This is a genomic window from Streptomyces sp. WAC05374 (assembly GCF_004353505.1).
Classification (GTDB): domain Bacteria; phylum Actinomycetota; class Actinomycetes; order Streptomycetales; family Streptomycetaceae; genus Streptomyces.
The window spans coordinates 454925-512595 of the sequence record NZ_SMNQ01000002.1 but is presented as its reverse complement, the minus strand read 5'-3'; the positions used below and the strand labels follow the sequence as shown (position 1 = coordinate 512595).

Sequence of the window (57671 nt, the reverse complement as noted above, 5' to 3'; positions counted from 1 at the left end):
GTCCGGCTGTCCGCCACGCGGGCCGGGCCGGGATCGATGGGTGATTCCACCGGTGGTGCCGGGGCCTCGCGGCCTTCCAGTGTCCTCACAGTCGTGTCACCCATGGGCCAAGAGTCTGCCAGATATGTCTGCTCGGTCGATCATCCGTCAGTCGGGTCCTCATCGCCATTGTTACGCCTTTCGGAGGACCGCTGACCCTGAGGGCCGGAGGCGGTTGAACCTCGAACGACCAGCTCGGGCATGAAGACGAACTCGCTGTGGGGGGCGGGGGTGCCCCCGACCTCCTCCAGCAGGGCCCGCACCGCCGCCTGGCCCATCGCCTGCACGGGCTGGCGGATGGTGGTCAGCGGGGGGTCCGTGAACGCTATGAGCGGGGAGTCGTCGAACCCGACGACGGAGATGTCCCGGGGGACGTGCAGCCCCTTCTGGCGCGCGGCACGGATGGCACCCAGTGCCATCATGTCGCTGGCGCAGACGACCGCGGTGCAGTCCCGGTCGATCAGCGCGGTCGCCGCCGCCTGGCCGCCCTCCAGCGTGTACAGCGAGTGCTGGATGAGCTCCTCGCACTGCTCCGGCGCCAGCCCCAGCCGCGCCTGCATGCCCAGGCGGAAGCCCTCGATCTTGCGCAGGACGGGCACGAACCGCTTCGGGCCGACCGCCAGCCCGATCCGGGTGTGGCCGAGCGAGGCGAGGTGGGTGACGGCGAGCTGCATCGCGGCCCGGTCGTCGGGGGAGACGAACGGTGCCTGCACCTTGGGGGAGAAGCCGTTGATGAGGACGTACGGCACGCCCTGGCCGCGCAACTGGTCGTAGCGCGTCATGTCGGCGGTGGTGTCGGCGTGCAGTCCGGAGACGAAGATGATGCCGGAGACGCCCCGCTCGACGAGCATTTCGGTGAGTTCGTCCTCGGTGGAGCCACCGGGGGTCTGGGTGGCGAGGACGGGCGTGTAGCCCTGGCGGGTCAGTGCCTGGCCGATGACCTGGGCCAGGGCCGGGAAGATCGGGTTGTCCAGCTCGGGGGTTATCAGCCCGACCAGACCGGCGCTGCGCTGGCGCAGCCGTACGGGACGCTCGTAGCCGAGCACGTCGAGGGCGGCCAGCACGGACTGGCGGGTGGCCGCGGCCACACCGGGCTTGCCGTTGAGCACGCGGCTGACTGTGGCTTCGCTGACCCCCGCCTGGGCTGCGATGTCGGCTAGCCGCGCGGTCATGGAATGCGACTGTACCGGCCGCACGTCAGCTTGCCCACCAAACGCAGGACTCGGCGGCGAGCAGGACGGTCCGCCCCTCGTCGCCGTGCACCGCTCCGGCCGCCGACTCCCGTGCGGGGGGCGGGACTTTGCCCTCGAGGGACGTGACGTCACGGGCCTGCCCGCCGGGCTCCGGCGCGGGGGCCGGCGTGCTGGCCAGGAGCACCCGGCCGCCCGGGGCGCGCAGCGCGACCGGCCGGTCGCCGAGGTTGAGCGTGCAGACCAGGTCGCCCTGCCAGGGGCCGCTGCCCGCGCCCTTCGCGCGGCGGCGGAAGGCCAGCACCCCGTCCGGCGCGGGCAGCCACTCCACCGTGTCGCCCGCGCCCAGGGCCGGGTGCTCGCGGCGCAGGGCGAGCGCGCCGCGGTACAGCTCCAGCGTCGAGTCCGGGTCGCCGGTCTGGGCCTGGACCGACAGCTCGCGCCACGACGGCGGCTGCGGCAGCCAGCTCCCCGCGGGGCCGAAGCCGTAACTGGGGCCGTCCACCGTCCACGGGATGGGCACCCGGCAGCCGTCCCGCAGCCCGTCCTGGCCCTCGCCCCGCAGGAAGGCGGGGTCCTGGCGGGCCTCGTCGGGCAGCTCCGTGACCTCCGGCAGCCCCAGCTCCTCGCCCTGGTAGACGTACGCCGAGCCGGGCAGCGCCAGCATCAGCAGCGCCGCGGCCCGGGCCCGGCGCAGCCCGGTGGCACCCTCCCCGTACCGCGTGGTGTGGCGCACCACGTCGTGGTTGGACAGCACCCACGTGGTCGGGGCGCCCACGGACGTGGTGGCCCGCAACGAGTCGTCGATGACCCGCCGCATCGCGGCCGCGTCCCAGGGGCAGTTCAGGAACTGGAAGTTGAACGCCTGGTGCAGCTCGTCGGGGCGTACGTACAGCGCGAGGCGCTCCGCCGACGGCGCCCACGCCTCGGCGACGCCGATCCGCTCGCCCCCGTAGGTGTCGAGCAGCCGCCGCCACGCGCGGTGGATCTCGTGGACGCCGTCCTGGTCGAAGAACGGCAGCTTCTGGGTGCCGATGAGCCGGGCCTGCTCGCCGTGCCCGATGTCGGGCATGCCCGGGGCCTTGACCATGCCGTGCGCCACGTCGACGCGGAACCCGTCGACCCCGAGGTCCAGCCAGAACCGCATCACCGACTCGAACTCGGCCCGCACCTCCTCGTTCTCCCAGTTCAGGTCCGGCTGCTCGGGGGCGAAAAGGTGCAGGTACCACGCCCCGTCCGCCACCCGCGTCCAGGCCGGGCCGCCGAAGACGGACTCCCAGTCGTTGGGCGGCAGGGAGCCGTCCGGTCCCTTGCCGGGGCGGAAGTGGTAGCGGTCGCGCCGGGAGCCGGCGAGCGCCTCGCGGAACCAGGGGTGCCGGTCGGACGTGTGGTTCGGGACGATGTCGACGATCACCCGCAGCCCCAGCTCGTGGGCCGTGCGCACCAGGTCGTCCGCGTCGGCGAGGTCACCGAAGAGGGGGTCCACGGCGCGGTAGTCGGCCACGTCGTACCCGCCGTCGGCCTGGGGCGAGGCGTAGAAGGGGGTCAGCCACACCGCGTCCGCGCCCAGCCGGGCCAGGTGGGGGAGCCGCTCCCGGGCCCCGCGCAGGTCGCCGACGCCGTCGCCGTCACTGTCGGCGAAGGAGCGCACGTACACCTGGTAGATCACCGCCTCCCGCCACCATCCCGGGCGGTCGCCGGTCGCGCGTGCACGGTGCAGGTCCTCCGGCGCCCGGACGGGCGAGGTCAGCTCGTGGGCCATGGGCGGTGTCCCTCTCGGTGGGCCGGGATGGGGGCGTCGTACACCTAACGAGGTGAGCGTGGTCGTGCAACGGTCCTGCAAGGTTTACGAAAAGGCTTGCAGGTGCGTCCCGGCCCGCGCAAGCCCGCCCCGCCGCTGCTGTCAAGCGATCCATCGGCAACTGTAGGGACACGCGGATGTAACGATCGGACCGCCTTGCAGAAAATTGCCGCAAGCTCTTTCGGCTCGTTTTCATCCCTGTTACGTTCCTGGCAACCCGGCGCGCCGCGAGGGAGCGGTCTGCAGGAGGCACGAGATCCAGACATGTGATCCGCCTTCGTCTTCCCGGGATCAGTTGAAGGAGTTCACATGCGGCGTGGCATAGCGGCCACCGCGCTGGTCGCGGCCCTCGGTCTGACGACTGCGGCGTGCGGAGGCGACGGCGGCGACCAGGGCGGGTCCAGCAGCTCCGGCGAGCTGTCCGGCACCGTCACCTTCTGGGACACCTCGAACGAGGCCGAGAAGGCGACGTACCAGTCGCTGGCGGAGGGCTTCACCAAGCTGCACCCCAAGGTGAAGGTCAAGTACGTCAACGTGCCCTTCGGCGAGGCCAACGCCAAGTTCAAGAACGCGGCGGGCGGCAACTCCGGCGCCCCCGACGTGATGCGCACCGAGGTCGCCTGGGTCGCCGACTTCGCCAGCCTCGGCTACCTCGCCCCGCTCGACGGCACCCGCGCCATCGAGAACCAGGGCGACTGGCTGCCGCAGGCCGCGGCGAGCACCAAGTTCGACGACAAGACCTACGCGGTCCCGCAGGTCATCGACACCATGGCGCTCTTCTACAACAAGAAGATGCTCAAGGAGGCCGGCGCCGAGGTCCCCACGACCCTCGAGGCGCTGAAGGACGCGTCGGCGAAGGTCAGCAAGAAGTGGCCCGGCAAGACCGGCCTGTACCTCCGCGGTGACGACCCGTACTGGTTCCTGTCCTTCCTCTACGGCGAGGGCGGCGACCTGGTCGACGCCAAGGCCAAGAAGGTCACCATCGACGACGCGTCCGGCGTCAGGGCGTACAAGACCATCAAGGACCTGGTCGACTCGAAGGCGGCGATCACCGACGCCTCCGACGGCTGGAACAACATGCAGAACTCGTTCAAGTCCGGCAAGGTCGCGATGATGCTCAACGGCCCGTGGGCCATCGCCGACTCCCGCGCCGGAGCCGAGTTCAAGGACCCGAAGAACCTGGGCATCGCGCCCGTCCCGGCCGGCAGCGCCGGTCAGGGCTCCCCGCAGGGCGGCTGGAACCTCTCCGTCTACGCCGGTTCCAAGAACCTCGACGCGTCCTACGAGTTCGCCAAGTACATGAGCTCGGCCAAGGTGCAGCAGCAGACCACCGAGAAGCTCAGCCTGCTGCCCACCCGCCTCTCGGTCTACGCGCAGCCGACCGTCTCCAGCAACGAGATGGTCCAGTTCTTCAAGCCCGCCGTCGACAAGGCCGTCGAGCGGCCGTGGATCCCGCAGGGCAACGCGCTCTTCGAGCCGATCCGCCTCCAGATGGCGAACGTCCTGGGCGGCAAGACCACCCCGGAGAAGGCCGCCCAGGAGACGGGCGACGCCTACCGCAAGATGCTCAAGGACTACAAGTAAGCAGTGGGAAGGGCTGACCGACCAATGGCTGTCGAGACCAGCCAGTCGGTGGCGAAGGCCGCGGGCGCGCACAGCGCCCGCGGCCGCGGCCGCCGCACTGACAACACCCCGGGGTCCCCGGGCCCGGGCAGGCTGCGCCGGGCGCTGAGCACCCACTGGTACGCCTGGAGCATGGTCGCTCCGGTGGTGACCGTGATCGGCGTGATCATCGGCTACCCGCTGGCGCGCGGCATCTACCTGTCGCTCACCGACGCCAACGAGGCCAACGTCGAGCGCACGATCGGCGTCAACCACATCCCCGCGACGTACGAGTTCGTCGGTCTCGACAACTACAAGGCCGTCCTCACCGACGAGGTCTTCTGGGACCGCCTCGGCTGGACCGTGGTCTGGACCGTAAGCTGTGTCGCCCTCTCCTTCACCCTCGGCCTCGTCCTGGCCAACATGCTCAACCGCAGGATCAGGGGCCGCGCCTTCTACCGCATGGCCCTGATCCTGCCCTGGGCCGTCCCCGCCTTCGTCTCCGTCTTCACCTGGCGGCTGCTGTTCAACGAGCGCAGCGGCCTGTTCAACAAGCTGCTCGCCGGCGGCGGCATCGACGCGATCTCCTGGCTGAACGACCCCACCTGGGCCAAGATCTCCGTCATCGCCGTCAACGTCTGGCTCGGCGTGCCCTTCATGCTCGTGGCCATGCTGGGCGGCCTGCAGTCCATCCCCGGCGAGCTGTACGAGGCCGCCGAGATGGACGGCGCGACCGCATGGCAGCGGTTCCGCCACATCACGCTGCCCGGGCTGCGGCCGGTCTCCGGCACGGTGATCCTGCTCAGCTCCATCTGGACCTTCAACATGTTCCCGGTGATCTTCCTGCTCACCAGGGGCGGGCCGGGTGACGCCACCGAGATCCTCGTGACGTACGCCTACCGGCTCTCCTTCGTCGTCAGCCCGCGCGACTTCGCGGGATCGGCCGCCTGGGGCGTCCTGATCCTGATCCTCCTGTCGCTCTTCGCGGTGGTCTACCGCCGCGCGCTCCGCAAGCAGGGAGACATGTGGTGAGCACCCACACCCCCACCCGCAAGGTCCGCGCCCGGGGCGAGCGTTCCCCGCTGGCCTCCGTGGGCCTGCACCTGACACTGCTGGTGGCCACCCTCGTCGCGGTCTTCCCGCCGCTGTGGCTGGTGATCACCTCGTTCAAGCCGAAGACCGACGCGTTCGACACCTCGGTCGTCAAGAACTTCACCCTCGGCAACTACACCCACGTCATCGCCGACACCCAGTTCCTGGCCTGGCTCGGCAACTCGCTGGTCGTCGTCGGCATCACCACCGTCATCGGCGTCTTCATCTCCGCCACCACCGGCTACGCCGTCAGCCGCTTCCGCTTCCCGGGCCTCCGGCCCCTGATGTGGCTGCTGCTGATCACCCAGATGTTCCCGGTCGCGGTGCTCATCGTGCCGCTGTACAACCTGCTGGCCTCGCTCGGCATGCTGAACCAGCCGGTCGGCCTGGTCATCACGTACCTCACCGTCGCCGTGCCGTTCTGCGCCTGGATGATGAAGGGCTACTTCGACGGCATCCCGGCCGAGATCGACGAGGCGGGCCGGGTGGACGGCCTCACGCCGTTCGGCACGTTCTGGCGGCTGATCATGCCGCTCGCCAAGCCGGGCCTGGCCGTCACCGCGTTCTACACCTTCATCACCGGCTGGGGCGAGGTCGCGTACGCCTCAGCGTTCATGACCGGCGAGGAGAACCTCACCCTCGCGGGCGGCCTCCAGACCTTCGTCAACCAGTACACGGCCGACTGGGGCTCGCTGACCGCCGCCGCCGTGCTGATCGCGGCACCCGCCGCGGTCATCTTCGGCCTCGTCCAGCGCCACCTGGTCTCCGGCCTGACGGCCGGCGCCACCAAGTCGTAGGAGGCCCGCGGCGGCCGGCCCCCACGCCGGCCGCCCACCTCCGTATCCGGTCCGCGGCGCGCCGGCCCGGCCCGACGCCCACGTCGGGGGGCAGGCCGCCGCCTCCACTCCTCCACTCCAGGGAAGACATGACCCAGCACCTCGCTGCCCCCGCCCCCTCCGCAACCGGCACCACCGGCACGCACACGGGCTGGTGGAGAGACGCGGTGATCTACCAGGTCTATCCGCGCAGCTTCGCCGACGGCAACGGCGACGGCATGGGCGACCTGGAAGGCGTCCGCAGCCGGCTGCCGTACCTGAAGGACCTCGGCGTCGACGCCGTCTGGCTCAGCCCCTTCTACGCCTCGCCGCAGGCCGACGCCGGGTACGACGTCGCCGACTACCGCGCCATCGACCCCATGTTCGGCAGCCTGCTGGACGCCGACGCGCTGATCCGCGAGGCCCACGAACTGGGCCTGCGCGTCATCGTCGACCTGGTGCCCAACCACTCGTCCGACCAGCACGAGTGGTTCCAGCGCGCGCTGCGCGAGGGCCCCGGCTCACCGCTGCGCGAGCGCTACCACTTCCGCCCCGGCAAGGGCGCGGACGGCTCCGAGCCCCCCAACGACTGGGAGTCCATCTTCGGCGGCCCGGCGTGGACGCGCGTCGAGGACGGCGAGTGGTACCTGCACCTGTTCGCCCCCGAGCAGCCCGACTTCAACTGGGAGCACCCCGCCGTCCGCGACGAGTTCCGCTCCATCCTGCGCTTCTGGCTCGACATGGGCGTCGACGGCTTCCGCGTCGACGTCGCCCACGGCCTCGTCAAGGCGGCCGGCCTGCCCGACATCGGCGCCCACGACCAGCTCAAGCTGCTCGGAAACGATGTCATGCCCTTCTTCGACCAGGACGGCGTCCACGAGATCTACCGGAGCTGGCGCAAGGTCCTGGAGGAGTACGACGGGGAGCGCGTCCTGGTCGCCGAGGCGTGGACCCCCACCGTCGAGCGCACCGCGAACTACGTCCGCCCCGACGAGATGCACCAGGCGTTCAACTTCCAGTACCTGGGCACCTACTGGGACGCCGCCGAGCTGCGCCGGGTCATCGACGCCTCGCTCGCCGCGATGCGCCCCGTCGGCGCCCCGACCACCTGGGTGCTGTCCAACCACGACGTCACCCGGCACGCCACCCGGTTCGCCAACCCGGCCGGGCTCGGCACCCAGCTCCGCACGCCCGGCGACCGGGAGCTCGGGCTGCGCCGGGCCCGGGCGGCCACGCTGCTGATGCTGGCGCTGCCCGGCTCCGCCTACGTCTACCAGGGCGAGGAGCTCGGCCTGCCGGACGTCACGGACCTGCCCGACGAGGTGCGCCAGGACCCGTCGTTCTTCCGGGCGACCGGCCAGGACGGCTTCCGGGACGGCTGCCGGGTGCCGATCCCGTGGACGGTCGAGGGCTCCTCGTACGGCTTCGGCACCGGCGGGAGCTGGCTGCCGCAGCCGGCGGCCTGGGGCGCCCTGAGCGTCGAGGCCCAGACCGGTGACCCCGGCTCCACCCTGGAGCTGTACCGCAGCGCGCTGGCCGTGCGGCGCGAGCAGCCGGAGCTGGGCGCGGGCGAGGCGGTCGAGTGGCTGGACGCGCCCGAGGGCGTGCTGGCCTTCCGGCGGGGCTCCTTCGTGTGCCACGCCAACACCACGGGCCGGCCGGTGCGGATACCGGTGCCCGGGCGGATGCTGCTCGCCAGCGAGCGGGTGCGCACCAGCGTGGACGGCACGGCGGAGTTGCCCGCCGACACCACCGTCTGGTGGGCGGTGTGACGATCCTGACGCCGCGCGGCGACGCGCGGACCGAGCCGCGGGGCGACGGAGGAGGGAGCGCCCCGCGGCTCGCGGACATCGCGGCGCAGGCCGGTGTCAGCGAGGCCACGGTCAGCCGGGTCCTCAACGGCAAGGCGGGCGTCGCCGGGCCCACCAGGACCCGGGTGCTGGCCGCCCTCGACGTGCTCGGCTACGAACGCCCCGTACGGCTCAAGCGGCGCAGCGCGGGCCTGGTGGGCCTGGTCATCCCCGAGCTCACCAACCCCATCTTCCCGGCGTTCGCCCAGGTCATCGAGCAGGTGCTGGCGGGGCACGGCTACACGCCCGTGCTGTGCACCCAGATGCCGGGCGGCGCCACCGAGGACGAACTGGTCGAGCAGCTCGAGGAGCGCGGTGTCACCGGCATCGTGTTCCTGTCCGGGCTGCACGCCGACACCAGCGCCGACCCGTCCCGGTACGTCCGGCTGGCGGCCCGGGGCGTGCCGTTCGTCCTCATCAACGGCTTCAACGAACACATCGACGCCCACTTCGTCTCGCCCGACGACCGCTCGGCCGCCCGCATGGCCGTGCGGCACCTGGTCGAGCTGGGCCACGAGCGGATCGGGCTGGCCATCGGCCCCACCCGGTACGTCCCGTCGCGGCGGAAGGCCGAGGGGTTCACGGCCGCGCTGCGCGACCTGCTCGGCGTCGGAGCCGAGGAGGCGGAGTCGTGCGTCCAGCAGACCCTGTTCGGGGTCGAGGGCGGGCACGCGGCGGCGGGGACGCTGCTGGATCAGGGCTGCACGGGAATCGTGTGCGCCAGTGACCTGATGGCGCTCGGCGCCATACGGGCGGTGCGGGCGCGGGGCCTGGAGGTGCCGCGGGACGTGTCGGTGGTCGGCTTCGACGACTCGCCGCTGATCGCGTTCACGGACCCGCCGCTGACGACGGTGCGCCAGCCGGTGCAGGCGATGGCGACGGCGGCGGTGGACGCGCTGCTGGAGGAGATCGACGGCAACCCGGTGCTGGGGGCGCCTCCCAGCGGTAGCTGGGGGAGGACGGAGTTCGTCTTCCAGCCGGAGCTGGTGGTGCGGGGGTCGACCGCCCAGCGCAGGTAGCGGGCGCGGGGCCGGGTGGGGTTCCGCTCGCGGTGCGGTGGCGGCTGGTTCCACCGTCGGACGCGGGTGGGGCTCCACCGCCTTTGTGCGGGTGGTCTTCCGCCTCGCGGTCTCGTGGGTGCGACCGCCCTGTGCGGGTGGCGGGTGAGGGGGCCCGGGGCCTGCCCGTGATCGGGCGCGGCGGGGTCTTCGTCGGCCCCGGGCCTCCCGGCTCGTGACGGCGCCGGCCGCCGTCGGGTGACCGGCCCGGCCGGCCGGGCGCGTGGAGCCCCGGGGTACGGGGACCCTCGGCCGACCGGACCGGAGTCGTCGTTGAACGTAGCACCACTGCAAGGTCTTGCGAAAGGACTTGCAGCCCGTGAACAGGTCCCGTTTCCGTCACGTGAACCGCGTGTGTCCAAAGGGTTGACCCCGCCCCTGGGGGCTCGTACGGTCACGACCGAAAACTGTTGCTGCTGTCTTGCAGCAAGAAGCTTCATCAGGGCCTTGCGGGCATGGCGCGTTGCCGTACGAGGCTGCACCGTCGCAATCCGCACCTCCCATTCCCCAGGAGGAACCATGGCCAGAAAGACCGTGGCCGCCGCGCTCGCCCTCGTGGCGGGAGCCGCTGTGGCCGTCACGGCGCCCCCCACCCCGGCCGCTGCCGCCCCGCCCGGCGACAAGGACGTCACGGCCGTGATGTTCGAGTGGACCTTCGCCTCGGTGGCCAGGGCGTGCACCGACACCCTCGGCCCGGCCGGGTACGGCTACGTCCAGGTCTCGCCGCCCCAGGAGCACATCCAGGGCGCCCAGTGGTGGACCTCGTACCAGCCCGTCAGCTACCGGATAGCCGGCCGGCTCGGTGACCGGGCGGCCTTCAAGAGCATGGTCGACACCTGCCACGGCGCCGGCGTCAAGGTCGTGGCCGACACCGTCATCAACCACATGGCGGCGGGCAACGGCACCGGCACCGGCGGCTCGGCGTACACCAAGTACGGCTATCCCGGCCTGTACTCCGCGCCCGACATGGACGACTGCACGGCCCAGATCACCAACTACCAGGACCGGGGCAACGTCCAGAACTGCGAACTCGTCGGGCTCGCCGACCTCGACACCGGCGAGGAGTACGTCCGCACCAAGATCGCCGGCTATATGAACGACCTGCTGTCGCTCGGCGTCGACGGCTTCCGCATCGACGCCGCCAAGCACATGCCGGCCGGCGACCTGGCCGCCATCAAGGCCAAGCTCACCAACCCGGGCGTCTACTGGAAGCAGGAGGCGATCCACGGCGCCGGCGAGGCGGTCTCGCCCAGCGAGTACCTCGGCAACGGCGACGTCCAGGAGTTCCGCTACGCCCGCGACCTCAAGCGCGTCTTCCTCGGCGAGAACCTCGCGTACCTGAAGAACTTCGGCGAGGCCTGGGGCCACATGGAGTCCGGCAAGTCCGGCGTCTTCGTCGACAACCACGACACCGAGCGCGGCGGCGACACGCTGAACTACAAGAACGGCTCCGCCTACACCCTCGCCAACGTCTTCATGCTGGCCTGGCCGTACGGCGCCCCGGACGTCCACTCCGGCTACGAGTGGACCGACAAGGACGCCGGCCCGCCCAGCGGCGGGAACGTGAGCGCCTGCTACAGCGACGGCTGGAAGTGCCAGCACGCCTGGCGCGAGATCGCCTCCATGGTCGCCCTCCGGAACGTGGCCCGCGGTCAGGGCGTCACGAACTGGTGGGACAACGGCGGCGACCAGATCGCCTTCGGCCGCGGCACCAAGGCGTACGTGGCCATCAACCACGAGACGTCCGCCCTCACCCGGACGTTCCAGACGTCCCTGCCCGCCGGTGACTACTGCGACGTCCAGAACAACCGGCCGGTCACCGTCAACGGCAGCGGCCAGTTCACGGCCACGCTCGGGGCGGGCACCGCCGTCGCGCTGCACGCCGGGGCGCGCACGTGCGGCGCGGGGTCCACCACCCCGCCGCCCGCCACCACCACCGGCGCGTCGTTCGCCGTCAACGCCACCACCGTCCCCGGCCAGAACATCTACGTCACCGGGAACCAGCCCGCCCTCGGCAACTGGAACCCCGCCGGCGCACTGAAGCTGGACCCGGCCGCGTACCCCGTCTGGAAGCTCGACGTGAACCTCCCGGCCGGTACGTCCTTCCAGTACAAGTACCTGCGCAAGGACGCCGCGGGGAACGTCACGTGGGAGTCCGGCGCCGACCGCACGGCCACCGTCCCGGCCTCCGGGAAGGTCACCCTGAACGACACCTGGCGCCCCTGACGGGCGCTCGACCCACCGCCCCGTGCCCCTCCCGGGCGCGGGGCGGCACGCACCCCGTCGTACGCACCCTCTTCGAGGAGATCCGGCCTTGATACGCCCCCGATCCCTGCCGCACACGCGCGTGCCGCGCAGAACCGCGGCCGCCCTCGCGGCGGCGACCGTCGCGGCACTGGTCCCGGCCCTGCCGGCGACCGCCGCGTCACCCCCCGCCCCGCCCTCCGACAAGGCCCTCGCGGCCGCACCCGCCCGCCACGACCTCACCCGCGAGCAGTTCTACTTCGTGCTGCCGGACCGGTTCGCCAACGGCGACCCCGGCAACGACCGCGGCGGACTGACCGGGTCCCGCTCGGCCACCGGCTACGACCCCACCGACAAGGGCTTCTACCAGGGCGGCGACCTCAAGGGGCTGACCGAGAGGCTCGACTACATCAAGGGCCTCGGGACCACCGCCATCTGGATGGCGCCGATCTTCAAGAACCAGCCCGTCCAGGGCGAGGGCAAGGACGCGTCGGCCGGCTACCACGGCTACTGGATCACCGACTTCACCCAGGTCGACCCCCACTTCGGCACCAACGCCGACCTGGAGAGGCTCATCGACAAGGCCCACGCCAAGGGCATGAAGGTCTTCTTCGACGTCATCACCAACCACACCGCCGACGTCGTCGACTACAAGGAGAAGTCGTACTCCTACCTCTCCAAGGGCGCCTTCCCGTACCTCACGAAGGACGGCGTTCCGTTCGACGACGCCGACTACGCCGACGGCACCAAGGCGTTCCCGAAGACCGACCGCGACTCCTTCCCGCGCACCCCGGTCGTCCCCGACGCCAAGAAGAACCTCAAGGTCCCCGCCTGGCTCAACGACCCCACGATGTACCACAACCGGGGCGACTCGACCTTCGCCGGTGAGTCCTCGGCCCACGGGGACTTCGTGGGCCTGGACGACCTGTGGACCGAGCGCCCCGAGGTCGTCGAGGGCATGGAGAAGATCTACCAGCGCTGGGTGCGCGACTTCGACATCGACGGCTTCCGCATCGACACGGTCAAGCACGTCAACACCGAGTTCTGGACGCAGTGGGCGACCGCACTCGACGCGTACGCCGCCAAGCACGGCCGGGACGACTTCTTCATGTTCGGCGAGGTGTACTCCGCCGACCCCGCCGTCACCGCCCCCTACGTCACCCGGGGCCGGCTCGACGCCACCCTGGACTTCCCCTTCCAGGACGCCGCCCGCCGGTACGCCTCCCAGGGCGGCCCGGCCGGCAAGCTCTCCGAGCTGTTCGCCCAGGACTACCGCTACACCACCGACAAGGCCAACGCCTACGAGTCGGTGCCCTTCCTCGGCAACCACGACATGGGCCGCTTCGGCACCTTCCTGAAGCAGGACAACGCCCAGGCCGGCGACGAGGAACTCCTCAAGCGCTACCGGCTCGCCAACGAGCTGATGTTCCTCACCCGCGGCAACCCGGTCGTCTACTACGGCGACGAGCAGGGCTTCACCGGCGCCGGGGGCGACAAGGACGCCCGCCAGACGCTGTTCGCCTCGAAGACCGCCGACTACCTCGACGACGACCAGCTCGGCACCGACCGCACGCACGCCACCGACGCGTACGACACCGGCCACCCCCTCTACCGCTCCATCGCCGCCCTGTCGCGGCTGACCAAGGCCCACCCGGCCCTCCGCGACGGCGTCCAGACCGAGCGCCACGCCGACACCGGCCAGGGCGTCTACGCCTTGTCCCGCTTCTCCGGCACGGAGACCAAGGCGCGCACCGAGTACGTCGTCGCCGTCAACAACGCCACCGCCCCGAAGACCGTGGAGCTCGCCACCGACTCCCCGGACACGGCCTTCACCCACCTGTACGGCGGCACGGGCACCGTCACCAGCAGCGGCGACACGCTGAAGGTGACCGTCCCCGCCCTCTCCGCCGTGGTCCTCAAGGCGGCGAAGCCCGTCCCCGCCCCGGCGACCGCGCCCACCATCGCGCTCAGGGCCCCGGCCGCCGGAGCCACCGGCACCGTCGAGATCACCGCGGACGTCGACGGCGGCGGGCTGAACCGCGTCGTCTTCGCCGCCCAGACCGGCAACGGCAGGTGGCAGACGCTCGGCTCCGCCGACCACGCCCCCTACAAGGTGACGCACACCGTCACCGCCCCCGCGGGGACGCCCCTGCGGTACAAGGCCGTCGTCGTCGACAGCACCGGCCGCACCGCGAGCGCCCTCGCCACCACGACCGCCGGTCAGGCGCCCGAGCCCGGCAAGCCCAGCGCCGTCGACCGCGACTACGCCGTCGTCCACTACCAGCGCCCCGACGGCGACTACGACGGCTGGCAGCTCCGGACGGGCGCCACCACCGCCGCGTTCACCGGCCGTGACGCGTACGGCGCCTTCGCCTGGGTCAAGCTGGAGGACGGCACGGCGTCGGTCCCGTACACCGTCGAGAAGAACGGCACCGCCGACGGCCCGCAGCGCACGCTGGACCTCTCCGCCACCGGCGAGGTCTGGATCAAGCAGGGTGCGGACGGCCAGCAGAACAAGGCCCCCGACGGCGCCTACCCGCCGCAGGACCCGGGCAAGGCCGTCATCCACTACCACCGCCCCGACGGGAACTACGACGGCTGGGGCCTGCACACCTGGACCGGCGCCGCCACCCCCACCGACTGGTCCAAGCCGCTCCAGCCGGTGAAGAAGGACGCCTTCGGCCTCACCTTCGAGGTCCCGCTCGCGCCCGGGGCCACCTCCCTGAGCTACATCGTCCACAAGGGCGACGAGAAGGACATCCCCGCCGACCGGTCCCTCGACTTCGGCACGTACGGCAAGGAGGTCTGGCTCCTCACCGGCGACACCGGCTACCTGCTGCCCACCACGGGCGCCGCACCCGCCCTCGACCTCACCAAGGCCGAGGCCCAGTGGATCGACGCCGACACCGTCGTCTGGAAGGTCAAGCCCGCCCCGGGCACCAGCACCCAGCTCGTGTACGCGCGCGACGGCGGCATCACCGCCCCCGGCGGCGCCCTGTCCGACGAGGGCCGCTGGCTGCGCCTGAACCCCGCAGCCCTCACCGACGCCCAGAAGGCGAAGTACCCGCACCTCGAGGCATACCCGGCCTTCACCCTCGACCCGCGCGACCGCGACCGGGTCCGTGACGCCCTGCGCGGCCAGCTCATCGCCACCCACCGCGCCCCCAGCGGCGCCCTGCTCGCCGCGACCGGCGTCCAGATCCCGGGCGTCCTCGACGACCTGTACGGCACCAAGGCGCAGGCCAGGGCGCTCGGCCCGGTCTTCCGCAAGGGCACGCCCACCCTCTCCGTCTGGGCACCCACCGCCCAGAACGTCGCCCTCGAACTCGACGGCCGGCGTGTGGCGATGAAGCGCGACGCGGCCACCGGCGTCTGGTCCGTCACCGGCAACAGGAGCTGGAAGAACAAGCCGTACCGCTACGAGGTGAAGGTCTGGGCGCCCACCGTCCAGAAGGTCGTCACCAACAAGGTCACCGACCCCTACTCCACCGCCCTGACCGCCGACTCCGTCCACAGCCTGGTCACCGACCTCACCGACCCGAAGCTCGCCCCGGCGGGCTGGAGCACGCTGAGGAAGCCCGCCGCCACCCCGCTGCGGGACGCCCAGATCCAGGAACTGCACGTCCGGGACTTCTCCGTCGCCGACCGCACCTCGAAGCACCCCGGCGGCTACCTCGCCTTCACCGACACCACGTCGGACGGCATGAAGCACCTGAGGAAGCTGGCCGGCAGCGGCACCTCGTACGTCCACCTGCTGCCCGTCTTCGACATCGGCACCATCCCCGAGAAGAAGTCCGGCCAGGCCACCCCCGACTGCGACCTGAAGGCGTACGCCCCCGACTCCGACGAGCAGCAGGCGTGCGTGTCCAGGGCCGCCGCCAAGGACGCGTTCAACTGGGGCTACGACCCGCTGCACTACACCGTCCCCGAGGGCTCCTACGCCTCCGACCCGGACGGCACCCGCCGCACGGTCGAGTTCCGGCAGATGGTGCAGGGCCTGAACAAGGCCGGGCTGCGCACGGTCATGGACGTGGTCTACAACCACACCGTGGCCAGCGGCCAGGCCGACAAGTCGGTCCTCGACAGGATCGTGCCCGGCTACTACCAGCGGCTGATGGCCGACGGCACCGTCGCCACCTCCACCTGCTGCGCCAACACCGCGCCCGAGAACACGATGATGGGCAAGCTCGTCGTCGACTCGGTCGTCACCTGGGCCAAGGAGTACAAGGTCGACGGCTTCCGCTTCGACCTGATGGGCCACCACCCCAAGGCCAACATGCTCGCGGTCAGGAAGGCCCTCGACGCGCTCACCGTCGAGAAGGACGGGGTCGACGGCAAGAAGATCATCCTGTACGGGGAGGGCTGGAACTTCGGCGAGATCGCCAACGACGCCCGGTTCGTCCAGGCCACCCAGCAGAACATGGCCGGCACCGGCATCGCGACCTTCTCCGACCGGGCGCGCGACGCCGTCCGCGGCGGCGGCCCCTTCGACGCCGACCCCGGCGTCCAGGGCTTCGCCTCCGGCCTGTTCACCGACCCCAACACCTCGAAGGCGAACGGCACGCCGGCCGAGCAGAAGGCCCGCCTCCTGCACTATCAGGACCTGATCAAGGTCGGCCTGTCCGGCAACCTCGCCAACTACACCTTCACCGACACCTCGGGGAAGAAGGTCAAGGGCTCCCAGGTCGACTACAACGGCGCCCCCGCCGGCTACGCCGCCGCCCCCGGCGACGCCCTCGCCTACGCGGACGCCCACGACAACGAGACCCTGTACGACGCGCTCGCCTTCAAGCTCCCGGCGGCCACGTCCCCCGGCGACCGGGCCAGGATGCAGGTCCTCGCCATGGCGACCGCCGCGCTCTCCCAGGGCCCGGCGCTCTCCCAGGCGGGCAGCGACCTGCTGCGCTCCAAGTCGCTGGACCGCAACTCGTACGACAGTGGCGACTGGTTCAACGTCCTCAACTGGGACTGCCGGGCCGGCAACGGCTTCGGCCGGGGCCTGCCGCCGGCGGCCGACAACAAGGACAAGTGGTCCTTCGGCAAGCCGCTGCTGTCGTCGCCGTCCCTGACGGTCGGCTGCCCGCAGATCACCGGCACCACCGCCGCGTACCAGGAGCTGCTGAAGATCCGTACGACGGAGAAGGCGTTCAGCCTCTCCACGGCCGACGAGGTCCAGTCCGCGCTGTCCTTCCCGCTCTCCGGCACGGACGAGACCCCGGGCGTGATCACCATGCGCCTCGGCGACCTGGTCGTGGTCTTCAACGCCACACCCGGGAAGCAGTCGCAGACCGTCGCCGGCCTGTCCGGCACGGGCTACGCCCTGCACCCGGTCCAGGCGAACGGCTCCGACAGCACGGTCAAGGCCTCCTCGTACGAGGCGGCCACCGGCACCTTCACGGTCCCGGCCCGCACGGTGGCGGTGTTCACCCAGCGGTAGCGGACCCCCGGGCGCCACGGTTCGGACAGATGTTCCGGGCCGTGGCGCCCCGTTCTATCGTGACCCGGACACGTCCACGACTGGGAGCGATACCCATGCCGCAGATCACCGTCGACTACTCCGCCTCCCTCGACGACGACTTCGACCGCCGGGGCTTCGCGCTCGCCCTGCACCCCCTCGTCGTCGAGACGGTCGGCGCCCGGCTCCCCGCCTGCAAGACCCGGACGCGCCGGGTCGAGGACACCGTGACCGGCGACGGCGCGGCCGACGACGCCCTGGTCCACGTCGGCATCGACCTGCTGGCCGGGCGCGCCGACGAGGCCAAGGCACGGCTGACGGAGGCCGTCGTCGGGCTCGTACCGCGATTCGTGAAGCCGGCCGGGGGCCGTGTGCTGCACGTCTCCGCCGAGGTGCGCGACCTCGACCCCTCCTACCGCGCCGGCTGAGCCGTCACGGCCGGCACCCCGGGCAGCAGGGCCCCCAGCCGGCCGACCAGGTCGCCGAACGGCCCGTCGCCCGGCTCGTCGGCGAGCATGCGCAGCAGGACCGCCGCCATCTCCTCGTCGTACGCCGCGCTGACCGCCGCCAGGGCCACGAAGTCGTGCACGAGCTGCAACTCCAGCTCGGCGCGCGGTATGCGCCGCCCGTCCAGCCACAGCAGCGCCGTCGACTCCGCGAGCGACACCCACGACCGGACGACCAGCTCCAGGCGGGCCGGCGGGTCCGAGACGCCGAGATGGGCCAGGATCTGCTCGTACGCGGCCTGCCGCACCTCGTCGATCATCGCGTTCGTCGTGGTCGACCCCACCGCCGGACCGCCGCGCATCAGCGCCGAGAACCCCGGACCGTGCTCCTCCACGAAGTCGAAGAACCGCCCCATCACCCGCAGCAGCCGCGCCCCCAGCGGGCCTTGGCGGGGCTCCACGAACCGCCCGGCCAACTCGTCCGCCGCACGCCGCAGTGCCGCCTCGTACAGACTCTGCTTGCCCGGGAAGTAGTGGTAGACCAGCGGCCGGGAGATGCCCGCGGCGGCGGCGATCTCGTCGATCGACACCTCGTCGGGGGAGCGGTGGCTGAACAGCTCCAGCGCCACCCCGATCAACTGCTGCCTGCGCTCCTCGACGCCCATCCTGCGCCGCGCCCCGGTCGTCATGCGAACAGCCTAACGTCCGCCCCCGACAGCCCTTCGAACAGTGGCCCATACACAGTTCGCTACGCTGCCGGCATGAGCCTCTCCGACCCCGGAACCCCGGCCACACGCACCGCTCTCACGCCGCGCCAGGCCCGTCGCCTGCGGATCGCGGCGGCCTCCGTCCTGCTGGTGGCGATGGCGGTCGTCCTGGTGCTCCGGCTGGCGAGCCGCACCTCCGTGCTCGTGGTCGGCGTCTACGGACTGGCGATGATCCTGTGCGGCGTCGTCATCGAGCTCAGCCGCAACGGCCGCACCCGCCTGGGCACCTGGCTCCTCGCCACCGGCCTGCTCGCCGCCCTCGCCGCCGACTGGCTGCTGCTGCCGTAGCCCCGGGGGCTTACAGGTCCAGCACCAGCCGCTCGCCGCGGCAGCGGGAGACGCAGATCAGCATCGTGTCCCGCCGCTCGCCGTCCGTCAGCAGCTCGTCCCGGTGGTCGATCTCACCGTCCAGGACGCGCTGTTGGCACGTACCGCAGAAGCCCTGCTCGCACGAGTACGCGACGTACGGCACCCGCGCGCGCACGGCCGCCAGCACCGACTCGCCGGCCGCCACCGCGACCGTGTGCCCCGACCGGTGCAGCTCCACCTCGAAGGCGCGGCCGGGCGCCGGGGCCGCCGGCGCGAACCGCTCCAGGTGCACGGGGCACCCCTCCGGCACCCGCCCGGCCACCGCGTCCATCAGGCCGTCCGGGCCGCAGCAGTAGACCACCGTCCCGGCCGGCAGGTCCTCGAGGAACGCCAGGTCCGGCAGCCCCGCCTCGTCCTCGGCCACCACGGTGACGTCCCCCCGCCCCTCCAGCTCGTCCAGGAACGGCATCGTCGCCCGGCTGCGCCCGCAGTACAGCAGCCGCCACGGCGCCCCCGCCGCCCGCACGGCGCGCAGCATCGGCAGCAGGGGCGTGATCCCGATGCCGCCCGCGACGAAGACGTACGCGGGTGCCGCGACGAGCGGGAAACGGTTGCGCGGGCCCCGGATCTCGACCTCCGCGCCCTCGTGGAGCCGCTCGTGCACCTCCCGCGAGCCGCCCCGCCCGTCCTCGACGAGCCGCGCGGCCACGGTGTACGCGTCGCTCTCGGCGGGGTCGCCGCACAGCGAGTACTGGCGCACCAGGCCCGACGGCAGGACCAGGTCCAGGTGCGCGCCCGGCTCCCAGGACGGCAGCCCCGCGCCCTCCAGCCGCAGCCGGACGACCCCTTCGGCGGGCGTGGTCCGTTCGGTGACCGAGACGCGGCGGCGGGCCGTGGAGGACCGGCCGCCCCGCCCCGACACCGGCTCCTCCAGGGCGGGCAGCGGCCACAGCGGGGCCGCCTGGATGCGGCGGCGCACGGCCCGCTTCACCAGCAGGGCCGCCGCGGCGGCGAGGACGGCGGTACGCGCGCGTGCCATGGGTCAGTGCCCTCCGTTGGCGGCCGGGGACGAGGCCAGGTAGGCCACCGCCTGGGCGGTGCTGCCCTCCTGGGACGGGTGGTAGGCGCGGCTGAGGTAGCGGGGGACGGACCGCAGCAGGTCCGGCGTCGACGGCAGGACGCCCTCCCGGCCGCGGGCGACGAAGTCCCGTACCGTGGCCCTTCCGGCCGGCAGCGTCGGGTCGTTCTCCATGAAGAACCGCGTGCCGCGCTGCCACAGGAAGACCAGCGCCGAGAACGCCGTCGCCCAGGTCCGCACACGCCGCCGGTAACCGCCGTCGACGTGCATGAACAGGTCGAACGCCACCGACCGGTGCTCGACCTCCTCCGCCCCGTGCCAGCGCAGCAGGTCCAGCATCACCGGATCGGCGCCCCGCCGGTCCAGCTCCTCGGCGCCCAGCACCCAGTCACCGAGGAACGCCGTGTAGTGCTCGATCGCCGCGATCAGGGCGACCCGCTCCTTCAGCCACCATGCCCGGGCCCTGCCGGGCGGCAGCGTCCGGTCGCCGAGGAGCTTCTCGAAGAGCCAGTCGACCTGCGCGGTGTACGGCGTCGGGTCGAGCCCGAGCCGCTTCAGGTGCGGCAGCACGTCGTCGTGGGCCTGGGAGTGCACGGCCTCCTGGCCGATGAACCCGATGACGTCCTCGCGCAGCCGGTCGTCCCGGATGTACGGCAGCACCTGCCGGTAGACGTGGACGAACCAGCGCTCCCCGGCCGGGAGGAGCAGGTGCAGCACATTGATGGTGTGGGCGGTGAACGGGTCGTCGGGCACCCAGTGGAGCGGGGTCTCCTCCCAGTCGAAGGAGACCTTGCGGGCCTTGAGCCCGATCCGCTCCGACGCCGTCGCCGCCGGCTGGCTGTTAGACATGGCGTCAATGTACTGACGGGTACACGCCTGGCAACAGGGGTCGTACGGCGCGATGTTCAGCCCGCCGGGATCACCGCAGCGAGGCGATCCCCGTACCGTCCTCCAGCCGCCCGGTCAGTTCGACCTGCTTGACCGGCTTGCCCGGCAGCCTCGCCGCGAGCAGCCGGCCGTCCTCCACGCCGCCCGCCGCCCCGCCCGACACGGCGAGCGACGCCACCTGCCCGCTCCCGGCCGCCAGCATGTACCACTGCCCGCCCGGCGCCTGCCACAGCGCGCCCGCCAGCACGCGTGGCTCGCGCACCCCGCACGCCGGCGACTCGGCCGCCTTCGCCACCACCGCGCCCGCCCGCGCCGGAGGCGCCTGGAACTGCGCCAGCACCGTGCCACCCGTACCGCGCCAGGTGTCCGCGCGCGTGCACAGCCACGCGGCCGTACCGGCCCCCTCCGGCAGCTCCTGCTCGGCGAACCGCCAGGAGTTCACCGACCGGACGCCCTTCGACCGGAGCGCCGGCAGCAGGCACGCCGTCCGCGCCCACTCCGCACGAGCCGCCACCCCGGCGTCCGCCGGGTCGGCCGGCGCCGACGGCGGGCCCGACGTCAGCCGGGCCGGGGCCAGCTCCCCGAGGTCGGACAGCGTCCGGGTCGCCGTGCCGTCACGCACCTCCAGCACGTCCCACGCCCGGCACCGGCTCGGTGCCACCGGGCTGAGCAGCGCGCCCGTCACCCCGTGCGCGTCCCGCTCCACCGGGCGCGCACCGGCCATCGGCTGGAGCAGGTCGCGCGCCGACACCTCCCGCACCCACGGTGCCGTCAGGTACCGCACATTGGCGTGGCTGCGCCCCACCACCAGCGCGAGCGCCGACGCCGCGTCCGCACCGTCCGTCCGGGCGAAGTCCAGCGCCGCACCCTCCGTGCCGTCCGTGGGCTCCGCGTACCGCACCGCCCGCAGCCCGTCGTGGAACAGCACCACCCGCGCCCGGTCCACCTCCCCGGCGAACAGCAACTGCGGCGGCCCCATCGGCGGCCCCGGCGGGGTGCCCGGCGTCGCCGACGCCTGCACCGTGGCGCCCGGCCGCGCCCACACCGCGAGCGCCCGCCTCAGCAGGGCCCGGTCGTCGACCAGGGAGCCCCGCGCCGGCCACACCGAGAAGTCCGTACGCGCCGACCGCTGCCACGCGGCCGGGGCGACGCGCCGCAGATGGGCGGGGTCCAGCGCCGCCTCGGACACCGGATTGCGCGCGTACGACGGGGCGGCCGCCCCGTCCGGCCCCCAGCCGCCGCCCGGCAGCCCCAGCAGCGCCCCGCACACCACGGTGGCCGCGAGCGCCGCCAGCGCCGCCCTGCCGTGCTGGCGCCGCCGCATCAGATCCGTCGGGCGCGCCTGCAACGAGCACGGGTCGAACTCCGGCGACTCGAGCAGCGCGTGCGCCGTCTCCACCCCGTCCGCCTCGGCCAGCGCCGCCTTCGGGTCCGCGACCCCGGCGGCCGCGAGCACCCGCCGCACCTCGGCGTCGCCCTGCCGCTCCAGCCCCCGCAGCACGTGGGCCGCCCGGGCCGGCCCGGACAGTGCCGACAGCCGCTGGTCCAGGGCCAGCTCGTCGGCACCGCCCGCCCGGGGGAACAGCCGCAGGCCCCACACCTGGGGCAGCAGCGGCGGCAACTGCGACCGCTTGGGCCACGCCCTCCGCCTCAGCGGCAGCCCCGCCTCCAGCGCCTGGCGCAGGACCCGGACGCGCACGTACGCGTACCCCGGGTCGACCGCGTCGTCGGGCCGCCGCTGCCCCGGCATCCCGCCCTCGTCGCCCTGGGTGCGGCGGCGCGGCAGCGAACGCTGCACGACCGCGTGCGCCGTCAGCACACGGCGGTTGCGGCCGAGGGAGGGCGGCAGCACCAGATAGGCGATGCGGACGAGCCGGGGGTAGTGCTCGACGAGCGCCGCCTCGGCCTGTTCGACGTCGACGGGGGAAGGGGTGGCGAGTTCCTGGGTGCTCACACGCAGCAGAACGAGCGCGCGGGTGGATGGTCACCTGGCGGCGGCCCGGCCCCAGCCCGTCACGCCGCTGAACACCACCGTCCCGCGCGCCCCGCCGCCACCGTTCATCGCGGTCATGAACAGCCCCGCGTCCGGCGCCGCCGCCGCACCCGGGACCCGGACCGTGGCGACCGTACGCCACGACGCGCCGCCGTCCGCCGAACAGGCGCCCGTGAACCCGTCCGCCGCGCGGGACAGCCGCAGCAGGACCGGGGCCCTGACGCCGGTGATCCGCCGGTAGGTGTCCAGGGTGCCGTCGCCCGTGCTGTCGTAGGACAGGACCACGCCGTTGGCAGGGGTCACCGCCAGGTTGAGGAAGCCCGGCGCGCCGGGCGTGGCCAGGGAGTTCCGTACGACGATCCCGGCGCGCGCCCAGGCGCCCGTCTCGTCCTGCGCGTCCACCCGGACGGTCAGGACGGTGCCGTCGGCCAGGACCCCCTCCTGGTAGAGGGTGCCGAACTCGGCGGTGCCCTTCCACAGGTCCTGGCCGCCGCCGTTGATGGCGTACCGGTCCTGGAGCTGGCCGAAGACGGCCCCGTTGGTGGTGTACGTGCGCCACGCCCGGTCCAGCGGGGCGGCCGTGTACAGGTCGCCCCGGTGGACGGTGGTGACGGGCGCCTCGCCCCGGGGGCCGTAGGTGGCGCGCAGCTCATAGGGGAGGGGTTCGACGGGGGTGGCCAGAGGGCGGGCGGGGACGGTGACGCCCCAGGAGACGGTGCCGGTGCCGGCCGCCGGGACGGGGGGCAGCTCCAGGGGCGGCTGGTCGCCGAAGCCGGTGAGCGTAAAGCCGACCGGGCCGGTGGCGCGCAGCCCGTTGACGTTCCGGAAGGCGGCGGTGACCTCGGCGGCGGTGCCAGGGCGGAGCGCCCCGGGGGTGCTGGTGACGGTCACGGCGCCCTGGAAGGGGGCGCGGGCGAGGGTCTCGTGCACGCGCCTCGCGGTGCGGTACGGGTCGTGGAGCGGGCGGAGGGGGTAGGGCTTCGTCCCGTACGTCCAGGGCTCCTCGATCGCGTACCAGTCGAACGCCTTGGGGGCGCGGTCCCGCGCGAGGGCGTCCTCCAGTTCGTCCAGGTACGCCTGCCAGTGGGGGAGGTGGAAGTCGGCGATGAGGCCGGACCAGTCCCGGTTGGCGTAGTTGGCGAGGCGGCCCGCGTCGGCGGTGGGGCGGTCGGCCCAGGTGGTGACGAGGACGCGGGCGGTGCGTTCCAGGCCCTCGCGGCGGGCGTCCGCCAGCCAGGGGCCGAGGAGGAAGGCGTGGTGGGAGCCCGTCATGTCGTCGCTCAGCCGCATCAGCCGCAGCCACAGCCGGGACAGGGCGCGGAAGGTGTCGAGGTCCTTGGCGGTGAACGCGGCTTTCAGTTGGCCGATCAGTTGCCAGGAGCGGTTGGCGAGGACCTGCCGGCCGAGGTCGGTGAGGTCGTGGCGGTAGGCGTCGGAGCGGCGCAGTGGCTCCCGTACGCCGAGCAGCGCGGCGAACGCCCTGTCGAAGGCGGCGGAGTCGAAGGCGGGGGTGTGCGTGGCGTAGTGGGCGCCGGAGTTGGCGTCCAGGCTGGGGCGGGCGGCGAAGACCGAGTCGTGGGGGCGGCCGTCGCGGCTGGTGATGCGGTACGCGGTGTCGCGCAGCACCGCGAACGCCTCACGCGCGCGTGCGTCCCGGCCGCCGTAGCGCAGGTCGGCGTACCGCTCGAACCAGCGGACCCGGTCGACGGGCTCACGCCGCCAGGCCAGCTCGCTGAACAGCTCCAGGGCGGCCGGGTCGCGCTCGGCGGCCTCCGGCATGTAGGCCGTGCCGGCGAGGGCCGAGCCGGGCTTGTCGCGCCAGGCCGGGAAACGCTCGGTCCACAGGTGGGTCTTGGCGCCGATGGTGGTCCGGCCGCCGAAGTTGGGGATGGTGCCGAAGGCGTAGGGGGCGCCGCCCCAGTCCCTCTCGCGGTCGGTGACGGTCTCCAGGTCGGACAGCCCGTCGACCACGAGGAGCCCGGTCCTGTCGAGGGCGTCCAGCAGGTCCCGGCGGGGGTTGCCCTGCCAGCCGAGGACGACCCAGGTGGCGCCGGGACGGGCCGTGCGCAGGGCGGCCTGCACCGCGCGGGCGGCCTCCGGGACGGGCACGTCGCCGGCCGAGCCGCCCTCGTGGAGGAGGTCCATCTTGAAGTGGCGCACGTCGCCGAAGAGGGCGCCCTGGTGGCGGTAGAAGGACGCCGCCGCGCGGGCGAAGGCGTCGGTGCGCGGGTCGAGCCAGTCGGGGCGCCTCAGGCCCGCCCACACGCCTTGCGGGATGGTGCGGGCGCCGGGGTTGCGGGCGGCGAAGCCGTCGGGGACGGTGCCGAAGTAGCCGGGCAGGACGGGGTGCATGCCCAGCTCCCGCAGCCGGTCGGCGATGCGGCGGGCCAGGCCGGCACGGCGGGCGATCAGCGCGGGGTCGAGGGGGCCGCCGTACGCGCTCATGTTCTGCAGCAGCCACCAGGGCTGGTGGGAGGGCGCGGGCAGCCACGCGCGGGCCTCGGCGTCGCTGTAGCCGAAGTCCTGGAGGAGCCGGTGGTAGACGGCCTCCTGGCCGACGGTGACCAGCACCTCGTTGCAGCCGTGCAGCGCGAGGACGTCGATCAGCCGCTCCCAGCGCGCCCAGTCGGCGTACGGGGCGGTGTAGCCGTCGTGCGTGTCGTTGAACGCGAACCGGTGCGGGACGGTGGCCTCGCGGGCCAGGGGCGCGCGGGGGGCGGGGAGGCGGGCCGGGAGGCGGAGCTGGCTGCCGGACCAGGAGATGTGGGCGCCGCACACGTACTTCAGGTACCAGTGGACGCCGGTGAGCGCCGTGGCGGGGCCGGTGGCCGCGACCTGGACACGGCCGGCGGAGCCGGTGACGCGGAACCGTTCCGGCCCGTCCGGGAGGTGGTGGAGCGCGAACTGGTCCGCGTGGCCGGGCAGCAGCCTCCGCAGAGCGGCGCGGGCCGGGCCCATGCGGTCCTCCTCGGCGAGGGCGGGGGGCCGGGCGGCGCCGGCGAGCGTGGCGCCCACGCCGATCGCGCCGGCACTCCCCAGCAGGGCTCGTCTCGACAGGTCGGTCACGGCGCGCTCCTCCACGATGCTGACGGAACATCAGGTGTGCACGTGTCGCACGTTACTCGGCGTTCGACCCCGGAACGGGGGTGCGAACCGGCACGATGGCCAGATGCGTACGGAGCGAACTCGTTTGGCGTTGGTGACGGCCACTCTGGTGGCCCTGACTCTGTCCGCCGCGACGGCGTGCGGCGGGGGCGGGGACGAGTCCGACGCCCCACCGAAGACGGCGACGGGCTCCCTGGAGGAGCTGGCGGCCAAGGCCACCTGCAAGCCGAACATACAGACGGACGCCGAGGAGATCCGCCAGGCCAACTGCGAGACGGAGGACGGCACCTATGTGCTGGCCACCTTCGCCACCGACCGGGGCCAGCGCGAGTGGATCAACGAGGCGAACGACTACGGCGGCACCTACCTGGTCGGCCGCAAATGGGTCGCCGTCGGCGACGAGAAGGTGGTGACCGCCCTGCGCGGCCGGCTCGGCGGCGCGGTGGAGACCGGCGCGTCGCACCATTCGGGGGACAGCGGCGGCAAGGGGGCCGGCGAGGACGGCCACTCGGGTCACCCGGATGACTCGGGCGCCTCGGGCCACTCCGGTCACACGGGGAACCACGGGGGCTGAGCGCACGGAGGAGGGGCCGGACCACCAGGTGGTCCGGCCCCTCCCCGTTCACGGATCAGCGGTGGGTCAGGCGCATCGCCGCCCGCCGTTGATGCAGCTCACCATCTGCTGCATCAGCCGGTTGTTGAAGACGTTGATGAAGTCACCGTGGTCCGTGATCGGCTTGTGGAGCTGCTCCGGGAAGGAGTCCACGGCGAAGACGGTGCCCTGCGGGATGTCGTAGACGATGCGCTGGACGAGCTGCGGAATGGCGCGGAACCCATTGGGGCAGCGGCCGTTCTGGTCGGCGAAGGCCACATGGGTGCGGTGGTTCGCGCTGTCGGTGTTCTGGCCGTCCCAGCAGCTCTGGAACTTGAACGTCCGTACGACCTGGCTGCCCTGCGGGCAGATCGGGTACTTGTCCTTGAGCTGCCGGTCCTCGAAACCGGTGCAGCTCCAGGACGCGTTCGCATTCGCGTCGCCATTGGTGAACGCCTTGGCGTCACCGGTGATGATGCGCAGGAACTTCGGCATCGCCGAGACCTTGGAAACGGGGCTGCCGACGAAATTCATCGTGACCTGGCTGGGCGTGAGGATCTCACCGACGTTCTTGTCGTTGCCGCCGCCGTCCGCGTTGGCGTCGTTCTCGTTCTGCCCGTTCTGGAGGCGCAGCACCGGCCAGAAATACGTCGACTTGTCGCCCTGATTGCGGCAGGTGGTCTGGCCGCGGGCCAGGTCGTCGTCGCTGGCGAAGGCGTCATTGGCCTGGTTGCCCACGTAGTCGTGCATGTGGTGGGCGCCATTGCTCACGCCGGGCGCGACGATGACGTTGTCCGGGTTGAACTTGCCGTTCTCGTTCCGGCCGCAATCGGTGACGAAACTGCCGCGCGAGGCGCCGCTGAGCTTGCGCGGATTGCGGACGTTGGGCTGCACGTTCTGGATGTCGACGAAGTCGCCGGCGACGGGACCGTTGCCCGCCTGGCCCTGGCCCTGGCCCTGACCGCCCTGGTCCTGGCCCTGGTCCTGTCCGCCCTGGTCCTGTCCGCCCTGGTCCTGGCCCTGGTCCTGTCCGCCCTGGTCCTGGCCGCCCTGGTCCTGCTGGCCGTCGCCGTTCTGGTCGCCGCCGTTCTGGCCGTCCCCGTTCTGGTCGCCGCCGTCGTTCTGGTCCTTCACCTGCGTGGTGTCGTCCGCGCGCAAGGAGCACGGCGCCAGGTTCTCCAGACCGCTCGGCCGCTGCGCGCTGCGGTCGATGGCGATGACGATCCGGCCGATGGCCGCGACCCGCTTGTCCTTCAGCGGATTGAGAATGGCGTTCTGGGCGAAAGCCGGGTCCTGCTCGATCTGCTCCTTCTGATCGGCGAACCGCTGGTACGCCTCCGTGATCTGGGTGTCCATCGCCGCCAGTTCACGGTCCACTTCCGCGCGTGCCTGACCGGGCACCTCGGGAAGGCCGTTGGCGACTTCGGGACAGTCGATGGTCGACATCTGCTGCCCGGCATTCAGGGGCTGCTGCTGTTGCTGTTGCTGTTGCTGCCACGAGCCGTACCAGCCCTCACCGGCGGAAGCGTAGAAATTGGCCGCAATCAACCCGCCGCCGCCCAGTATCAGGGCAGCCGAGGCGGCGATCGCCCGGTTGGCCAGTGTCGAGCGTTTTCTTGTGCGTCGCATGGAACTCCAATCCTGGGCGGGGTGAACCGCTCCGTTCCATACGCGCGCGCTTCCGGGCTCGTTCAGCACGCCCTCGATTTCGTAGCAACCTACGGTTGCAAAGCGGGCGAACCCCTACGCCCCGGCCGCTTCGGTCACAGGCCGAGCGCCTTGGCCTCCTGCTCCGGCGTGACACCCGGCCACGCCCGGTCCGGCCGCTGCGGCGCCATCCCGTTGAGCCCGCGCAGCCACGCCCAGGTGTCCGCGACCGTCTCGGCCACGGGACGGCACCGCAGCCCCGCCGCCAGTGCCCTGGACACGTCACCGGCGTGCACCGCGTCGTACAGCTCGCCGCGCGGCAGCCAGACGGGGAGCTGCGACCAGGGCTCGATGCCCGCGCCGAGCACCGCCTCCGCGTCCGTCCACCGCAGCTCGGCGTCCGAACCGGTGGCCCTCACACAGGCGTCGAGCAGCTCGCCCATGGTGGTGTGCCCGGACGGGCTCACCAGGTTGTACGGGCCGGACAGCCGCGCCAGCGCCGCGTCCAGCAGCCACTCGGCCATGTCGCGGACGTCGATGTACTGGAGGGCCAGGTCGCGCGGGCCCGGGGCGAGCACCGGGCCGCCCCGGGCGATCCGGTTCAGCCACCAGGGCAGCCGGCCCACGTTCTCCCACGGGCCGATGATCAGCCCCGCACGGCCCAGCAGCACCCGCTCCTCGCCGAACGCGTCCAGCGCGGCCAGCTCCCCGCCCCGCTTGGCCTGTGCGTACGGCACCCCGGTGGCGTCCGGCGACGCGTCCACCAGCGGGCCGTCCTCGGCCAGCCCCGCCGCCGGCGGCCAGGCGTAAACGCTGCGGCTGGAGACGTACACGTAGTGGCCGGCCCGGCCGGCGAGCAGCCGCGCGGCGTCCCGTACCGCCACCGGGTCCGAGGCCCAGGTGTCGACGACCACGTCCCACCGCCCGGCGGCGAGCGCCGCGAGCCCCTCCGGCGCCGTGCGGTCGCCCAGCAGCGACACGACACCGGCCGGCGGCTCGTGGAGCCCCCGGTGAAAGACCGTCACCTCCCAGCCACGGGCCAGCGCCGCCTCCACGACGGCGCGTCCGGCGAACTGCGTACCACCCAGCATCAGAAGCCTCATGCGTCGACTCTGCCTGCCCGGGCACGGCGCTGAACAGCGGTTCTGCTGCCAGAAGAACGGCCGCTCTCCCCACCTCGCGCCCGGGATGGCACCATGAGCCGACCATGACGAATGCCCGGTCGCCGATGCGCGCCCTGCGAGCCGCACTTTTCGCGGCGGTGTGCGTGGCATTGGCTGCGATGGGGCATTCGTCCATGTCTGCGCACGGTGTGCCGCCCGGTTCGCTGCTGGTCGCGTTCCTCGCCACCGGCTGCCTGGCCTGGCTGGCGGCGGGCCGCCGGCGGCGGGCCCCCTTCATCGGTACGGGACTCCTCGCCGTGCAGGGCGTGCTGCACCTGACGTTCATGGGTGGCGGCGGCCACACCGGGCACACCGGCCACGCGGCCACCATGCCGACCGGCGCCGGCATGCCCCCCGGCACGCCCATGCCGCCGGGTCACGTCATGCCGCCGGCCGGCACCGGGCCGGGCGGCGGCGCGGACGGCACCCTCGCGGGGCTCCTCGGGGGCGCCCCGGCCGGCATGGTCGCCGTCCACCTGCTCGCCGCCGCCGTGTGCGCCCTGTGGCTGGCCCACGGCGAGACCGCCTTCTTCCGCCTCGCCCGCGCCATCGGCGCCCTCGCCTTCACCCCGCTGCGGCTGCTGCTGGCCGCCGTACGCCCGCCCGACGCGCCGCGCCCCCCGCGCCCGCGCACCCGTCACCTCCGCCGCCACCACGGTGTCGTCCTCGCGCACACCGTCTCGCGGCGCGGCCCGCCCGCGCGCCTCGTACCCCGCGCCACGGTCCTGGGAGCGACGCACGTCTGACCTGGGGCCGCTTCCCCATGCAGACACGCATCAACGCCGACTCCTAGGACAGTCATGGCCATTGACGACCGTACGACGGCCGACCCCGTCGACACCCCCGACGCCCTCGCGGAGGGCACGCCCTCCGGCACCGGCGGCACCAGATCCACGTGGAGCGCCCTGCGCCCCCTCTTCCTGCGCGTCCACTTCTACGCGGGCCTCCTGATAGCCCCGCTGCTCCTGGTCGCCGCGATCAGCGGCCTGCTGTACGCCCTCTCCTTCCCGGCGGAGAAGGTGCTCTACCGGCACGAGCTCCAGGTCCCGGTGGGCGACCGGGTCCTGCCGCTCACCGCGCAGGTCGACGCCGCCCGCGAGGCGCACCCCGACGGCACCGTGACCGCCGTCTGGCCCTCCTCCGAGGACGGGGCCACCACCCGCGTCCTGATGACCACCCCGGCGGTCGAGGAGGGCAAGTCCCTCGCCGTCTTCGTCGACCCGTACACGGCCGAGGTACGCGGGGACCTGCCCAGCTACGGCAGCTCGGGCGCCCTTCCGCTGCGCGCGTGGCTCTCCGAGTTCCACGCCAACCTCCGGCTCGGCGAGCCGGGCCGGATCTACAGCGAGACGGCCGCGAGCTGGATGTGGGTCGTCGCCCTCGGCGGCCTCGCACTCTGGATCGGCCGCAGGCGCACCGCCAAGCGCGCCCTGTTCCTCCCCGAGCGCGGCCCCCGCTCCCGCCGCCGCACCCTGTCCTGGCACGGTTCGGTCGGCCTGTGGGCGGTGACGGGCCTCGTCGTCCTCTCCGCCACCGGCCTGACCTGGTCCCGGTACGCGGGCGAGAACATCGACGCCGTACAGGCCCAGCTCGGCGGTTCCACCCCCACCGTCTCCGCCGTCCTCGCCACCACCCCCGGCGGTGCGGCGGCCGACGGCGGCACCGGGCACGAGGGCCACGGCACCGGCCACCACACCGCCCCCGCCCCGCAGGGCCCCGACATCGGCATCGACCGGGCGGTCGAGGCCGCCCGCGACGCCGGCGTGGCCGGGAAGATCGCCGTCACCCTCCCCGCCGAGGGCAAGGGGTACGTGGTCAAGGAGACCGACACGCAGTTCCCGGTCCACCTCGACTCGGTGGCCCTCGACCCGGCCGACGGCACGGTCCTCGACGAACTGCGGTTCGCGGACTACCCCGTGCTCGCCAAGCTGACCCGCTTCGGCATCGACGTCCACATGGGCGTCCTGTTCGGGCTGCCCAACCAGCTCGCGCTGGCCGCCCTCATGGTGGGGCTGATCCTCCTCGTCGTCTGGGGCTACCGGATGTGGTGGCTGCGCAGGCCGACCAAGGAGCGGAAGCTGGGCGCGGGCCGCCCCGTGCCGCGCGGCGCCTGGCGCAAGGTGCCCGTCACGCTGCTCCTCCCGCTGGCCGCCGCGACGGCGCTGGTGGGCTGGTTCGTGCCGCTGCTCGGCATCAGCCTGCTGGCGTTCCTCGCCGTGGACGTGGCCCTGGGCCTGGTGGCCCGGGCCCGCAGTGCCGCCTGACGTCCTTCGTTCGGATCAGGGCGCGTACTTGTAGCCGACCCGCCGCACGGTCTGGATCGTGCGGCGGTGCTCGGCGCCCAGCTTGCGCCGCAGCCGGGCGACGTGGACGTCGACGGTCCGCCCGTCGCCCACGTGGCCGTACCCCCACACGGTCGTGACCAACTGGTCGCGGGTGTGCACCCGGTGGGGGTGCGCCACCAGATGCGCCAGCAGCTCGAACTCCAGGTACGTCAGGTCCAGCGGCCGGCCGTCCACCCGGGCGGTGCGCCGGGTGCCGTCGATCGTCACCGGCCCCTCGTCCTCCGGGGCGGCCGGCCCGGCCTCGCCCTGCTCGGCGGGTACGAGCACCAGGTAGCCGACCATGGGCGGCTGCCCCGGCAGCGTGGGCACGGTGTGCGGCGGCGCGGGCACCCAGGTGGCGCCCGGCGGCAGGAAGCCGGCGACGTCCACGCCGCCGGGCAGGCGGACGAGGGCCTCGTCGCGCGCGTCGACGGCACGCAGGCGCTGCCGGTGGCTCACGGAGGTCGCGGTGGGGGAAACGGCGGAGAGGGTACGGGTGTTCGCCATGATGGGGTCAGCTCTTTCGCGCGAAGGGACGGGAAGTACGTCGTGCGCGGCGGCCGAAGGCCCGAGGGCCTGGGGGAGCAGATGCCGAGAGGCGTCAGAGGGCCGGCGCGTTCGTCGCGCGGCAACACACCCGGTCGAAGTCGTGGTGCTGACGGGACGGCCAGAACGGCTGGAGGTCGCTGCGACCCGTCGCGGTGTTCCGAAGGCTGGCCATGCCCCCATTGAATCAGATGGCGGAGCGCCGTACCCTCCCTTCCCCCGACGCGGGGCGCGGGGCGCCGGGGCGGGCCCGAGCCGTGGCCGCTCACCGGCCGTGCCGGTGCCGGTGCCAACGGCCGGAGGGCGCCCACCGCGAACGGTGAGCGCCCTCCGGCCGTACGGCGGCGGCGGATCAGACCTGGCCGGCCTTCTCCAGCGCGGAGCAGCAGGTGTCCACCAGCAGGCGGGTCACCGTGTACGGGTCGACGTTCGCGTTCGGGCGACGGTCCTCGATGTAGCCCTTGCCGTCCTTCTCGACCTGCCACGGGATGCGGACCGAGGCGCCGCGGTCCGAGACGCCGTAGCTGTACTCGTTCCACGGGGCGGTCTCGTGCAGGCCGGTCAGACGGTCGTCGATGCCCGCGCCGTAGTTCTTGACGTGGTCCATCGGCTTGGAACCCTCACCCAGCGACTCGCACGCGGTGATGATCGCGTCGTAGCCCTCGCGCATCGCCTTGGTGGAGAAGTTGGTGTGCGCACCGGCGCCGTTCCAGTCGCCCTTGACCGGCTTGGGGTCCAGGGTGGCGGAGATGTCGAAGTCCTCGGCGGTGCGGTAGAGCAGCCAGCGCGCGACCCAGAGCTGGTCGGAGACCTCCAGCGGCGCCAGCGGGCCGACCTGGAACTCCCACTGGCCCGGCATGACCTCGGCGTTGATGCCGGAGATGCCCAGGCCCGCCTTCAGGCAGTTCTCCAGGTGCGCCTCGACGACGTCACGGCCGAAGATCTCGTCCGAGCCGACACCGCAGTAGTAGCCGCCCTGCGCGGCCGGGAAGCCGCCCTCCGGGAAGCCGAGCGGGCGGGAGCCCTTGAAGAACGTGTACTCCTGCTCGATGCCGAAGATCGGCTCCTGCGCGGCGAACCGCTCCGCGACCTCGGCCAGCGCGGCCCGCGTGTTCGACTCGTGCGGCGTCATGTCCGTGTTGAGGACCTCGCACAGGACGAGGATGTCGTCGCCGCCGCGGATGGGGTCGGGACAGGAGAAGACCGGCTTCAGGACCCGGTCGGAGGCGTGGCCCTCGGCCTGGTTGGTGCTGGACCCGTCGAAGCCCCAGATGGGCAGATCGGCGACATCGGTGCCGGCGGAGCCGACCAGTATCTTCGTCTTCGAGCGCAGCTTGGCGGTCGGCTCGGTGCCGTCGATCCAGATGTACTCAGCCTTGATGGTGGTCACGGGGGCCTCATCCTTTGCGGGTGCAGCGGTATGTCGCGCAGCTTCGCAATACGGGATTTCCCGACCGTTGCCCGTTTGTGAACCCCGTGTTACTCGCGTTTCCCGTTGTCCGCGCATCCGCTGTGCGAGTCCGGGCCCGGTGGGGCGGACGGTATGCAGCGCCACGTCCGGTGTGATCGTCGCACCCGGGGCAGACTGGCGTGCATGAACAGCACGCCACGCATCGGACTCCTCGGCACCGGCCCCTGGGCCTCCCGCACCCACGCCCCCGCGCTCGCCGCGCACCCCGGCATCACCTTCAGCGGGGTGTGGGGCAGGCGCCCGGAAGCGGCGGCCGCCCTCGCCGCCGAGCACGGCACCCGGGCGTACGACGACGTGGACGCGCTGCTGGCGGCGAGCGACGCGGTCGCGTTCGCCCTGCCGCCGGACGTCCAGGCCCCGCTCGCCGCCCGCGCCGCGGCGGCCGGGTGCCACCTGCTGCTCGACAAGCCGGTCGCGACGAGCGTGGCGGGTGCGCGGGAGGTGGCGGAGGCCGCCGAGAAGGCGGGTGTCGCGTCCGTCGTCTTCTGCACGCTCCGGTTCGCCGCGGACACCGCCCCGTGGATCGAGGAGCAGGCGGCTCTGGGCGGCTGGTACCTGGGGCAGGCGCACTGGCTGGGCGCGCTGTTCTCGCGCGGGTCGACGAGCGCGTACGCCGCCTCGCCCTGGCGCCGTGAGCGGGGCGGGCTGTGGGACGTGGGCCCGCACGTGCTGTCGGTGCTCCTGCCGGTGCTCGGAGACGTGACGGAGGTCACCTCGGCCGTCACGGGGCCGGGGGAGGCCCGGCACCTGGTGCTGCGCCACGCCTCCGGCGCGGGCAGCACCGTGACGCTGAGCCTGAGCGCCCCGGTACGGGCCTCGGAGGCGGGCATCACGCTCCACGGCGAGCACGGGCGGGCGGTCATGCCGGCGTGGGCGGACGCGGTCGGCTCGTTCGGGGCGGCGGTGGACGCGCTGCTGGAGGCGGTGCGCGGTGGCCGGGCGCACCCCTGCGACGCGCGGTTCGGGCTGCGCCTGACGCGCATCCTGGCGGAGGCGGAGGAACGGGCGGGGATGGCGGCCGGGGTGGCGGCGGAGGCGCGGCTCGCCGACTGAACCGCGCCTCCTGTCCCTGGGGTGCCCGGCCCGGGCGTCAGCCGACGCGCTCGATGCGGGCCTTGCGGATGAGGAACTTGCCGGGCTCGCGCACCTGCTCGAAGGCCGCGTTGTTGAGCAGGGCGCAGCTTCCCGAGACGGAGGTGACCTCGACGGTCGTGGACTTGTTGTTGTCGAGGTTGGTCACCTTCAGCTTGGTGCCGACCGGGAACTGGTTGCTGGAGGCGGCCGGGGCGCCGCCCTCGCCGGAGAGGGTCACGGTCGACCCGGCGCAGACCACCTCGCCGGCCGCGCCGCCGCCCTGCTGGCCGGCCTCCTGACCACCCTGCTGGCCGCCCTGCCCGGCCGGCGGCTGGGCGGTGGCCTCTCCGGCACCCTCGCCCTGGCCGGCGCCGCCCTGGCCGTTCCCGGCGCCCTGGTTGCCGTTGGCCTGACCCTGGCCCTTGCCGTTGCCCTGACCCTGGCCGTTGCCCTGGCCCGCGCCCTGGCCGTTGCCCGCGCCGGGTGCCTGGCCGCCCGCCTGGGCGTCGCCCGCGCCGCCCTGGGCGCTGCCCTGGCCGACCTCGCACCCGGCGGCTGCCTGCTGGCGCTTGATCTGTTCGATCACGGCCTGCCGGTTGGCGATCCGCGCCTCGGACTGGGCGTCCGGGCTGGCCTGCTGCCCGGCGATGAACTTCTCGTTGTTGCTCAGCGCCGTGGCCAGACCGTCGCAGGCCACCGACGCCTGGCTGGTGCCGGTCATCACGATCGCCGTGCCGCCGACCATCGCGGCCGCGCCGACGAGCAGGGCCAGCTTCTTCTTACCGCTGAGCGTCCTCTTGCGTGACACGTGGGGGCTCCTGTCCCCGGCCGTACGGGGGAATGACGGCCGGATGGGTTCCGTGTGTGCCCCTACGTACGAGTAGCAAGCCGGTTCCGCTCAACTGCCCCTCGAGATAACTGAATTCACACGCGTCACGACCGGCCGAGCGCGTCCCGCACCGCCTCGTCCGTCCTGGCCACCACCGCCGTACCGTCGTCGGCGGTGATGATGGGGCGCTGGATCAGCTTGGGGTGCTCCACCAGGGCCGTGATCCAGCGTTCGCGTGAACCGGCCTCGCGCGGCCAGTCCTTCAGCCCCAGCTCCTTCGCCGCCTGCTCCTGGGTACGGGTGATGTCCCACGGTTCCAGCTCGAGGCGGGCCAGCACGTCCCGGATCTCGTCGGCGGACGGCACGTCCTCCAGGTACCGGCGGACGGTGTACTCCGCCCCCTCCTCGTCGAGCAGCTTCAGTGCGCCACGGCACTTGGAACACGCGGGATTGATCCAGATCTCCATGCCCGCCACGGTACTCCCAGTGGCGGCTCAAAGCGGTGCTGGCCAGGGCCGATTGTCAGTGGGCGGCAGTAAAATCGAGGGAGTTCGTGAGGGCCCGGGGGAGGGTCCCCACACCGCGTACCAGGAGGTCGCCGATGGCCGTTGCCGCACTCACGACACTGCCCCTCGAACCCTGGAAACCCCTGCTGAAGAAGCCACTGCCGGCGGGCCGGCCCCGCGAGTGGTACGTGTCCCACAACCGCCGCCTGAAGGCGATGCGGCTGGCCATCGCCCTGCTCGACTCGGGCGTCTACCACCCGTCCAAGGCCGACGACGAGACGATACGGGACACGGCGGAGCGCATCGGCATCCACCCGCCGTCCGACACCACGTGCCGGATGGTCCGGGCGCTGATCCACAGCAGCCGCTGATCCACGGCGCCCGCTGTCGCGCGGCGCCCGCTGATCCGCCCGTGGAGCACCGTCCCGTGCCCGCCGCCACCGCCCCGCGGGGACGGCGGGCACGGGACCTCTACGCCCCGGCTCCGTCCAGCACCGCGCCCACGTACGCCTCGAGCCGGGCCGGGAGCACCTGCCGCGTCAGATCCGTGCGCCCCAGCTCCCGCCAGGGCCCGGCGACCTTCTCCGCGTCCGGGGCGAAGGCCAGCGCGTCCAGGAGCCGCCAGTACGTCCGCGCCTCCGGGTCACCGGACAGCACGCCGCCGTGCGCGGCGTACCGCCCGGCGAACCGCAGCCCCCGCTCCACCCCGTACAGCAGCGCCAGCGCCGTCGAGCAGTGCGCCACATCCAGGTCCGCCGGCCCCCAGGAGGTCTCCACCCAGTCGACCACGCCGCTCGGCCGCAGCCCCTCACCGGCACCCGTGAACAGCACGTTGCCCGGGTGGAAGTCCCGGTGCAGGAAGCACCCTTCGTACGCCGGTGCCTCCCGGCCGATCACCTCCACCGCCCGTGCCCACAGCTCGGGGCGCCGGGTGTCCGCGGGCACCCTCACCCGCTCCGGCGACGTCCACGCCTGGTACGGGCGCGGGCGCGCGTCCGGCGGCACCCTCACGCCGTGGATGCGCACCAGCAGCTCCGCCAGCAGCTCGACGCGCGCGTCCAGGTCGGCCTCGTCGACCCGTACGTCCCCGGGCAGCCGGGTCATCAGCAGGGAGGGCGCGTCACAGAACTCGCCGGTGGCGTCCACGGCCAGGCACTGGGGCACCGGTATCCCCGAGCCGGCCAGCAGGCCGAGCACCTCCGCCTCCCGCGCCAGCAGCCCCGGCGCGTGCCTGCGGTAGAACGGCTTGACGAACGAGCGCAGCACGACCTCCCGGCCGCCGTCCGCCCCTTCCGTGCGCAGCACCCGCATCTGCGAGGTCCAGCCGCCGGTCAGCCACCGCGCCGACCTCACACGCTCGTCGCCCGGCAGCGACTTCTCCACCCACTCCTCGGTCCGCGGCGGCGCCAGCACCGCGTCCACGAACCGCCGCCGGTCGTCCGCCTCCGTCACGAACCACACCCCCAGCCGGTGGCCCGCCCGCTCGAAGTCGAGCCGCCGCAGTTGGGACCGGGCGGTGAGCGCGTCCTCGACGGCCTCGGTGACGTCCGGCGGGATCACGTCGTCGTCGCCGGGCACGGCCAGCACCGCCGTACCCGCGTACCCCCGCAGCGACTCGAGCGCGGCCGAGTCCCGCCAGCCGTCCTCACGCCGGATGATCTCCGTGAACCCGTGCCCGAACCGCACCCCCCACGCCTCGCGGGCGTACACGGCCGGAGCGCACAGCCCGATCGCCCTCACCCGGCCGCCGTAGTGGCCGACCAGGTCGGCCACGGTCTGGCCGCTCATGCTGAAGCCCACCAGGACCAGCTCGTCGCCCTCCGGCACCGCCCTGCCGATGACCGCCCGCGCCTGGAGGAACCGCCGCTCCAGGCTCAGCTCGTCCAGCTCACCGCTGCTTCGGCCATGACCGGAGAAGTCCGGCGCGACCACCCGGAAGCCCCGCCCCGCGAACTCGTCCAGCACCGGGACCAGCCGCTCGGCGCAGCCGTTCCCCGCCCCGTGCAGCACCACCACGGTCGCACCGCCCGCGCCGCCGGGCTCCCGCGCCACGAAGCCGATCCGTTCCCCGTCACACATCACCGTGTCCATGGCTAAGTTCTAGACCATGGCAAGCTCCCGCCTTCCCCTGACCGACGAAGAACGCCGCCGCCGCATCGGCGTACGCCACCACCTGGCACCGGCGGCCCGCGCCGGCACGGTCGAGCAGGTCGCGGCCTCGCTCACCGCCCTGCACGGCACCGACCCCGCCACGGTCCACCTCGCCGCGGGGGCCCGCCTCGCGGACCCGGCCGGACCGGTGGCCGCCATGGAACGCGCCCTGTACGAGGACCGCACCCTGATCCGGATGCACGGCATGCGCCACACCGTCTTCGTTGTCCCGGCCGCCCTCGCGCCGGTTGTCCAGTCCTCCACCACGCATGCCGTCGCGGCCCGTGAACGGGCACTGTTCGTCAAGCAGTTGAAGGCGGGCAGCGCACTCGACGAGGCGTGGCTCGCGGATGTCGAGAAGTCGACCCTCGACGCCCTGGCGCGGCGGGGCGAGGCCACCGCCGCCGAACTGGCCCAGGACGAGCCCCGGCTGCGCGAGCGGTTCACCTACGCCCCCGGCACCGGCTACGAGCAGCGCCAGACCGTGTCCACCCGGGTGCTGCGCCTGCTCGGCACCGAGGCCCGTGTCGTCCGCGGCCGCCCGCTCGGCTCCTGGACCTCCAGCCAGTTCCGCTGGGCGATCGCCCCGGACCTGCCCGACCTCCCGCCCGCCGAGGCCCGCGCCACGCTCACCCGCGCCTGGCTCGCCTCCCACGGCCCGGCGACCGAGGCGGACCTGAAGTGGTGGACGGGCTGGAAGGTCACCGACGTGCGCCAGGCGCTCAGGGACGTCGACGCCGTGCCGGTCGCCCTCGACGACGGCACCACCGGACACGTCCTGCCCGACGACACGGCCCCCACCGACCCCCCGGCGCCCTGGGCGGCCCTCCTGCCCGCCCTCGACCCCACGCCCATGGGCTGGCGCGACCGCGACTGGTACCTCCCGCCCGCCCACCGCGCCCTCCTCTTCGACCGCAGCGGCAACATCGGCCCCACCGTCTGGTGGAACGGCCGCGTCATCGGAGGCTGGGCCCAGCGCCCCGGCGGCGAACCGGTCTGGCGCCTGCTCGACCCCGACCCGGGCCGCGAGGCCCTCACCGCCATCGAGACGGAAGCCGCCCGCCTCCACACCTGGCTCGCCCCCACCCGCGTCACCCCCCGCTTCCGCACCCCCCTGGAACGCGAACTGTCGGCGTGACGGACGGGTGATTCCGAACGGCATCCATGGCTCAATCCGAGTGAGTAGGATCACATTTACTCCGCGCGATGTCCTGCCCATGACTGCGAGCCGGGCATCCGCATGTCCTCGTGCTGAAGGTGGAGCCTATGAGCGCACCCGCTGTCGGAACCTCTCTCTTAAGGAACAGGTACGAGCTCACGGACGGTCCGAGACGCGGGGAAGGCGAGTCCCAGATCTGGGAGGCCTTCAGCGAGGGCTACACCTACATGGTCAAGACCTGGACCTACGAGGGGGACCACCCGGACCGGGTGCAACGAGCCCTGTGGGACCAGGAACTGCGGACCCTCTACAAGGTCGCCAGCAGCCCGCGTTCGGACGAGGCGCTGGTGGTGCTCAAGGACGCGGGCCTCGACCGCGAGCACCACTGCTTCGTGATGGTCCTCGAAGCACCCGGTTACGAGCGGGTCGCCGACGCCCTGCGCCGCCCCAGTCGCTACTCGTGGCTCTCCAGCCGAGGCACCGCCGCACGGGAACAGATGTGGCTGGGACTGGCACGGGTCGCCACGGGGCTGCACCTCCTGCACGAACGGCAGGTCCTGCACCGGGGAGTGGACGTCGACTCCCTGTTCTTCGCCGAGGACGCCGGACCCGAGTCGCTGCGCCTCGGCGGGTTCGAATGGTCCGTCAAGCTGGGCCGACCGGTCGGCTCCCAGCCGCCGGACGGCTGGCCCGTCCCGCCCGAGCGGGCCACTGAGGGCCTCTCCGCGTGGCGCCAGGACGACGACTGGTTCGCCTTCGGCATCCTGTGCGCCCGTCTGCTGCTGGACCTCGAGCGGTACACAGGCAACGCCCAGCCCCAGCGCCACCAGCGCGTCCTCAAGGCCATCGAGACCTCCATCCACGAACTGACCGAGGCCGAACGCAAACTGCTGCTCGACCTGGTGGCGCAGGATCCGCTGGAGCGGCTCACCACCCCGTACGACATCATCAACCGCGTCCAGGACATCGCCCGTTCGCTGGCCAACCCGCTGCGCATCGAGCAGGAGGCCGTCCAGTACATCGTGGCGCTCGATCTCCGCAAGCCCGAGTTCATCGACCACCTGATGGAGCGGGGCCTGCGCGAGCACCTCAAACTCGGCGCCATGGGCACCTTCGTGCCCGGCGACCCGGCCCACCGCAAGGAGGCGTGCGAATTCGTCCGCCAGGACCTCCAGAACGCGCTGCTGTACGCGGTGCCGGGCAGGAAGTACTTCATCCTCGTCGGCGGCCGGCTCTCGCTGAAGATCACCGCGTACCGGCAGAAGGACGGCGTCTACACCTGGCAGATCGCCGACTGCCGCACCGGTCAGCCCCTGCTGTACAGCGAGGGCGATGACAGCGTGCGCGAACTGCCCCCGGGACGCGTCTTCGTGTACGCGCGCGAGGAGGTCTACCGCGACCGCACGATCTTCCAGAACGCCACGTCGTGGGAGCCCGTGCTCCCGAAGATCGACCGCAGCGGCCAGATCTCCGAGGAGCTGACCCGCTTCCACGACTTCGTCCGGGTGAGCAATCAGATCGAACTGCTGCTGCTGGACTCCCAGATCTTCCCGTACCAGCTCGTCCAGGGTCCCTGGGTGGACAACGGCGAGGAGTTCGCCGTGGTGACGGAGCGGGAGCGGCCGGAGGGGCACGACGTCTTCGACGCCTTCCGCGTCGACATGATCGAGTTCCTCCAGAAGGAGGTCCGGGGAAACGACCGGTCCAACGTCATCCTGTCCGGGCCGCAGGACGGCAGTCGGCTGAAGCTGCCTCCCCGGGACCGCAACGCGGACGAGGACGGCAACGTCTGGCAGGTCGTCGCCATGGACCAGGCGACCCACCAGGTCACGCTCACCCGACCCGGGCTGAGCAAGGGGCGGGTGCGCATCGACAAGGAGGGTTTCCTGCGCAGCGCGGGCATGCCGGGGCAGATCAGCCTGTTCCAGCGCCGCAAGAAGGCCATCGACGCGCTGGACCAGCACAGCTACCTGCTGCGGTCACTGGCCAGTCCCAGCCACGTTCGCATGGACACCGGGGCGTCCGACCTGCCGGTGGAGCTCGACCACGGCCTCGTGGACGAGCCCAAGCGGGCCAGCATCGAGGACATCCTGCGCGTACGGCCCATCTACACACTGCAAGGTCCTCCGGGTACAGGGAAGACGACGCTCGTCGCCTGGCTGCTGCGCGAGATCCTCGCCGAGGACCCGGTCGTCCAGGTCCTGGTGACGGCCCAGGCCCACGGCGCGGTCGACGTGCTGCGCAACAAGGTCGGAGAGGCGTTCAAGGACGTCCCGGACAGCCAGCGGCCGCTGGAGATCCGGCTCCGCGGCCCGCGCAAGCCCGGTACGGCGCCGCTGACCGACGGAGCCGAGGGGGTGGCCAAGCAGGTCCTGGAGCGCAGCATCGCGCAGCTCGGCCAGATGCCGTCGCTCAGCGAGGCGCAGGCGGCGTGGGTCGAGGACGCGACGGCCATGGTCGGCGAGATCAACATGATGCAGGAGGCCGGAGAACTCAGCCGGCGGTCCACCGATTTCGTGGAACTGGTGAAGCGCGGGGCCAACCTCACCTACTGCACGACCAGTTCCAGCGACCTCGTCGCCCTCGCCGCCGGGCAGGCGTTCGACTGGTCCATCGTCGAGGAAGCGGGCAAGGCCCACGGTTTCGACCTGGCGCTGCCGTTGCAGGCCGGTCACCGATGGCTGCTGATCGGGGACCACAAGCAGCTCGACCCCTACCGCTACGAGGACTACCGGCAGGGCATCGAGAAGCTCGATCCCGTCGTGCGGACCCTCAAGGGTCTGAAGACCAGGGCGGCCGGGCTGCTGGACCAGGACTGGCTGGACTCCTGGGACGAGCGGAGCCCCGCGAAGAGGGAGGATTTCAGGGAGTTCGCGAAGGGCTGGCTCAAGACCTTCCACCGGCTGTACGAGTACTGCGCGGTGGCCGCCGGTGCCGACCGGCTGGTCACGGAGAGGGAGGCGACGGGCGCGTCCGCCGGCCAGTTGATCGGCCAGCACCGCATGCACCCGGACATCGGCCGGCTGATCTCGGAGGCGTACTACGGCGGCCGGCTGATCAACCGCACGCTGGACGAGCAGGGCCGGCCGATCGCCCGGGTCCGGCACGGGTTCTCCTCCCCCGAGGGCATCCAGGACCGTGCCGTGGTGTGGCTCGACGTCCCCTGGTGCCGCCACGAGCCACGGGCCCGCGAGCAGGGGCCGGAGAGCGGGCAGTCGCCATACACCAACCTCATGGAGGCCCGCGCCCTCGCCGCCTTCCTGCGTGACCTGGGCCCCGCCGGGGGGTGCCAGGGCAAACTCGCGGTGCTGGCTCCCTACGCCCGCCAAGTAAGTCTGCTGAGTGAGCAGTTGCGCAGGGTGAGGCTTCCGGAGGGGCTGGACGTACAACTGGGCCTCAAGGCGGACCCGGCCGACGGCAACCGCTTCCCGACGCACACGGTGGACTCGTTCCAGGGCAACCAGGCCGACGTCGTGGCCATCAGCCTCGTACGCAACAACGAGAAGGACATCGGCAGCGGCCTCGGATTCCTCGACGACGTCGGCCGTATGAACGTCCTGCTGTCCCGAGCGGAACGGCTGCTCGTGCTCGTGGGGTCCTGGGACTTCTTCTCCTACCAGGTGCAGTCGGTGTCGCTGGCGGACACGTCGCAGCCCCTGTGGTCGCTGAAGAAGATCATGACGATGCTCGGTGACTGGTTCGACACCGGCAAGGCCGTGCGCATCCAGGCGCGAATGGGGGAGAACGCGTGATCGTCCTTGTGCCCGTCAGCATGTTCAGAGTCTCCTACCAGGTGGCCCAGGGCCGCCCCTACAGTCGGCTGGAGAGGCGGGTCCTGGAGGCCATCGCCGCCGGTGAGGGGGTGACCCTGACCTCGCTGTGCGACACGTTCCGTGTGCATGAACGCCTGATGGTCGAGGCGGTGGTCACCCTCGTGGGGGCGGGCTGGGTCGCCGTCACGAACGGGCGGGAGGCCACTTTCGTCCTCACCGACGAGGGGCAGAAGGCCTGTACGTCAGGCCAGGATCCCGCGTCGGTCACCGTGCTGGCCGCCTCCCCGTGCACGGTGATCTTCGACCGCACGACCGGTCAGCTCGCGCGCCGGGGCGAGGTGCCGACGGTCGTGGAGAAGGAGGCCAGGCTCGATCTGAACCCCTGCACCCCTGAACGCATCCTCCGCACCTCACTGGACGAGTCCCAGATCCAGAAGCTGCTGCCGAGGCCCAGTGGCGCGTGGGTGCGCAGCATCGACCGTCCCCGGCTGGTGACGTTCAGGCGGTACGTCGCGGTCCGCGTCGACCTCGCCGAGCAGTCCCTCGTGGGGCTCCCCAGGGGCTGGCACCAGGCACTGGCTCCGGAGATCTTCGCCGTGGCGGCCCAGCGGCAGGAGGAGGATGAGGGCGGCGTCACCTTCGAGCACGTCGCGGAGAAGAGCCCGGTGGCCGTGGTGGCCACCGGGCGGGGCGTGACCGCCACCGCCGAGCAGGCCCCCGGTGCCCCGGGGACCCCGCCGAGCCCGGTGGCGTCCGCCTCTCCCGTGGCCCCCAGGGCGGGAGCCACCGCCGGAGCGCCACGCATAACGCCCCTGCTCATTGCCCAGCGCGGTGGGCCGTCGCCCGGGTCGGCGGCGCGCCCGTCGCCCTCCGCCGCGATCCCGGCGTTCCCGTGGCTGGACGAGGAACGTCCCGAATGGGCGGAGGACACGTACCCGCCGCTGTCCTCCGAAGCGGTGCTGTTCTCTGCCGTCAGCGGGGCGAAGGAGCACGACCACCTTCTCCTGGAGGCGCTCAGCACGGCGCGGAGGCACGTCCTTATCTCCTCGCCGGTCGTCACGAGGGACGGACTCGACCGGATGAGCGAGGCCGTCCACGGCGCCGTGGCGCGGGGCGTACGCGTCGATGTGCTCCACGGCGCGGCGGACGGGGACCCGACCACGGAGGGCGTCGTCAACCTCCTGAACAAGCTGGGTTACGAAGCGGCCCGAGGGAAGGGAAGGGACCTGCTGAAACCGGTCAGGCGCCCGACCGGGAGCGGCGCCGGCCTGCTGCTCTTCGACCGCGACGGCGGAGCGTTGGAAGGCGTGGTCGGTGACCATGCGTGGTGCGGTTCCCCCGCGGCGGACGTCTCACGCTCCGTCCACCTCGGAGGCTCCGAATTCATGGCACAGCTCGCCAGGGCCGCCGCCGGCCTGTGGGCCTGGAGCGGCGACCCCGACTCGGCGGACCGGTGGCGGCGGGTGGCGATCCGGTGTCAGGACGCCACGGCCATCGCGAGCGCGCGGGGCAATGGTGCCAAGGACCAGGTACCGGTCGAGCTGATCGTCGACGACGAGCACACCGGCATGGTGAACGCCCGCTCCGACGAGGAGTACGCCTACTTCGGGGCGGCACACCGCCACGACGACGGCCTGACCGTCGGTGTCCGCGGCCTCACGGTGGTTCTGCGTCGCGCCGATACGTATCCCGCCCCCGCCTGACACCGGTGCGGGTGAACGCCGTCGGCCCCCGCTCCTCCCCGGCGGGGAAAAGCGGGGGCCGACGGCCCACAGACTGCCCGGGCGAGCGGAAACCCGCTCTGACCCGCGGCGATCCTAGATGTCGAAGTACAGCTCGAACTCGTGCGGGTGCGGGCGGAGCTGGATCGGGGCGATCTCGTTGGTGCGCTTGTAGTCGATCCAGGTCTCGATCAGGTCGGAGGTGAAGACACCGCCCGCCTGGAGGTACTCGTTGTCCTCCTCCAGGGCGTCGAGGACCGCGGGGAGGGAGGTCGGGACCTGCGGGACGCCCGCGTGCTCCTCGGGGGCGAGCTCGTAGAGGTCCTTGTCGATCGGCTCGGCCGGCTCGATCTTGTTCTTGACGCCGTCGAGGCCCGCCAGCAGCAGCGCCGAGAAGGCGAGGTACGGGTTGGAGGACGGGTCCGGGGCGCGGAACTCGACGCGCTTGGCCTTCGGGTTGGAGCCCGTGATCGGGATGCGCATCGCGGCGGAGCGGTTGCGCTGCGAGTAGACCAGGTTGACCGGGGCCTCGAAGCCGGGGACCAGGCGGTGGTACGAGTTCACCGTCGGGTTGGTGAAGGCCAGCAGCGACGGGGCGTGCTTCAGGATGCCGCCGATGTAGTAGCGGGCGGTGTCCGAGAGGCCCGCGTAACCCTGCTCGTCGTAGAAGAGCGGGGAGCCGCCCTGCCACAGCGACTGGTGGACGTGCATGCCGGAGCCGTTGTCACCGAAGATCGGCTTGGGCATGAAGGTCGCGGTCTTGCCGTTGCGCCAGGCGACGTTCTTCACGATGTACTTGAAGAGCATCAGGTCGTCGGCCGCGGCGAGCAGCGTGTTGAACTTGTAGTTGATCTCCGCCTGGCCGGCGGTGCCGACCTCGTGGTGCTGGCGCTCGACCTGGAGGCCGACGTTCTCCAGCTCCAGGGAGATCTCGGCGCGCAGGTCGGCGAAGTGGTCGACCGGCGGGGCCGGGAAGTAGCCGCCCTTGTAGCGGACCTTGTAGCCGCGGTTGTCCTCGAGGGCACCGGTGTTCCAGGCGCCGGCCTCGGAGTCGATGTGGTAGAAGCCCTCGTTGGCGGAGGTGTTGAAGCGGACCGAGTCGAAGACGTAGAACTCCGCCTCCGGGCCGAAGTACGCGGTGTCCGCGATGCCGGTGGAGGCGAGGTAGGCCTCGGCCTTCTTGGCGATGTTGCGCGGGTCACGGCTGTACTGCTCGCCCGTGATCGGGTCGTGGATGAAGAAGTTGATGTTCAGCGTCTTGTCGCGGCGGAACGGGTCCAGGCGCGCGGTCGACAGGTCCGCGCGCAGCGCCATGTCGGACTCGTGGATCGCCTGGAAGCCGCGGATCGACGAGCCGTCGAAGGCCAGCTCCTCGGACGGGTCGAACGCCGTGGCCGGAATCGTGAAGTGCTGCATCACGCCGGGAAGGTCGCAGAAGCGGACGTCGATCATCTTGACGTCGTTGTCCGCGATGTACTTCTTGACGTCGTCGGCGTTCTGGAACATCCAACTCCTCCTACTCCCACCCGGGGGAGGGCGGGGTTGTAGCTCGGTCGTGCGGCCAGTGCGGTGGCACACGCTGGTTCTGACCCTAGGGACGCGGGATTTCTCAAGCGTGACCCATTTGTTTCGACCAAGTTAACCGGCACGCGCGCCGGTCCGCCCGACCAGACCCGGGTCGAAGTGATCGAAAGCGGGCACAGTACGGTGGTCGGGTGGACAACAGGCAAGCAATCGGATCGTGGCTCTCCGGGCCACGCGCGGCCGCCGAGGAGATGGGCGCCGACTTCGGCTACCGGGGTCAGCGGCTCGGCCTGCCGCAGGAGGGGCCGGGTTCCGCCGCCCCCCTCGGACGCCGCTTCGGCGCCCTGTTCCTGGACTGGACCCTGTGCATGGTGATCGCATACGGCCTGATCGCACCGGGTGACTGGAACAGCGCGGGCAACTGGGCCGTGCTCGTCCTCCTCGTGCTCAACGTCCTCACGGTGGGCACGATCGGCAGCACGCCGGGTAAGCGGCTGCTGGGGCTGCGCGTCATCTCCGTCGACGGCGAGCGGCTCGGCCTCGGCCGCGTCCTGGTGCGCAGCGTGCTGCTGTGCCTGGCCATCCCCGCGCTCATCTGGGACCGCGACGGGCGCGGACTGCACGACCGCCTCGCGCGCGCCGTCCAGGTACGCGGCTAGGAGCCGGACGAACGCAGAGGGGCGCCCCGCCGGTGGATCACCGGCGGGGCGCCCCTCTGCGTACGCGTCACGCCTAGCGCATCTTGCCGCCGCGCGGCATCCGCATGCCCTTCGGCATCGGGCCCTTGGGCAGCGGCATGTTGCTCATCAGGTCGCCCATGGCGCGCAGCCGGTCGTTGGCCGCCGTCACCTGCGGGCCGGAGAGCACCCGGGGCAGCTTCAGCATGGTCGTGCGGACCTTCTTCAGCGGCACCTGGCCCTCGCCGTTGCCGACGATGATGTCGTGCACCGGTACGTCGACCGCGATGCGGGCCATCTTCTTCTTCTCGGCCGCCAGCAGCGTCTTGAGCCGGTTCGGGTTGCCCTCGGCGACCAGGACGATGCCGGCCTTGCCGACCGCGCGGTGCACCACGTCCTGGTTGCGGTTCATCGCCACCGCCGGAGTGGTCGTCCAGCCGCGGCCCACGTTCTGCAGGACGGCGGCCGCAGCGCCCGGCTGGCCCTCCATCTGCCCGAAGGCCGCCCGCTCGGCGCGGCGCCCGAAGACGATCGCCATCGCGAGGAAGGCCAGCAGGAAGCCCAGGATGCCCAGGTAGATGGGATGCCCGACCAGGAAGCCGATGGCGAGGAGGACGCCGAAGACGACGATTCCCACGCCAGCGACGACAAGACCGACCTTCGGATCGGCCTTTCGGGTCATCTTGTACGTCAGAGCGATCTGCTTCAGTCGCCCGGGGTTCGCAGCGGCGTCACCGCTGTCTGATTTTGCCTTCCTCGCCATGCTGTGAAGTTTACGTGGCCCGCGAAGCGCGGCCAGCCACGGCCTCCAGTACGTGCTGAGCCTCCACCCGGTCCCTGGCCCGGCGCCGGTCCTCCAGGACGGACGTCCAGGCGTTGCGGCGGGCCGTCCGCTGGCCGCTGCTGAGGAGCAGCGACTCGACGGCGCGCAGGGCGTCGGTGACCCGCGGGAAGGCATGGGCCCGGACCTCGCGGAGGTCGGGGGCGGGGTGCGTCCGGCGCGTCTGCTCTGCCTTGCGTCCCTGCGGAGTCGCGGACTGCATGTCGGGGGTCCTCCCTGAGAGCGGGTACGGCGGGAGTGGGGGAGTGATGCGCGCTCCGTGCACGCGGCGGCGCGTGCGCGAGGCGTACAAGCATCGTCACTGATTGGTGTTACCAGGGCGTGACCGACCGGTCAAACGCCGATGAAACCCCGGCGCGCGGGCCCGAACGCGGGCGCGGCCCGTGCACGCCCCTCACCTGGGGGCACGCACGGGCCGCGTCAGCACGCCCGGAGCCGCTTGTGCGCCGATTCACACAGTGCGCGGACCCTCGACCTACGCCGCTGCCTGGCTGCGCCGCTCCATCGCCTGCTGGAACAGGCGGCCGGCGCGGTAGGAGGAGCGGACCAGCGGGCCGGACATCACACCGGAGAAGCCGATCTCGACCGCCTCCTCCTGCAGCTCCACGAACTCCTGCGGCTTGACCCACCGCTCCACCGGGTGGTGGCGCACCGAGGGGCGCAGGTACTGGGTGATCGTGATCAGCTCGCAACCCGCGTCGTGCAGGTGCTGGAGCGCCTCGCTGACCTCCTCGCGGGTCTCGCCCATGCCGAGGATGAGGTTCGACTTGGTCACCAGACCGGCCTCGCGGGCCTTGGTGATGACCTCCAGCGAGCGCTCGTAACGGAAACCGGGGCGGATGCGCTTGAAGATGCGCGGCACCGTCTCGACGTTGTGCGCCAGCACCTCGGGGCGGGAGGAGAAGACCTCGGCGAGCTGCTCGGGCACCGCGTTGAAGTCGGGGATCAGGAGCTCGACCTTGGTGTGGCCGCCCTCGCGGTCCGCCGTCATCGCGTGGATCTGGCGCACGGTCTCCGCGTACAGCCAGGCGCCGCCGTCCTCCAGGTCGTCGCGGGCGACGCCGGTGATCGTGGCGTAGTTCAGGTCCATCGTGACGACCGACTCGCCCACGCGGCGCGGCTCGTCCCGGTCCAGGGCCTGCGGCTTGCCCGTGTCGATCTGGCAGAAGTCACAGCGCCGGGTGCACTGGTCACCACCGATGAGGAAGGTCGCCTCGCGGTCCTCCCAGCACTCGAAGATGTTCGGACAGCCCGCCTCCTGGCAGACCGTGTGCAGTCCCTCGCTCTTCACCAGCTTCTGGAGCTGGTTGTACTCGGGGCCCATCTTCGCCCGGGTCTTGATCCACTCGGGCTTGCGCTCGATGGGGGTCTGGCTGTTCCGGACCTCCAGGCGCAGCATCTTGCGTCCGTCGGGTGCGACTGCGGACACGGCTGGCTCCTACGGCTTCGATTCCTCGGCGAACACCAGGGTACGCCCGATAAAAGTGCGGCCTTCTCGGCGGCTGTCGTTACGCCTGGCCAACCTCTGGCCAGACAGGCGCATTCCCATGCGGTACCCGGGCGGTGCCTAGGCGGTCGCGACGGCTTCGGCGGGCGCGGCGGGGCCGGCGGGCTCCGCGTCGCGCTCGATCTCACGGGGCTTGAGCTCGGCGTTCTCCAGGACGTCCCGCAGGTGCCGCTCCACCACCGGCAGCACCTCGGCGATCGTCACCTCCCGTCCCACCTCCTCCGAGAGCGACGTGACGCCCGCGTCCCGGATGCCGCACGGCACGATCCGGTCGAACCAGGTGTTGTCCGGGTTCACGTTCAGCGAGAAGCCGTGCATCGTGACGCCCTTGGCCACCCGGATGCCGATCGCCGCCAGCTTGCGGTCCTCGCGGCGCTGGCCCGCGTTGGACGGGGCGTACTCCGGCCCGTTCAGCCGGGCGTCGAACTCCTCGTCGTGCAGGCGCGGGTCGAAGTCCAGCGACAGGCCGCCCAGCGACGGGCGCTGCTCCACCGGATCGCCGAGCACCCACACGCCGCTGCGGCCCTCGATCCGGGTGGTCTCCACGCCGAAGTCCGCCGCCGTGCGGATCAGCGCCTCCTCCAGGCGGCGCACGTGCGCCACGACGTCCACCGGGCGCGGGAGCTTCATGATCGGATAGCCGACGAGCTGGCCGGGGCCGTGCCAGGTGATCTTGCCGCCACGGTCCACGTCGATGACCGGCGTACCGTCCAGGGGCCGCTCGCTGTCCTCCGTGCGCCGCCCGGCCGTATACACCGGCGTGTGCTCCAGCAGCAGGCAGGTGTCCGGGATCTCGTCCGCGAACCGGGCGGCGTGGACCTCGCGCTGCCTGTCCCACGCCCGCTGGTACTCGACCGCGTCCGAGCCGAAGCCCACATGGACGAATCGCAGCTCACTCACGGCAACGCCTCCCTAGAACCCTGCGCCGGAACCTTGCAGCCTGCATTCATCGCGCGCCATGCCACTGTACGGCGGCGCCGGGGACCACGGGCGGGCAGGTGCGTTCCCACGGGGACGGCGGCGACACGCGTCAGCGGTGACCCCAATCCTCACACGATCGGATGAATGTGGGTCGAAGGTGGCAGTCCGGACGTCGGGGGCAGTTAAATTCGCGCCGTTCCAAGGGGGTCTGCACCCCGGCCCAGAAGGCAAGGCAGGAGACCGCACAGCCGATGACGGATCGCCCCCCGCAGCGCACCCCCAACCGCCAGCTCGCCGCCCTCATCGCCGAAGCCGGGTTCTCCAACGCCGGCCTGGCCAGACGCGTCGACCAGCTCGGCCTCGAACACGGCCTGGACCTGCGGTACGACAAGACCTCGGTGACCCGCTGGCTGCGCGGGCAGCAGCCCCGCGGCACCACGCCCGCGCTGATCGCCGAGGTCTTCACGCGCCGCCTCGGGCGCCGGCTGTCCGCCCAGGACCTGGGCCTGGACGCGTGCGCACCGGTCTACGCCGGGCTCGAGTTCGCCGCCACGCCCGAGGAAGCCGTCGACATCGTCAGCGGACTGTGGCGCAAGGACTCCGGCAGCCACGCCGAGCTCCGCAAGATCGCCTTCACCCCGGCGGGCCTCGTCGTCCCCAGCCGCGACTGGCTGATCGGCCGCGCCGACGAGCGCGTCGGCCGGGGCGACCCGCCGCCCGCCCCCGAGCCCCGCGTCCCCGCCCAGGGACGCCCCACCGCGGGCCCCGTCCCCTCCGTGCCGCGCCAGCGCACCACCGACCGAGGCCCCGGCCAGCGCGTCTCCGGCGGCGACATCGCCGCCCTCCGGTCCGTGGGCGAGCTGTTCCGCACCCTGGACCACGCCTACGGCGGCGGACACGCCCGCCAGGCGCTCGTCCGGTACCTCGAGCACGAGGCCGAGCCGATGCTGCGCGGCGTGTACGGCGAGACCGTCGGGCGCCGGCTGTTCGCCGCGGCCGCCGACCTGACCCGGCTGGCCGGCTGGACCTCGTACGACATCGCCGCCCACGGCCTCGCCCAGCGGTACTTCGTGCAGGCGCTGCGGCTGGCCCAGGCCGCCGGGGACCGGGCCTACGGCAGCTACGTCCTGATCACCATGAGCCGCCAGGCCGTCTACCTCGGCCACGGGCGCGAGGCCGTGCAGCTCGCGCGCGTCGCCCAGCAGGGCGTCGGCTCCTCCGCCCCGCCCGTGGTCCAGGCGATGCTGCACGCGGTCGAGGCGCGCGGCCACGCCGTGCTCGGCGAGGTGCGGGCGTGCACCTCCTCCCTCGTACGCGCCGAGCGGGCGCTCGACGGCGCCCGGCCCGGCGACGACGTGCCCCACTGGGCGCGGTTCTTCGACGAGGCACAGCTCGCCGACGACTTCGGACACTGCCACCGCGACCTCCAGCAGTACCGGGCCGCCGCGCAGCACGCGGAACGCTCCCTCCAGCTTCGCGCCCCGGCGTTCGCCCGCAGCCGCCTCTTCTGCCGCGTCGTCCTCGCCACCGCCCGGCTCGGGCTGGGCGAGCTGGACCAGGCGTGCGCGCTCGGCGCGGAGGCCGCCCAGCAGGCCTCCGAGATGCGCTCCGCGCGTGCCGTGGAGTACGTACGCGACTTCGAGCGCCGCCTGGAGCCCTACCGGGACGCCACCGCGGTGCGCACCTACCGCGACCGCGTGGGCGCCCTCGGCTGACGGGCGCCCGCGGCCCCGCCTAGGCGGCCGCCCGCAGCGCGGGCGCCGGGGGCGCCACCGGCACGCCCAGGTCCCTCAGGACCGCCTCGGCGGCCCGGCGGCCGGAGCGGTACGCGCCCCGCACGGTGCTCGTTTCCCGGTGGTCGCCGCACACGTACAGCCCGCCCAGCAGCCGCACCGGGCGGTGCGGATCGTGCGGCGGCGGCATGGCCGGGACCGCCTCCGGGTCGTGGTGCACGGCCAGCAGCTCCCAGTCGTCGGTCGCCGTGCCGTACAGGGCGGCGAGCTGCCGGCGCACCCGCTGGTCGAGCCGGTCCGGCGGGGCGCCCAGCACGGTCGAGCTGATCAGCACCCGGCCCTGCGGGGCGCGCGAGGGGTCGACGGCGCTCATCACGGCCGAGTGCGACACCGGGCCCGTGCGGTCCCCGTCCAGGACGAGCGCCGCGTCCGGCAGGGGCGCGGCGGGCGCGGTGTGGTGCACCACCGTGACCGGGTGGAACCCCGGCACGCGCAGCCCCGGCAGCAGCTCGGCGGCCGCGCGGGCCCCGGTGGCCACGACCAGCGCCCGGCAGGCCAGCTCGCCGTGCTCGACGGTCACCACCTTGCTGATGGACGCGTCCTTGACGTGCACGCCGGTCTTCACCGTGCCGGGCGGCAGCGTCGCCGCCAGCCGCTCCGGGATGGTCGCCGCGCCGCCCGCCGGGACGCCCAGCCGACCGCGCGCGAAGTCCCGCAGCGCCAGGTCGGCGCAGCGGCTGGACGTGGTCAGGTCCGGGTCGCACAGCAGCGCCGACAGCAGCGGGCGGACGAACCCGCTGACGGTACGCGCCGGCAGGCCCCGCCCCGTGAGCGCGTCCAGCGCCGGGCGCTCGGGGCGGGCCAGCAGCCGGGCGTCCCCGGTCGCGGCGAGCCGGGCGAGCGCGGCGCCCAGCCGGGCCTGGTCCAGCGGGCGCGGCGCGCTCGCCAGGGCCCGCGCCCTGGCCCACCGGGCGCTCCTGGTGACCTCCCCGGTCCGGTGCAGCCGGCCTTCGCTGTGCACCAGGACACCCGGCTGGAACAGCCGCAGGTCGGCGCCGGTGAGGCCGGGGTACGAGGTGCTGAGCAACTGCCCGATCCGGTCGAGCCGGAACCCGTCGACGTGCTCGGTGGCCATCCGGCCGCCGATACGGGGGGCGGCTTCCAGGACGCTGACGGACACTCCCGCACTGGTCAACTGGTGGGCCGCGGCAAGTCCGGCGATTCCGGCTCCTACGATGACGACGTCCGCGTGGCGTGCGTGCTTGAGCACGTGTCCCTCCCCGGGGTGGCGGTTCGGTGCGTGGGGGGCTCATGCCCTTAACAGGACGCGGGAATACCCGCGTTCGGGCTCCGAGCGTATGAGCGAGCCGTGGGCCCGGTCACACGCGCGCGTGGGGGGTCACCGAAGCAACGGGGGTCGCACACGGCCGGAACCCGCCCCGGCCGCCGTGCCCCGCGCACCGTGGCCCACGGCCGGCCGCCCGGGCTCCCGGACGCACCGGCTTCCGCCCACCCCGTCCGTGGCCGGAACCACCCCGGGCGGACCCGCTACCGGGCCCACCCACCAGCCGGGCCCCACCACCGGGCCGCGGACCCACCACCGGCCGCCGGACACACCACAGGCCGCGGGCCCACCACCGGCCGCCGGACACACCACCGGACCGCACCCACCACCGGGCCGCGGGCCCACCCGCCAGCCGGGCCCCACCACCGGGCGAGCGCACCACCGGGCCGCGGGCCCACCACCGGCCCCGGACCCACCACCGGCCGCCGGACACACCCCCGGCCCCACCCACCACCGGGCCGCGGACCCACCCGCCAGCCGGGCCCCGCCACCGGGCGAGCGCACCACCGGGCCGCGGACCCACCACCGGCCGCCGGACACACCACCGGCCGCCGGACACACCACCGGCCGCCGGACACACCACCGGCCGCCGGACACACCCCCGGCCCCACCCACCACCGGGCCGCGGGCCCCGACCGCCCCCGCCCCCCGGCGGGCTACGTGGCGGAGGCGATCGCCGTGTCGATGGTGGGGAACGCGAACCGGAACCCGGAGTCCAGCAGCCGGGACGGGACCACGCGCTGGCTGCCCAGCACGTCGGACGCGAAGTCGCCCAGCGCGATCCGCAGCGCCGGGGCCGGGACGTGCAGGAAGGCGGGGCGGCGCAGGACGCGCCCCATCGCGGCGGTGACCTCCCGGTTGGTGACCGGGTCCGGGGCGGTGAGGTTCACCGGGCCGGCCAGCGACTCGGTGTCGAGGATGTGGCGCAGCGCGGCCACCTCGTCGTGCAGGGAGATGAAGCTCCAGTACTGCTCGCCGGTGCCGAGGCGGCCGCCCAGGCCTGCCCGGAACAGCGGGAACAGCCGTCCCCACGCGCCGCCCTCACGGGCCACCACCAGCCCGGTGCGGGCGTAGGCGACCCGGATGCCCGCCTCCTCGGCGGCCGCCGCGGCCTCCTCCCACTCCACACACACCGACGGCAGGAAACCGTCCCCGGCGGGCGCCGTCTCGTCCACGGCCCGCGTCCCGGTGTCGCCGTAGTAGCCGAGCGCAGTGCCGCACAGCAGGACCTTCGGCGGGACGTCCAGGGAGGCGACCGCCTCCGCGACGGCCGCCGTGCCGAGCACCCTGCTGTCGCGGATCTCCTTCTTGTACGCCTCGTTCCAGCGGCGCTCGCCGACGCCCGCGCCGGCCAGGTGCACCACGGCGTCGCAGCCGGCCAGCCCGGCCGCGTCCACGTACTGCCGCCTGGGGTCCCACTCCACCTCGTCGGCGGACCGCGCGGGGCGCCGCACCAGGCGGATCACCTCGTGCCCGTCGGCCCGCAGCGAGCGGACCAGGGCCGTACCGATCAGACCGGAGGAGCCGGTGACCGCGATACGAGCGATACCGATACGTTTCATGGAGTCATCCTGCCCCGTGACACAGTGTCGGGCATGACCGCCCCGCACATACGCCCGGCTCGCCCCGAGGACGGCGACGCCCTCGCCCGCATCGACCGCGACACCTGGTCGCCGCTGCACGCCGTGACGCCGAGGCCCCAGCCGCCGTACGACCCGTTCTTCGACTCCGGCCACCGCCCCGAGGACTTCCTCCTCGCCGAGGCGGAGGACGGCCGCCCCGCCGGATACATCCGCCTCGTGCCCCCCACCCGGCTCGCCTGCAACCGGCATGTGCGGCAGATCCAGGGCCTCGCCGTCGCCGACTGGGCGCGCGGCCGGGGCCTGGCCCGGGCCCTGCTGCGCGCCGCGTTCGACGAGGCCGTCCGCCAGGGCGCCACCCGTATCACCCTGCGCGTCCTGGGCCACAACAAGCCGGCCCGCACGCTGTACGCCTCGGAGGGCTTCGTCGTCGAGGGCGTCCTGCCGGGGGAGTTCCACCTGGACGGCCGGTACGTCGACGACGTCCTGATGGGCCGCAACCTGCCGGCGCCCCGCGACTAGGCCCTAGACACCGAAGCGGTCCCAGAGCCGGGGGAAGCGCTCCTCCAGCGCCGCGTCGTCGTCGAAGTCGAACGGCGTGCCCTCCGGCTCCGGGGCCTGCGGCGGGATGCCCAGGTCCGGGGCGACGGCACCGGTGAGCTGCTCGTACGCCTCGTCCGCCGCGTACCCGAGCTCCTCGCCGTCCCCGTCGATCTCCTCGTCGAAGTCGTCCAGCAGCTCGGCGAGCGAGTCCGCCTCGTGCACCGCCCCCTCGAAGACCTCCCGGCCCTGGCCGATCAGCCAGCAGCGGAAGTAGTCGAACGCGTCGTCGCTCGCGCCCCCCAGCAGCACGGCGGCCGCGCCCCACAGGTCCCAGGTGTAGGCGCGGTTGTAGCGGGCCTCGAAGTGCCGGGCGAAGTCCAGCACGGAGTCGGGGTCGAGTTGGAGGAGCCGCTCCACGAGCAGCTCGGCATGGTCCTCGGGGTCGCCCTCGGCGGCCTCACGGGTCGTGTCGATGATCTCCCAGAACTCCGTCTCGTCCATCACGGGACAAGCATCCTGGGTCAGGGGTGACAGTGCACGCGGAGCGGCCAAAATGAAACCGGACAGAGGATGTCGTATATGACTGCCACAGTCGTCCCATGACGACACAGCAGACCGACAGCACGCCGCTCGCCGGAACCATCGCCCTCGTCGCGGGCGCTACACGCGGTGCGGGCCGGGCCGTCGCCGTACAGCTCGGCGCCGCCGGAGCCACCGTCTACGTCACCGGCCGCACCACCCGCGACAGGGTCAGCGAGGTCGGGCGGCCCGGCGAGACCATCGAGCAGACCGCCGAGCTGGTCACCGAGGCGGGCGGCGAGGGCATCGCCGTACGGGTCGACCACCTCGTACCGGACGAGGTCCGCGCGCTGGTGGCCCGGATCGACCGGGAGCGGGGCCGGCTCGACGTCCTCGTCAACAGCCTCTGGGGCGGCGACCACCTGCTGAGGTTCGGCGTCAAGATGTGGGACACGGATCTGGACGCCGGGCTGCGCATGCTGGACCTCGGCATCCGCAGCCACGCCATCACCAGCAGGTGCGCGCTGCCGCTGATGATCCGGCGGCCGGGCGCCCTGGTCGTGGAGATGACCGACGGGACGGCCGAGTACAACACCCGCTTCCGGGAGAACTTCTTCTACGACCTCGCCAAGACCAACCCGATCCGGATGGCGTTCGCGCTCTCCGAGGACCTCAAGGACGTGGGCGGCACGGCCGTGGCGGTCACCCCGGGCTTCCTGCGCTCCGAGGAGATGCTCGACGCCTTCGGCGTACGCGAGGACAACTGGCGCGAGGGGGCGAAGAAGGACCCGCACTTCGCCATCGCGGAGTCGCCCGTCTACGTCGGCCGGGCGGTCGCCGCGCTCGCCGCCGACCCCGGCAGGGCCCGGTGGAACGGCCAGTCGCTCTCCAGCGGGCAGCTCGCCAAGGTGTACGGCTTCACCGATGCCGACGGGTCGCGGCCGGACGCCTGGGGGTACTTCCTCGACGTCGTCCACGGCGGGAAGAACGCCACCGCCGACGACTACCGCTAGCGGTACAGACGCGCCATCCGGCCGGCGGCGTCCGCGAACCGCGCGCGCAGGCCGGCCGGTTCCAGCACCTCCGCCTCCGGGCCGAGCGGGAGGAGCTGGGTGTACGCGACCTCCTCCGACTCCACCGGCAGGGTCACCGTCACCCGGCCCTCCGCGTCCGGCGGGCCGGCCGCCTCCAGCGCGTCACGGGCGGCGGCCCGGTCCGTCACGTACGGAAGGCCCCGCGCACCGGCCTCGGTCAGCCGCACCACCGCCTGGGCGCGCAGCAGGGAGCGGGCGAACTCGGCCGCCCGCTCCTCCCAGAACGCCGGCAGGTCGAAGTCCTCGTCCCGTACGAAACGCTCGTCGCCGAGCGCCACGGCGGTGAACCGGTCCACCCGGTACACACGCGGCGACTCCCCGGCACGGGCGCAGACGTACCAGACGCCGGCCTTCAGCACGAGCCCGTACGGCGCCAGCTCCCGCTCCACCTCCCCGTCCCGCCGCAGATAGCGGGCCGAGACCAGCCGGTCGTCCCAGACCGCCTCCGCGAGCACCGGCAGCAGTTCGGGCGTCTCGGGCTCCTGGTACCAGCCCGGGGCGTCCAGGTGGAACCGCTGCGCCGCCGAGGAGGGCGCGTCCCGCAGCGACGGCATCAGCGCGGCCGACACCTTAAGGCGGGCCGCCGACGCCGCGTCGTCCAGGCCCATCTCGCGCAGCGCGCCGGGCACCCCGGACAGGAACAGCGCCTCCGCCTCGCTGCGCGCCAGCCCCGTCAGGCGCGTCCGGTAGCCTCCGACG

General features: G+C 72.7%; 44 protein-coding genes and 1 pseudogene (2 of these 45 running past the window's edge). 21 read left to right on the top strand and 24 right to left on the bottom strand.

The genetic code is table 11. From position 1 onward, the window contains the following. The 3 genes in view from E2B92_RS07275 to E2B92_RS07265 are tightly spaced (at most 36 nt apart) and all read right to left on the bottom strand, a layout consistent with a single transcriptional unit that may run on beyond the window. A protein-coding gene (locus E2B92_RS07275) for a phosphatase PAP2 family protein (RefSeq protein ID WP_126883105.1) crosses the window boundary here: on the bottom strand, nt 1-104 show its 5' end (the start). The gene continues 781 nt to the left of window position 1, outside the view; only the first 104 of its 885 coding nucleotides appear in the window; its start codon is at nt 102-104; its stop codon lies off the left edge, out of view. A gap of 36 nt (nt 105-140) precedes the next feature. After that, nucleotides 141-1211: a LacI family DNA-binding transcriptional regulator gene (locus E2B92_RS07270; protein WP_126883106.1), complete on the bottom strand. Its 1071-nt coding sequence runs from the start codon at nt 1209-1211 to the stop codon at nt 141-143. A gap of 25 nt (nt 1212-1236) precedes the next feature. Next, nucleotides 1237-2991, bottom strand: coding sequence for a glycoside hydrolase family 13 protein (locus E2B92_RS07265; protein WP_126883107.1), 1755 nt, complete (start codon nt 2989-2991; stop codon nt 1237-1239). A gap of 348 nt (nt 2992-3339) precedes the next feature. Here E2B92_RS07265 and E2B92_RS07260 point away from each other — a divergent pair, with 348 nt between their 5' ends. The 8 genes from E2B92_RS07260 (at nt 3340) to E2B92_RS07225 (ending at nt 17574) form a co-directional block, all read left to right on the top strand. Next, on the top strand, nt 3340-4614 hold the full coding sequence (locus E2B92_RS07260) for an extracellular solute-binding protein (protein WP_126883108.1): 1275 nt from the start codon (nt 3340-3342) through the stop codon (nt 4612-4614). Between the two features lie 24 nt (nt 4615-4638). Continuing rightward, entirely contained in the window at nt 4639-5664 is a 1026-nt protein-coding gene (locus E2B92_RS07255; RefSeq protein ID WP_126883109.1) for a carbohydrate ABC transporter permease, read from the top strand. Then, complete coding sequence (locus tag E2B92_RS07250) at nt 5661-6521, top strand: sugar ABC transporter permease (protein WP_399430730.1); 861 nt, start codon at nt 5661-5663, stop codon at nt 6519-6521. Before E2B92_RS07255 ends, E2B92_RS07250 begins: the two co-directional genes overlap by 4 nt. 128 nt (nt 6522-6649) lie before the next feature. Next, nucleotides 6650-8311 carry a glycoside hydrolase family 13 protein gene (locus E2B92_RS07245; protein ID WP_126883111.1) on the top strand — a complete coding sequence of 554 codons (1662 nt, stop codon included), beginning with the start codon at nt 6650-6652 and terminating at the stop codon, nt 8309-8311. Further along, nucleotides 8299-9408 (top strand): LacI family DNA-binding transcriptional regulator, encoded by a 1110-nt coding sequence (locus tag E2B92_RS07240; RefSeq protein WP_126883112.1) that lies wholly within the window; start codon nt 8299-8301, stop codon nt 9406-9408. Before E2B92_RS07245 ends, E2B92_RS07240 begins: the two co-directional genes overlap by 13 nt. Before the next feature lie 558 nt (nt 9409-9966). Then, a complete protein-coding gene (locus tag E2B92_RS07235) occupies nt 9967-11673 on the top strand; it encodes a carbohydrate-binding module family 20 domain-containing protein (RefSeq protein WP_126883113.1) in 1707 nt (568 codons plus the stop codon). A gap of 91 nt (nt 11674-11764) precedes the next feature. After that, nucleotides 11765-17128: a pullulanase-type alpha-1,6-glucosidase gene (gene pulA / locus E2B92_RS07230; RefSeq protein WP_399430737.1), complete on the top strand. Its 5364-nt coding sequence runs from the start codon at nt 11765-11767 to the stop codon at nt 17126-17128. A gap of 95 nt (nt 17129-17223) precedes the next feature. Further along, entirely contained in the window at nt 17224-17574 is a 351-nt protein-coding gene (locus tag E2B92_RS07225) for a 5-carboxymethyl-2-hydroxymuconate Delta-isomerase (RefSeq protein ID WP_126883114.1), read from the top strand. On the opposite strand, the gene E2B92_RS07220 is transcribed toward E2B92_RS07225, so the two are convergent. Then, on the bottom strand, nt 17559-18281 hold the full coding sequence (locus tag E2B92_RS07220; protein WP_126883115.1) for a TetR/AcrR family transcriptional regulator: 723 nt from the start codon (nt 18279-18281) through the stop codon (nt 17559-17561). The genes E2B92_RS07225 and E2B92_RS07220 overlap by 16 nt on opposite strands. A 72-nt stretch (nt 18282-18353) precedes the next feature. Here E2B92_RS07220 and E2B92_RS07215 point away from each other — a divergent pair, with 72 nt between their 5' ends. After that, entirely contained in the window at nt 18354-18647 is a 294-nt protein-coding gene (locus E2B92_RS07215) for a hypothetical protein (protein ID WP_126883116.1), read from the top strand. A 10-nt stretch (nt 18648-18657) separates the two neighbouring features. Here E2B92_RS07215 and E2B92_RS07210 read toward each other — a convergent pair whose 3' ends face one another. From E2B92_RS07210 to E2B92_RS07195, 4 genes are all read right to left on the bottom strand, one after another. Further along, nucleotides 18658-19707 carry a PDR/VanB family oxidoreductase gene (locus E2B92_RS07210; RefSeq protein ID WP_126883117.1) on the bottom strand — a complete coding sequence of 350 codons (1050 nt, stop codon included), beginning with the start codon at nt 19705-19707 and terminating at the stop codon, nt 18658-18660. Nucleotides 19708-19710: 3 nt separating this feature from the next. Then, nucleotides 19711-20595 (bottom strand): metal-dependent hydrolase, encoded by an 885-nt coding sequence (locus E2B92_RS07205; protein ID WP_126883118.1) that lies wholly within the window; start codon nt 20593-20595, stop codon nt 19711-19713. Between the two features lie 70 nt (nt 20596-20665). Next, nucleotides 20666-22597, bottom strand: a complete 1932-nt coding sequence (locus E2B92_RS07200) for a hypothetical protein (RefSeq protein ID WP_126883119.1) — start codon at nt 22595-22597, stop codon at nt 20666-20668. A 21-nt stretch (nt 22598-22618) separates the two neighbouring features. Then, the gene (locus E2B92_RS07195; RefSeq protein WP_133087430.1) at nt 22619-25693 is read right to left on the bottom strand and encodes an alpha-N-acetylglucosaminidase; all 3075 of its coding nucleotides are present in this window, start codon (nt 25691-25693) and stop codon (nt 22619-22621) included. Between the two features lie 103 nt (nt 25694-25796). Between E2B92_RS07195 and E2B92_RS07190 the strand changes: the two genes are divergently transcribed. Next, entirely contained in the window at nt 25797-26306 is a 510-nt protein-coding gene (locus E2B92_RS07190; RefSeq protein WP_126888238.1) for a hypothetical protein, read from the top strand. 66 nt (nt 26307-26372) lie between these two features. On the opposite strand, the gene E2B92_RS07185 is transcribed toward E2B92_RS07190, so the two are convergent. Both E2B92_RS07185 and E2B92_RS07180 read right to left on the bottom strand, forming a co-directional pair. Next, nucleotides 26373-27953: a DUF1996 domain-containing protein gene (locus E2B92_RS07185; protein WP_126888239.1), complete on the bottom strand. Its 1581-nt coding sequence runs from the start codon at nt 27951-27953 to the stop codon at nt 26373-26375. Between the two features lie 134 nt (nt 27954-28087). Continuing rightward, complete coding sequence (locus E2B92_RS07180) at nt 28088-29074, bottom strand: NAD-dependent epimerase/dehydratase family protein (RefSeq protein WP_126888237.1); 987 nt, start codon at nt 29072-29074, stop codon at nt 28088-28090. Nucleotides 29075-29268: 194 nt separating this feature from the next. Here E2B92_RS07180 and E2B92_RS07175 point away from each other — a divergent pair, with 194 nt between their 5' ends. After that, complete coding sequence (locus E2B92_RS07175) at nt 29269-29880, top strand: hypothetical protein (protein WP_126888236.1); 612 nt, start codon at nt 29269-29271, stop codon at nt 29878-29880. A gap of 54 nt (nt 29881-29934) precedes the next feature. After that, nucleotides 29935-31398, top strand: coding sequence for a PepSY-associated TM helix domain-containing protein (locus E2B92_RS07170; protein ID WP_126888235.1), 1464 nt, complete (start codon nt 29935-29937; stop codon nt 31396-31398). A gap of 15 nt (nt 31399-31413) precedes the next feature. Here the strand turns inward: E2B92_RS07170 and E2B92_RS07165 are convergent, their stop codons facing one another. Both E2B92_RS07165 and glnII read right to left on the bottom strand, forming a co-directional pair. Beyond that, nucleotides 31414-31965: a winged helix-turn-helix domain-containing protein gene (locus E2B92_RS07165; protein WP_126888234.1), complete on the bottom strand. Its 552-nt coding sequence runs from the start codon at nt 31963-31965 to the stop codon at nt 31414-31416. A 391-nt stretch (nt 31966-32356) separates the two neighbouring features. Next, the gene (gene glnII / locus E2B92_RS07160; protein ID WP_126888233.1) at nt 32357-33394 is read right to left on the bottom strand and encodes a glutamine synthetase; all 1038 of its coding nucleotides are present in this window, start codon (nt 33392-33394) and stop codon (nt 32357-32359) included. Nucleotides 33395-33598: 204 nt separating this feature from the next. Between glnII and E2B92_RS07155 the strand changes: the two genes are divergently transcribed. Then, nucleotides 33599-34528, top strand: a complete 930-nt coding sequence (locus E2B92_RS07155) for a Gfo/Idh/MocA family protein (RefSeq protein ID WP_126888232.1) — start codon at nt 33599-33601, stop codon at nt 34526-34528. A gap of 37 nt (nt 34529-34565) precedes the next feature. On the opposite strand, the gene E2B92_RS07150 is transcribed toward E2B92_RS07155, so the two are convergent. Next, complete coding sequence (locus E2B92_RS07150) at nt 34566-35357, bottom strand: hypothetical protein (protein ID WP_126888231.1); 792 nt, start codon at nt 35355-35357, stop codon at nt 34566-34568. A gap of 125 nt (nt 35358-35482) precedes the next feature. After that, the gene (locus E2B92_RS07145) at nt 35483-35845 is read right to left on the bottom strand and encodes an arsenate reductase family protein (protein ID WP_126888230.1); all 363 of its coding nucleotides are present in this window, start codon (nt 35843-35845) and stop codon (nt 35483-35485) included. A 134-nt stretch (nt 35846-35979) separates the two neighbouring features. Between E2B92_RS07145 and E2B92_RS07140 the strand changes: the two genes are divergently transcribed. After that, a complete protein-coding gene (locus E2B92_RS07140; RefSeq protein ID WP_126888229.1) occupies nt 35980-36255 on the top strand; it encodes a hypothetical protein in 276 nt (91 codons plus the stop codon). Nucleotides 36256-36355: 100 nt separating this feature from the next. Here E2B92_RS07140 and E2B92_RS07135 read toward each other — a convergent pair whose 3' ends face one another. Beyond that, on the bottom strand, nt 36356-37975 hold the full coding sequence (locus E2B92_RS07135; protein WP_126888228.1) for an alpha/beta fold hydrolase: 1620 nt from the start codon (nt 37973-37975) through the stop codon (nt 36356-36358). Nucleotides 37976-37991: 16 nt separating this feature from the next. Here E2B92_RS07135 and E2B92_RS07130 point away from each other — a divergent pair, with 16 nt between their 5' ends. The 3 genes from E2B92_RS07130 (at nt 37992) to E2B92_RS07120 (ending at nt 44670) form a co-directional block, all read left to right on the top strand. Continuing rightward, complete coding sequence (locus E2B92_RS07130; RefSeq protein ID WP_133087429.1) at nt 37992-39173, top strand: winged helix DNA-binding domain-containing protein; 1182 nt, start codon at nt 37992-37994, stop codon at nt 39171-39173. Nucleotides 39174-39301: 128 nt separating this feature from the next. Beyond that, on the top strand, nt 39302-42946 hold the full coding sequence (locus tag E2B92_RS07125; RefSeq protein WP_126886940.1) for an AAA domain-containing protein: 3645 nt from the start codon (nt 39302-39304) through the stop codon (nt 42944-42946). After that, on the top strand, nt 42943-44670 hold the full coding sequence (locus tag E2B92_RS07120) for a winged helix DNA-binding protein (RefSeq protein ID WP_126886939.1): 1728 nt from the start codon (nt 42943-42945) through the stop codon (nt 44668-44670). The genes E2B92_RS07125 and E2B92_RS07120 overlap by 4 nt, the downstream gene beginning before the upstream one ends. Before the next feature lie 114 nt (nt 44671-44784). Here E2B92_RS07120 and glnA read toward each other — a convergent pair whose 3' ends face one another. Continuing rightward, nucleotides 44785-46194, bottom strand: a complete 1410-nt coding sequence (gene glnA / locus E2B92_RS07115; RefSeq protein WP_084897134.1) for a type I glutamate--ammonia ligase — start codon at nt 46192-46194, stop codon at nt 44785-44787. A gap of 209 nt (nt 46195-46403) precedes the next feature. Here glnA and E2B92_RS07110 point away from each other — a divergent pair, with 209 nt between their 5' ends. Further along, nucleotides 46404-46871, top strand: a complete 468-nt coding sequence (locus E2B92_RS07110; RefSeq protein ID WP_126886938.1) for an RDD family protein — start codon at nt 46404-46406, stop codon at nt 46869-46871. A gap of 73 nt (nt 46872-46944) precedes the next feature. On the opposite strand, the gene E2B92_RS07105 is transcribed toward E2B92_RS07110, so the two are convergent. From E2B92_RS07105 to lipB, 4 genes and pseudogenes are all read right to left on the bottom strand, one after another. Continuing rightward, nucleotides 46945-47652 (bottom strand): DUF4191 domain-containing protein, encoded by a 708-nt coding sequence (locus tag E2B92_RS07105; protein ID WP_126886937.1) that lies wholly within the window; start codon nt 47650-47652, stop codon nt 46945-46947. 10 nt (nt 47653-47662) lie between these two features. After that, a pseudogene (locus tag E2B92_RS07100) lies at nt 47663-47857 on the bottom strand (SCO2195 family GlnR-regulated protein); the annotation flags it as partial. 348 nt (nt 47858-48205) lie between these two features. Next, nucleotides 48206-49159, bottom strand: a complete 954-nt coding sequence (lipA, locus tag E2B92_RS07095; protein ID WP_126886935.1) for a lipoyl synthase — start codon at nt 49157-49159, stop codon at nt 48206-48208. A 138-nt stretch (nt 49160-49297) separates the two neighbouring features. Beyond that, complete coding sequence (lipB, locus tag E2B92_RS07090; protein ID WP_126886934.1) at nt 49298-50137, bottom strand: lipoyl(octanoyl) transferase LipB; 840 nt, start codon at nt 50135-50137, stop codon at nt 49298-49300. A gap of 272 nt (nt 50138-50409) precedes the next feature. Between lipB and E2B92_RS07085 the strand changes: the two genes are divergently transcribed. After that, nucleotides 50410-51873 (top strand): regulator, encoded by a 1464-nt coding sequence (locus tag E2B92_RS07085; RefSeq protein WP_133087428.1) that lies wholly within the window; start codon nt 50410-50412, stop codon nt 51871-51873. Nucleotides 51874-51892: 19 nt separating this feature from the next. Here E2B92_RS07085 and E2B92_RS07080 read toward each other — a convergent pair whose 3' ends face one another. Both E2B92_RS07080 and E2B92_RS07075 read right to left on the bottom strand, forming a co-directional pair. Then, nucleotides 51893-53161 carry an NAD(P)/FAD-dependent oxidoreductase gene (locus E2B92_RS07080; RefSeq protein WP_126886933.1) on the bottom strand — a complete coding sequence of 423 codons (1269 nt, stop codon included), beginning with the start codon at nt 53159-53161 and terminating at the stop codon, nt 51893-51895. A 731-nt stretch (nt 53162-53892) separates the two neighbouring features. Next, complete coding sequence (locus tag E2B92_RS07075; protein WP_126886932.1) at nt 53893-54798, bottom strand: TIGR01777 family oxidoreductase; 906 nt, start codon at nt 54796-54798, stop codon at nt 53893-53895. Between the two features lie 33 nt (nt 54799-54831). Between E2B92_RS07075 and E2B92_RS07070 the strand changes: the two genes are divergently transcribed. Continuing rightward, nucleotides 54832-55338 carry a GNAT family N-acetyltransferase gene (locus tag E2B92_RS07070; protein ID WP_126886931.1) on the top strand — a complete coding sequence of 169 codons (507 nt, stop codon included), beginning with the start codon at nt 54832-54834 and terminating at the stop codon, nt 55336-55338. A 3-nt stretch (nt 55339-55341) separates the two neighbouring features. On the opposite strand, the gene E2B92_RS07065 is transcribed toward E2B92_RS07070, so the two are convergent. Beyond that, nucleotides 55342-55860: a DUF4240 domain-containing protein gene (locus E2B92_RS07065; RefSeq protein ID WP_126886941.1), complete on the bottom strand. Its 519-nt coding sequence runs from the start codon at nt 55858-55860 to the stop codon at nt 55342-55344. Between the two features lie 98 nt (nt 55861-55958). Here E2B92_RS07065 and E2B92_RS07060 point away from each other — a divergent pair, with 98 nt between their 5' ends. Then, a complete protein-coding gene (locus E2B92_RS07060; RefSeq protein WP_126886930.1) occupies nt 55959-56891 on the top strand; it encodes an SDR family oxidoreductase in 933 nt (310 codons plus the stop codon). On the opposite strand, the gene E2B92_RS07055 is transcribed toward E2B92_RS07060, so the two are convergent. Continuing rightward, on the bottom strand, nt 56888-57671 hold the 3' portion of the coding sequence (locus E2B92_RS07055; protein ID WP_126886929.1) for a helix-turn-helix transcriptional regulator. 182 nt of this gene lie beyond the right edge of the window; the window shows 784 of its 966 coding nt (coding positions 183-966); its start codon lies off the right edge, out of view; its stop codon occupies nt 56888-56890. The genes E2B92_RS07060 and E2B92_RS07055 overlap by 4 nt on opposite strands.

Excerpts from the sequence above, each read along its gene's own strand:
- E2B92_RS07175 (WP_126888236.1), top strand. The coding sequence starts at position 29,269 with ATGTCTGCGCACGGTGTGCCGCCCGGTTCGCTGCTGGTCGCGTTCCTC.
- E2B92_RS07085 (WP_133087428.1), top strand. The coding sequence starts at position 50,410 with ATGACGGATCGCCCCCCGCAGCGCACCCCCAACCGCCAGCTCGCCGCC.
- E2B92_RS07205 (WP_126883118.1), bottom strand. The coding sequence starts at position 20,595 with ATGTCTAACAGCCAGCCGGCGGCGACGGCGTCGGAGCGGATCGGGCTC.
- E2B92_RS07245 (WP_126883111.1), top strand. The coding sequence starts at position 6,650 with ATGACCCAGCACCTCGCTGCCCCCGCCCCCTCCGCAACCGGCACCACC.
- E2B92_RS07235 (WP_126883113.1), top strand. The coding sequence starts at position 9,967 with ATGGCCAGAAAGACCGTGGCCGCCGCGCTCGCCCTCGTGGCGGGAGCC.
- E2B92_RS07165 (WP_126888234.1), bottom strand. The coding sequence starts at position 31,965 with ATGGCGAACACCCGTACCCTCTCCGCCGTTTCCCCCACCGCGACCTCC.
- E2B92_RS07265 (WP_126883107.1), bottom strand. The coding sequence starts at position 2,991 with ATGGCCCACGAGCTGACCTCGCCCGTCCGGGCGCCGGAGGACCTGCAC.
- glnA (WP_084897134.1), bottom strand. The coding sequence starts at position 46,194 with ATGTTCCAGAACGCCGACGACGTCAAGAAGTACATCGCGGACAACGAC.
- E2B92_RS07180 (WP_126888237.1), bottom strand. The coding sequence starts at position 29,074 with ATGAGGCTTCTGATGCTGGGTGGTACGCAGTTCGCCGGACGCGCCGTC.
- E2B92_RS07125 (WP_126886940.1), top strand. The coding sequence starts at position 39,302 with ATGAGCGCACCCGCTGTCGGAACCTCTCTCTTAAGGAACAGGTACGAG.
- E2B92_RS07130 (WP_133087429.1), top strand. The coding sequence starts at position 37,992 with ATGGCAAGCTCCCGCCTTCCCCTGACCGACGAAGAACGCCGCCGCCGC.
- E2B92_RS07185 (WP_126888239.1), bottom strand. The coding sequence starts at position 27,953 with ATGCGACGCACAAGAAAACGCTCGACACTGGCCAACCGGGCGATCGCC.
- E2B92_RS07210 (WP_126883117.1), bottom strand. The coding sequence starts at position 19,707 with ATGGCACGCGCGCGTACCGCCGTCCTCGCCGCCGCGGCGGCCCTGCTG.
- E2B92_RS07270 (WP_126883106.1), bottom strand. The coding sequence starts at position 1,211 with ATGACCGCGCGGCTAGCCGACATCGCAGCCCAGGCGGGGGTCAGCGAA.
- E2B92_RS07105 (WP_126886937.1), bottom strand. The coding sequence starts at position 47,652 with ATGGCGAGGAAGGCAAAATCAGACAGCGGTGACGCCGCTGCGAACCCC.
- E2B92_RS07140 (WP_126888229.1), top strand. The coding sequence starts at position 35,980 with ATGGCCGTTGCCGCACTCACGACACTGCCCCTCGAACCCTGGAAACCC.
- E2B92_RS07170 (WP_126888235.1), top strand. The coding sequence starts at position 29,935 with ATGGCCATTGACGACCGTACGACGGCCGACCCCGTCGACACCCCCGAC.
- E2B92_RS07190 (WP_126888238.1), top strand. The coding sequence starts at position 25,797 with ATGCGTACGGAGCGAACTCGTTTGGCGTTGGTGACGGCCACTCTGGTG.
- E2B92_RS07135 (WP_126888228.1), bottom strand. The coding sequence starts at position 37,975 with ATGGACACGGTGATGTGTGACGGGGAACGGATCGGCTTCGTGGCGCGG.
- E2B92_RS07075 (WP_126886932.1), bottom strand. The coding sequence starts at position 54,798 with ATGAAACGTATCGGTATCGCTCGTATCGCGGTCACCGGCTCCTCCGGT.
- E2B92_RS07215 (WP_126883116.1), top strand. The coding sequence starts at position 18,354 with ATGAGCCTCTCCGACCCCGGAACCCCGGCCACACGCACCGCTCTCACG.
- E2B92_RS07145 (WP_126888230.1), bottom strand. The coding sequence starts at position 35,845 with ATGGAGATCTGGATCAATCCCGCGTGTTCCAAGTGCCGTGGCGCACTG.
- E2B92_RS07225 (WP_126883114.1), top strand. The coding sequence starts at position 17,224 with ATGCCGCAGATCACCGTCGACTACTCCGCCTCCCTCGACGACGACTTC.
- E2B92_RS07220 (WP_126883115.1), bottom strand. The coding sequence starts at position 18,281 with ATGACGACCGGGGCGCGGCGCAGGATGGGCGTCGAGGAGCGCAGGCAG.
- E2B92_RS07255 (WP_126883109.1), top strand. The coding sequence starts at position 4,639 with ATGGCTGTCGAGACCAGCCAGTCGGTGGCGAAGGCCGCGGGCGCGCAC.
- E2B92_RS07155 (WP_126888232.1), top strand. The coding sequence starts at position 33,599 with ATGAACAGCACGCCACGCATCGGACTCCTCGGCACCGGCCCCTGGGCC.
- E2B92_RS07070 (WP_126886931.1), top strand. The coding sequence starts at position 54,832 with ATGACCGCCCCGCACATACGCCCGGCTCGCCCCGAGGACGGCGACGCC.
- E2B92_RS07065 (WP_126886941.1), bottom strand. The coding sequence starts at position 55,860 with ATGGACGAGACGGAGTTCTGGGAGATCATCGACACGACCCGTGAGGCC.
- E2B92_RS07060 (WP_126886930.1), top strand. The coding sequence starts at position 55,959 with ATGACGACACAGCAGACCGACAGCACGCCGCTCGCCGGAACCATCGCC.
- E2B92_RS07260 (WP_126883108.1), top strand. The coding sequence starts at position 3,340 with ATGCGGCGTGGCATAGCGGCCACCGCGCTGGTCGCGGCCCTCGGTCTG.